Raw genomic sequence first — 57,671 nt, 5'->3', positions numbered from 1 at the left:
ATATTCCGGATTCCAAAATCAAAGCTTTCTTTGAAAATGGAAACAGGATTGTTTCTGTAGATGCGTCTGGAGCTGTTAACGGAAGGATATCTGGAAGATTTGATCTGGAAGATATTGGGAATATGATTACCAACAGTATCAACAAAATAATGGTTGGGAATCCTCCGAAGAAAACTTATAACGGGCAGAATTTCGATTTTGATTTTGATGTAAAGCAAGGTTTGGTTTCTTTCTTTGTTCCGAACTTAGAATTACCAGATGGTGCGAAAGTGGCCGGGAAATACGATGGTAATACCAACGATTTGATTCTGAATGCTGATGCTACAAAAATCAAATATGTGATGACCAGCAAAAAAGAATTGACCGAAGCTGAAAAATTCCTGGCAGAAACCGACGCAACCTATCAACCAGATTTGACTAAAACCAAAGACAGCGCCATGGTGGATAGTCTGAGATTAAGAGTTAACACTGCTAATTTTGAAAAACAATTGGATTTATATGCTAAAAGAGCTCAATATGCTAAAAATGTTTTGCGAGATGTAGATTTTGTTGCTGCTAATAGAAATAGTCAGGTTTTGTATATCTCTACAACCTTCGAGTTGGGAACCTTGGATGATGAAGCTGCAAAGAAAATGAAAGAATATGCAGTTAATATTAATCAGACAACTAATTCTGCGGGTGATTATGTTTTCCGTTTTGAACCTACGACAATTACCTTTAATGATGTAGCTTGGAGTGTAGATACCAGCCCGGAACTCAATCATTCGATTACTTATAGAAATAAGGAAAAAGATTTTATAGTTAAAAATTTGAGAATCTTTTCTGATGAAAGTGAGCTATTAGTAAAGAATGCAGATTTTAAGTCAGCTAAAGAATTTGTAGCGGATGCAGAAGTTAAGAACTTTGATATTTCTAAGTTGTTAGCATTAGGAAATGGAGGGGAAAATGATATGAATATCAAAGGTACTGCTAACGGAACAATCTTGGTTAAGAAATCGGGGAATAATCTGGAACCATTAGTAGATCTAGATATCGAGAATATCTTTATGAATGACAAAGCAATGGGTAATATCGAAACCAGAATTACCAAAAGTGAAAAACCGAATGTCTTTGACGTTAATATTCAAGCCTTGTCTTCGGATCTTTTAGGTCATAATACTTTGGATGTTACAGGAACGATTGATAATAATCCGTCTTCGCCAGTTTTGGATGTGAGTGCTAAAATGGACGAATTTGATCTTGCATTTGCTCAACAGTTTGTGAAACAGATTTTTGGAAATTTCCGAGGGAAAGCTACAGGAGATTTGAAAATTTCTGGTCCAATGAATGATTTGGATTATAGTGGAGATATTGCTTTGAAAGGATTTGGCTTGAAATTGTTGTTTACAGGAGTAGACTATTCTTTTGATGATACGGTAATCAATCTTTCCAGAGGTTTGGCACTTCTTAATAATATTGCAATCAAAGATGGAAGGTCTAATTCTAAAGGAAGTATTTCTGGATCAATTCAATTTGAAACTTTATCATCTCTTGGTGTCAACTTGATTATGAGGGCGGATAATCTTTTGGTCCTTAATTCTACTCAAGAAGAAAATGATCTTTTCTGGGGACGTGTTTATGGAGAAGGAGATGTCTATGTCAGTGGACCAGTTTCGGGGTTGGAAATCAGTACACCAAATGATGGACTTAAAGTCATTAATAATAGTACATTTACTTTTAATAGTGCTTCTACAGCTAATGTCGATGAATTTAAAATTCTTAGATTCTTAAAACGTGATGAAGCGGGTGGGATTTCCATAGAGAAAAAGAAACAATCTGGGGCTAATATGCTGATAGATTTTGATGTAAGTATAGATAAAAACTCTATGGTTAATGTTTTGGTAGGCGATGATGTTGGAAGTATTGCTGTAAAGGGAGATGCCAATCATTTGAAATTCAGAATGGAAAGGAGTGGTAATATCCTGATGAATGGAACTTACACAGTGGACAATGGAACTTTTGTTTCCAAAGCTATCTTGGACAGAACTTTCCAAATTGCAAGAGGAAGCTTAATCCGATGGACAGGAAGTCCAATGTTGCCAGATCTTGATATCAAAGCCAATTATACCAGACCTATTACCAATACAGGAGAATATCTTGGGATGAGTCTTACACAACCGGTTAATATTGTTTTAACAACCAAAATTACAGGAACGTTGACTAAGCCAGATATTGCTTTTGGAGTTTCTGCGCCGGATGTTTCGTCTCAGGTAAGAGAAACTTTAGCCGAAAAAATGAGTAATCAAGATGAAAGAGTGATGCAGTTTGGATCTATTCTTGTGCTTAATAGTTTTAATGTGGCAAGTTCCGGAGTTCCAATCAATGTTGGGAATACAGCCCTTAGCCAAGGTGTGAATATGGCTTTCAAACAATTGGGAAGTGTTCTTAATACCATCAGTAGCAATTTTCAGGTTAATTTGGATTATATAACAGGAGATTTGGGGTCTAATACTTCGGATAGGGCAAATACAAGTGTAAGCTTAGCATTATCACCTAGGATTAATTTTAAAACAGGCTTAGGAGTTCCGATTGCAAGAACAGAAAATACAAACAGCAACTATCTCTCTGCGGAAGGTACAATAGAATATGACTTCAGTAGAGCCAATAATGGAAGTCGATTACTAAGAGCATATTCCAAACCATCTAATTTTGGATTGGGTACAGCCACCGCCAATGCTTTAAATCAAAGCTATGGAGTTGGTGTTGTGTATAGTAGAAGTTTTAATTCGTTTAGAGGTTTGTTTAGGAAGCGAAAAAACAGAGATAAGACAAAATCTGATACAGTCGCGGTTGGGCAAAATAAAGAAGATTCTTTAAAAAACAAGCCGATAAAATGATAATTATCATGAGTTTGCTTAGGTTTTGTTAAAAGCTGTTAATGTTTTAATATTTGTTTTTAGTTAATTTAATTTTTTTTAAATTTGCAAAAAAATTAGACATATTTTAAATAAATAATAAAATCAAACAATGAACTATCAATTAGACGATATCGATAAAAAAATCCTAGATTTCTTGGTAGAAAACACAAGAATGCCTTTCACAGAAATTGCTAAACAGATGGATGTTTCGGCTGGAACGATCCACGTAAGAGTGAAAAAAATGGAAGATGCAGGAATCATTTTAGGATCATCTCTTAGTATAGATTATAGCAAATTAGACTATAACTTTACAGCATTCATCGGTATCTTGCTTACAAAGTCAAACCATACACAAGAAGTATTGAAGCAATTGTCTTTGATTCCGAATGTTGTGGAAGCTAGCGTAACATCAGGAAAATATAATATCTTCTGCAAAATGAGAGCAAAAAATACAGAAGATGCAAAAAAAATTATCTATCAGATAGATGACATCCAAGATGTGATGAGAACAGAAAGTATGATCTCTATGGAGGAATACATTAGTGATAAAAACCGTCTTATAAACGCGGTTAGTATATAGTTAGTTAATAGAAATTTTTATAGAAAGGAGCTTATTCGTAAGCTCTTTTTTTATACTTTTATACCATGGATTCAGCAGACAGAAGTTTCAAAAACAACAAAGATTATTACCTCTTTTTCGGATTGATAATTTTGGTTTATTTTCTAAGTATTAATACAGATTATGCAGAGTATTCTCTTCATCAGCAGATTAATATTCCAAGTAATTTTTTCTATTACACTTTCGGTGTAGATATTTTGGTAATTATCAGTTGGATTTTGATTTTGCTTTACAGAAAAGTTGGAGTTATTCTTTTTCCGATATTCGTTGCTATACATTTTCTCTTGCACAACTATTTCCTTAGCACTTTTTTGTACTCAGACATTACCGCAATTTTTCTATACATCGGAGTCGGACTTTTGGCAATTATCCCAAGATGGAGCGTTTTGAAGTAGTATATTAACAACGTTTTGGGCGACTTAATCAGCTTTCCTTTTCCATTTTACCACTTCTGAGGATCTCGAATCGTCCATTCAAATCGAGGAACAAGATTCAAATAAAAAATAATATATAAATAAGAAATAAGTCGGGCTACAGGTTCAACATAAAAACATGATGATCTGTCAAAAAGATGTTTTTTTTTTAACTTAAACTTACTAAAACGGCATTCTCTCCAAAGCCATTTGAAGCGCAATTGCTCCAGCAGCAGATGAGGTAATCAGAAGCCATTCTCTTTGATTGAGCTTTGTTGTTTTGGATAAGATTGTGAAGATGATTAGGATTGCCAAAACCATTGCAATTTGACCCAATTCCAATCCAATGTTGAAGCCTAAAAGAGGTATTGCAATACTTTGTTCTTTTGCAAGCATCATTCTGGCTGTATTTGCAAATCCCATCCCGTGTATCAATCCAAAAAATAAAGCGAAATAAAACTGATAAGGTCGCTTTCCTTTAAAAATGATATTATCCAGAGCAGTAATCACAATCGTACAAGGAATCAAAAATTCTACCCAATTGCTTTTCACGCGGATGATATCAAAACTAGATAAAGTTAATGTGATACAATGTCCAATCGTAAATGCAGTAATCAATATCAATAATTTTTTTAAGTCTTTGAAACTATAAGCTGCAATCAACGCCAAAATAAAAAGCTGATGATCCAAAGCGTCCAAAGAAATAATATGATCCCAACCCAGCTGCAAGTAAAATAGAAAATCCTCCATTGTTTAATTTCTGAAAACCGTACGAAAATAATGATTAATTTTGATTTTAATTATCATTCAACAAATGAAAAAAAGTTTTTTTCTTATATATCTTTTATCAATAATCATTTGTAATTTATCATATACTCTACATCCTTATCACGTAGGTTCTATGGAGTTCAATTACAATTCAAAATCAAAAACATTTGAGATTACGGGGCGTTTTTTTATTGATGACTTGGAAAATGCTCTCAATAAAAAATATGGAAAATCTGTTCATTTCCTTGATTCAAAATTCAAATCAGAAATTAATAAAGAACTAGAGCAGTATGCAAAAGAATATCTTCGGTTGAAAGCCGATAATCAATTTGTGAAAATTAATTATGTTGGCTACGAAGAAGATCACGAGAGTGTCAATATCTATCTGGAGTCCGAATCTTTGCCTGTTCCGAAAAAAGTAGAAACCGCTGTTAGTTTTCTTTATAATCTTTTTGATGACCAGATGAACATCATTCATATTGTTGTAAATGGCGAGAGAAAAAGCGAAAAGTTAACCTATCCAGATCGTTATCTTTTTCAGCAGTTTTAATTTATATTTGAATTGATTTAAAATCCTGAAAACATGAAAAAATTGATTGCTATTTTGTCGCTTACTGTCTCACTTAATATCTTTTCTCAACAAAAAATGAATACTGATACAAAACTTCCGCTAGGTGCATTTTCAGTCAGCCTTAATGTCAAAGATTTGCAAAAGTCAAAAGAGTTTTATGAGAAACTAGGTTTCTCGCAGATGGGTGGCGATATGAAGCATAACTATCTTATTATGAAAAATGGAACTACCATTATTGGCATTTTCCAAGGGATGTTTGAAGGTAATATTTTGACATTTAATCCTGGTTGGGATGAAAATGCTAAAAAAGTGAATCCGTTTTCGGATGTTCGTGATATCCAGAAAAAATTGAAAGCTGCTGATATTAAATTAAATACAGAAGCTGACGAAAATACGAAGGGACCAGCTTATATAGAATTGACAGATCCAGATGGAAATAAAATCTTGATAGATCAACATCGATAGATTTTGCTGTAAAATAATAAAAGCTTTGAATCTACTTGATTCAAAGCTTTATTTTTTAATAATTTGTGCAAAACTTTACATCAATTTAAAGGTTTTTGTACATTCCGAAACGATGTCGGGGAAGAATTTGTTAAAATAAAATTGCAGCTCTTTTTTATTCTTCAAAAATAAATCGAAAACAGGAATGTTTTTTTCCAAATATTTGGCTTTATTAAGGACATTTTGCATAGAGAATTTTATACCTTGGTCGGTTCTATAGTTTGTCAACCAATCATCTTGTTCCATTCTTACAAGCATTTTTTTATAATTCTCGGGAAGCCATTTTTCATTTTCCCAAAGGATTCTATAAGTTTTCAGAGAATGTTGTTCCAAATCTTCAATCGGATAGTAATGCGCTACAAAATAATCAAAAGCAACGTCTACAAAAGCTCCAGAATAAAGCCTTACCAAAGGACTGAAAATCTTTTTCGCTTCGTGAACAGCAGGATGAGAATCGGTAAAACTATCGATAAATCTATGAAGTTTAATACCATCCTGAATCTCTAAAGGAAAATTTTCCCGTTCATTATTCTTAATAAAGTCCGCAATCATATTCCCGACCAGTTGTCCGTTGGTAAAAGAAAGAATAGAGTGGGCTAGATAATTCATCAAGTGAATTTACGAATTATTAATGATGATTGAAATTAAAATAGCCGTTCCACAAAATCTTCGATTTTGCTGATTTCTTCAATCTTGATTCCGAATTTTCTTTTTGGAAGTTTATTAAGATTTGAAACAAATATTTTTTCGTAACCCAATTTTTCAGCTTCAGTAATTCTTTGTTCAGCTTGTGCAACAGGACGGATTTCTCCACTTAGTCCAATTTCTCCCGCAAAACAGTAATGTTCCGAAATGGCAATATCTTCATTACTTGATAAAATTGAAGCTACAACTGCTAAATCCAAAGCCGGATCATCGGTTTTGATTCCTCCGGTAATATTTAAGAAAACATCTTTTGCGCCGAGCTGAAAACCGGCTCTCTTTTCCAAAACAGCCAAAAGCATATTCAGCCTTTTGGAATCAAAACCAGTAGAACTTCTTTGTGGTGTTCCATAAACTGCAGTGGAAACCAAAGCCTGAATTTCCAGCAACATCGGTCTGTTTCCTTCAAGAGTTACGGCTACAGAATTTCCGGAAAGTTCTTCAGATTTTTTAGTAATAAGGATTTCGGATGGATTTTTAATCTCTTTCAAACCTTGCGAAATCATTTCATAAATCCCAATTTCCGATGTGGAACCAAAACGATTTTTATTCGCTCTCAATAATCGGAAAAGATGATTTCTGTCGCCATCAAAATTAAGAACCACATCTACCATATGTTCCAAAACTTTTGGACCAGCAATTTGTCCGTCTTTTGTAATATGTCCAACCAGAAAAACAGGAATGTTGTTGTCTTTGGCAAATTTGATGATTTCGTTTGAACATTCTCGGATTTGAGAAACCGTTCCCGGCGAGCTTTCTATCAATTGAGATTGCAAAGTCTGGATAGAATCTATAATCATAAAATCTGGCATTAGTTTTTTAGCTTCGTGCAAGATTTTCTCAACATTAGTTTCTGTGAAAAGAAAACAGTTTGGGTTTTTAACTTCCGCTAATCTGTCGGCTCTCATCTTGATTTGAGAAGCACTTTCTTCACCTGAAACATAGAGGATTTTTTTCTTCATTTTCAAAGCAAGTTGAAGGAGTAGTGTTGATTTTCCAATTCCAGGTTCACCTCCGATTAAGGTTACAGAACCTAAAACAATTCCGCCACCTAAAACTCTGTCTAGTTCTTCGGAAGGTGTTTTGATTCTTGGTTCTTCATTGGTTTCAACTTCTATGATGTTGATGATGGAAGATTTGGATTTTGGAACGACAGATTTTGTAGATTTTTCTACGATTTCCTCTACAAGCGTATTCCATTCTCCACAGGTTTTGCATTGCCCGTGCCATTGAGAATATTGTGCGCCACAGTTTTGACAGAAATATTGAGTTTTGAGTTTTGCCATTCTGCTAAGTTCCAGAAAAATTCTCGAAAAGAAAATATTTGGAAAGAAGTTTTATTTTAAATATTCTACTCTTAAATTTCAAAAGCTTACTTTTGTTGACGTTGCATCAGAAAAGATGCTCTCAAAATTATTTTTAAAATTAAATCATAAACAATGGCATTAGAAAAAAACAATGTAGTAACTCTAAAATATGTTCTACACACTAATGATGAAAACGGCGAAAAAGTATTTGTAGAAGAGACTTCTGCAGAAAACCCAATGACTTTTCTTTACGGTGTAGGAATGATGATTCCAAAATTCGAAGCTGAGATTGAAAATCTAGCGGTAGGTGATAAAGCATCTTTCGAAATTGCACCAAGTGAAGGTTACGGAGAAAGAAATCCTGAAGCAGTTACGCAATTGCCTGTTGATATGTTCCAAGGTCAAGAGTTGCCTCCAGTTGGAGCAATGTTGCCACTTTCTGATAATCAAGGAAATAACTTTCAAGCAATTGTATTGGAAGTAACGCCAGAAGAAGTTGTTGTAGACCTTAATCACCCAATGGCTGGAAGAAGTTTGTTCTTTGATGTGGAAATCTTGAACACGCGCCCTGCTACTGAAGAAGAATTAGCGCATGGTCACGCTCACGGAGAAGATGGTCATTCTGGGCATTAATCTTTGAATTAGTAAAAATAAAAATGCTCGTTACAGTTAACGAGCATTTTTTTATGATGATTGTTTAGCTTTTACTTTTTAGGGATATTTTTCAAAATCTCCTGTGTGTATTTCCAGAATTTTTGAGTGGAAGAAACACTCGCTCTTTCATCCGGAGAATGCGCACCTTTGATGGTTGGTCCAAAACTCACCATTTCCATTTTTGGATAGTTTGCGCCTATTATTCCGCATTCCAAACCTGCGTGACAAGCGACTACCATTGGTTTTTCACCGAAATTGGATTCGTAAAGCTCTGCCATTACTTTGATGATTTCTGCTTCCGGTTTTGGTTTCCAGCCTGGATAAGAACCTCCGAATTCCGTTTTCAAAGCATTACTTTCATAAGCTGATTTTAATTGATTAGCAACTTCCCATTTTGTAGATTCTACTGAAGAACGTGTTAAATTTAAAATCTTGATTTCTCCGTTTTTCAATTCGACTCTAGCAACGTTGTTGGAAGCTTCTACCAAACCTTCCACATCTGGACTCATTCGGAAAACACCATTATGAGCTGCATTGATGGCGAAAATTATTTTCTTAGAATCCTCAATAGAAATTACTTTTTCAGAAGAATCAGTTTTTTCAATATTGATAATTAAATCTTTTTCCAAAGAAGCAAATTCTTCCAAGATTTCAGATTTTAATTGCTCAATGTTTTTTGAAAATATTTCTGAATTTTCTACAGAAACAATCGCTTTAGCTTCTCTCGGAATCGCATTTCTCAAACTTCCACCGTCAATTAAACTTAACTGAATTTGATTGTCTAATCCTAAGAATAAGAATCTTCCCAATAATTTGTTCGAGTTTCCAAGTCCTTTGATAATGTCCATTCCAGAGTGTCCACCTTGTAAACCTTTGATTACGATTTTGAAAGTGTCACCTTTAGCTTCTTCCAAGTCAAATTTTGCAGAAGCCGTCACGTCCACGCCACCAGCACAACCGATATCGATTTCGTCATCTTCTTCTGTATCAAGATTTAGAAGGATTTCACCTTTCAACTGTCCTGGTTTCAAAGCTAATGCGCCTGTCATTCCTGTTTCTTCATCAATCGTGAAAAGTGCTTCCAATTCTGGATGTGGAATGTCGTTACTTTCTAAGATTGACATAATCGTTGCTACGCCTAAGCCATTGTCAGCGCCCAAAGTTGTTCCTTTTGCTCTTACCCAATCGCCATCAACATACATTTGGATTCCTTGAGTTTCGAAATCAAAATCAACATCATTATTTTTTTGGCAAACCATATCAAGGTGAGATTGCATCACGATTGGCTGTCTGTCTTCCATTCCTGCAGTTGCGGGTTTTGTGATAATGACATTTCCAACTTCGTCAACAGTCGTTGGCAATCCAAGATTCTCGCCGAATTCTTTTATGAATTTTATAACTTTTTCTTCTTTTTTTGATGGTCTTGGAACCGAATTCAGTGCTTCGAAGTTTTTCCAAATCACTTTTGGTTCCAGTTGAGAATATTCCATTTTTTTTGAAATTTTTTGAATTGGCAATTTACTAATTATGAAAGGAAAATGAAATCTTTATGACATAAATAATGTTTCCAAAATCTTCTTTTCGTTTTATGTTTTATAATTTTGAAACTTCAATTCTAGCAAACTAATTATGTCGAATTTTATACAACAGTTTTCAAAATTTCTAAGGTTAAGAGTGTCCGTCTCAGAATGGATTTACTTGATTAAATGTGTTATTGGCGCAGCTATTTGTTATCTGTTTTATATTTTTCTTCCGCAATATCCTGTTTATTGGGCTTTGATTTCCGTTGTGATTGTTTTCTCTCCTGATAATAGTAACAAGCTGGCTTATGACCGAATCAAATCCAATCTTCTCGGCGCTTCTATCGGAATGATTTTATTTCTAATTCCGATTCCTAATATTTTATTGATTTGTATTGGTGTCGCCTTGACGATTCTTGTTGGAATTGCTCTGAAGCTTGATAATACGCTTCGTTCTGCTCTTGCAGCTATGGTAATTGTATTGATTGAAGAAAATCAGGCGCACGATTGGCTGATTCCGATTGAGCGTGTGATTTGTGTTTGTATAGGTTGTTTTGTGGCGCTAATTATCACTTTTGTTTTTTCTAAGTTCAAAAGGTACGGTCAAACTTTTTTGAAACATTGATAAAAGGTACAAAACCCATAGCCCCGATAGCAGCGACATCCTTTTTTGTTTTCTATTGCTAATGTTATTTTTATGGACTACCGTTCTGAAAACAAAAAAGATATAGCGGATAGCGGGATTAAGCTTCTAAATAAAAAACTCCCCAAAAATTGGAGAGTTTCTATAATGTTTAAGATCAAAAATATTAGTATCTGTAATACTCTGGTTTGAATGGTCCTTTCACATCGACACCAATGTAATCAGCTTGTTCTTTAGAAAGAACTTCCAGCTCAACGCTTAATTTCTTAAGGTGCAATTCAGCTACTTTTTCGTCTAAGTGTTTTGGTAACATATAAACCTCGTTTCCGTAAGCTTCAGAATTTGTCCAAAGTTCGATTTGAGCCAAAGTCTGGTTAGAGAACGAGTTAGACATTACGAAAGATGGGTGACCAGTTGCGCAACCAAGGTTTACCAATCTACCTTCAGCAAGGATGATTACTTCTTTACCTTCGATGGTGTAGATGTCAACCTGAGGTTTAACTTCAGATTTTGTGTGACCGTAGTTTTTGTTCAACCAAGCCATATCGATTTCGTTATCGAAGTGACCGATGTTACAAACAATCGCTTTATCTTTTAGTTTCAAGAAATGCTCAGCTCTTACGATGTTGAAGTTACCAGTCGTAGTGATTACGATATCTGCATTATCAACAACAGTATCCAATCTTTTCACTTCGTAACCATCCATTGCAGCTTGAAGCGCACAAATTGGGTCAATTTCGGTTACAGTAACGATAGAACCTGCTCCTCTAAATGAAGCTGCGGTACCTTTACCTACGTCTCCGTATCCGCAAACTACCACTCTTTTTCCAGCCAACATCACGTCGGTAGCTCTTCTTACCGCATCTACCGCAGATTCTTTACATCCGTATTTGTTATCGAATTTAGACTTGGTAACCGAATCATTAACGTTGATTGCTGGCATTACTAGAGTTCCGTTTTTCATTCTTTCATACAATCTGTGAACGCCTGTAGTCGTTTCTTCAGAAAGCCCTTTAATTCCGGCAGTAAGTTCAGGGTATTTATCAAAAACCATATTGGTTAAATCTCCACCGTCATCAAGAATCATATTCAATGGTTTTCTGTCTTCGCCAAAGAAAAGAGTCTGCTCAATACACCAATCGAATTCCTCTTCATTAAGACCCTTCCAAGCATAAACAGGAATTCCGGCAGCAGCAATTGCAGCAGCAGCGTGGTCCTGAGTTGAGAAAATATTACAAGAAGACCAAGTTACTTCAGCTCCTAAAGCAACCAAAGTCTCGATAAGAACTGCAGTTTGGATTGTCATATGCAGACATCCTGCGATTCTTGCGCCTTTCAAAGGTTGAGAAGGACCGAATTCTTCACGGATAGCCATCAAACCAGGCATTTCTGCTTCAGCCAATGTAATTTCTTTTCTTCCCCATTCTGCTAGGGAGATGTCCTTAACTTTATAAGGAACGTATTGTGTTGTTGTACTCATATCGGATGAATGAATTTTGATTCCAAATTTAAAATGCAAAATTACGATTAATAATTTAGATACAAAAAACAGAGATTAAACTTCATTATGACAATTGACATAAGAATATTTTATTTTAATTTATTCTAAATAAGCTATTTTTGTAAAAAATAAATCTAAAATTATGAGTGAACATACAGAAGAAGCCAAGAGACAAGCAAAACCAGTTGCTCCTAAAGTAAAAGAATTAATTGCTAAAACGTTAAGCGTAACTTTGGCAACTGTAGATGCAGAAGGAACGCCGAATGCTAGTTATGCGCCATTTGTAGAAATTGATAACAAATTTTACATTTTGGTTTCTTTTATGGCGAGACATACAAAGAACTTGGCTGAAGGAAGAAAAGTTTCTGCAATGTTCATCGAGGATGAGTCTGCTACAAAACAAGTTTACGCAAGAGAAAGATTAACCGTTGAGGTTTCAACTTCTCAAATAGAAAGAGATACTGATGATTGGAACAACATCGTTGGAAAACTAAAAGAAAGACACGGGAAAATCGTAGATGTTCTGAATGATATGACAGATTTTATCCTAATTGCTCTTCATCCAGTAAAAGGTGCTTACGTGAACGGATTCGGAAGTGCTTATTTTGTAGATGCAAATCTTGAAATAATGGAACATAGAAACGATATCAATCACACTCAGAAATAATATCGATTTCAAAATATATAAAAAGGCTTAGCGAAAACTAAGCCTTTCATTTTTGTTAATTAAATTTTTTAAACTAAAATTAATTCTTCAAACTTTTCATATCAATTACAAATCTGTACTTTACATCACTTTTTAGCATTCTTTCGTAAGCATTGTTGATGTCTTGGATATTGATGATTTCGATGTCCGAAACAATGTTTTTTTCTCCGCAGAAATCTAGCATTTCTTGAGTTTCTTTGATTCCGCCAATCAAAGAACCGGCTACTGAACGTCTTTTATAAATCATAGGTCTAGTACTTACAACTTCATTTTCGAATTCCCCAATGAAACCAACAAGAACTAAGGTTCCATTTACAGTCAATGTATTCATATAAGGATTGATATCGTGTTCGTAAGGAACAGTGTCAATAATCAAATCGAATTTGTTAAAAACAGATTTCATTTGCTCCTCATCAGTTGAGATAATGACGTGGTCCGTTCCAAGGGCTTTTGCATCGTCTGTTTTTCCTGGAGTTCTAGAGAACAATGTAACTTCTGCGCCCAAACCTTTTGCCAATTTTATCGCCATATGACCTAATCCACCAAGACCTACAACAGCAACTTTGGATTTTTCTGTTATGTTCCAATGTCTGAGAGGTGACCAAGTTGTGATTCCGGCACATAGAAGTGGAGCAGCGGCAGCCATATCCAGATTCTCTGGAAGACTCAAAACGAAATGTTCGTCTACAACAACAGATTCTGCATAACCTCCGAAAGTCCTTGTGCTCTCAAAGTATTTATCTTTTCCATTGTAGGTTCCTATGAAGCCATTTTCACAGAATTGTTCCAAGTCTTGCTCACAGCTGTGACAAGTTCTGCAAGAATCTACCATACAACCAACTGCAACTGAATCTCCGATTTTGAATTTGGTAACTTCATTTCCTACACTTTTTACAATTCCTACAATCTCGTGTCCAGGAACTGCTGGGTAAACTGTTCCACCCCAATCATTTCTTGCGGTATGCAGATCAGAATGACAAACTCCACAATAATAGATATCAATTTCTATGTCTTTTGGTTGGATTTCTCTTCTTTCAATGGTTAGTAGTTTCAAGTCATTTTCGGCAGCTTGTGTACCAAAAGCTTTTATTTTTCTTGTTTCCATTTTTTTTAAATATTTTTACGTTAAAATTTATTTTAATGAAGTTGTTTGTCAATAGGTATTACCCTGTTTTTATTAATGTTTACACGATTTGGGTTTTATATCTTTTGTTTTTTGCGTCTTTTCGGTATTCTCCGACGCTACTTTTTGAAATAAAAACTACACCATTTGAGACAATAAACGAATATTCTACAAAGGTAATCACTTTCAATAAAATAGAGGCTTTCGAAAACATTGTAGGGAATATTGTTTTATTTATTCCATATGGATTCTTGGGTATTCTTTATCGAAAACTAAATCAATTCAAATGGTTGTTTCTAACATTTTTTATCACGATTAATATTATTGAGTTTTCACAATATTATTTTAAAAGAGGATTTGCTGATATAGATGATGTAATCCTAAATACTTTGGGAGCTATTATTGGTTTTTTTATTTACAAAAAGTTCTTTTTTATCAAGGACAAATAACTTTCATCTCTGTTCTTCTATTGATTTGGTGTTGCTGTTCATTACAGTTTACGTCATTACTGCACTTATTCAGAAGTTGAGTTTCTCCGTAGCCAACTGGCTTTAATCTGGCTTTATCAATACCTTTTGAGACCAGATAATCTACAGCTGCATTTGCGCGGTTTTGGGACAATATTTTGTTATAATCGTCTGAAGCTCGTGAGTCTGTGTGCGAAGATAATTCTACTTTTACATTCGGATTATCTTTCATAAACTGAACCATTTTATTGAGTTCTGCTTTTGCATCCTCTCTGATAAAATACTTATCTAAGTCGTAATGGATATTTTTCAGATTGATTGGTTTTCCGCAAGTCGTTTCTTCCATACAAATTTGTAAATTAAGGAAAAGAGTATGGCGCCTGTCTACATTTTTAGAAGTCACGGTTTCTGTTTGAGAAAAGTAATTACCTTTTTTACCATAGATATTGTAAGATGTGTTTTTGTCTGCTTTGAAGTAGAATTTCCCATCGACATTTGTTTTTATTTCGTGAAAGACTTCGGTTTCATTATTTTTAATAACGACTGTTGTGTATCTCAGCGGATCTTTAGAATTACAAATGTTAACTTGTCCTTTTACAAAGAAAATTTCAGGTTCTGTAGATATTTCTTTTTTGATGATTGAATTTTTTACAAATTCATCTTTGTCTGCTTTACTGGAAATCAAATCAATATTGTAAAGACTTCCTTTGATTTCGTAATTTTCAGGTTTAATATTCTTGAAGAAAGCAACACCTTGAGAATTCGTCTTTGCGAAATGGGTTCGTTTTCCGTTTTTATAGAGCTCTACAAAAGTATCGGGAAGAATTAATCCTGTTTCTTTATCTCTTGCAGTGACAGATAATCCATAGTTAGGATTCGAATCTCTTGTTGGAATTCTGAAGTCAATCCTGCAAAAACTCCCGCCGAATGAACCTCGTGTTCTAGACTAGCATTTCGGATATTTTGATTAGCAATATTAATATTATATTGATTGTTAGCTTCTGTAAAAGGGATATAAGCTGATGCAGGATTATTATTTACTCGATCATTCAGTCCTACATATTCGGAGAAAAACCAATTTAGTTCAATTTGTCCTTTTCCGGTTAGTAGATTTTTCTCGTTGTACCCATTATGATAATTGAGGTTGTAATTGTTTGCAGTCAATGATGTTTCTCCACCTTTGATATTAGAAATACCACCTTTTAATTTGAAGGCAAAACTTAGATTATCATTAATGACATATCGGAAATTAGGACCTATTCCTAGAAATAATCTTTCAACTTTATTTTCATTCAAACCAAGATTAGAAAGTGGAGTAGTTCCGTTGTACAGACTCTCTGTAGGATAAGAACTTTTGGGTTTGTTTGAAAGGTAATCTGCATCAATTCCAAAGCCTATCCAATTGAAATAATAATCTGCAGAAATCCCGAGATTCAGATTGGGTTTGTAATCGATATATTTTGTTTGATTATCATAAGACGGAAAGTCCAATCCACCTCGTAAAGAGATATTGAATTGATTATGATCGTACAAAGAATTTCGAAATTGAGAATTGAAAAATTGAACTAAAAGAATCGCGAGAAGAAAATAATATTTTCTTATTAGGTTAAGTTTTCTAGGTTACTGCAAATTTAAGGAACTGAGTTGTTAAATAAAAAATGCCGGCTAAAAAACCGGCATATATTTTAAAAACGTAATTTACTGTTTGATAATCTGAGTAATCTTTTGAGTATTGTCATCCAAAGTGTATCTCATCAGATATTTTCCCGGACGAAGTTTGTCCAATCTCAATTCTGTATTGTTACTATTGATATTATATTCAGCAACTTGAGCACCCAAAATAGAGAAGAATGTTACTGTTTTGATTTTAATAGCAATGTCTTTGGATCTAAGGAGCAAAACATCCTTAGTTGGATTAGGGTAAGCTACCAAAACACCATCGTCGGTCTTTTGAGAAGAAACTGTACGCGCTGTTTGTGCTTTCATTTCTCCCGAAAATCCAACCGAAACTACCGTAAATATAATAAAGAATAGAATTTTTTTCATTCGCTTTAGTCTGTACTTAAACAATTACAACAAATATATTTTAAATAAATCGATTATACAATAGCCTAACAATAAAAGTATAAGTAAATTTGCATCAATAAATTTTATCAAGATGATTTCAAGAAACAGAAGACTAAGAACCAACGATTCTATAAGAAGTCTAGTTCGTGAAACTACCCTTACAACAAACGATCTGGTGTTGCCAATGTTTGTTATGGAAGGTAATAACAAAAAAGAAGCCATTTCCTCAATGCCAGGTGTTTTTAGGCAAAGTTTAGATTTAATGGTGCAAACTGTTAAAGAAAATTATGATTTAGGAATCAAAGCTGTCAATCTTTATATGAAGGTTTCCGATAACCTGAAAGATAATACCGGAAAAGAGTCTTGGAATTCAAACGGATTGATGCAAACCGCTATCAAAGCTATCAAAGATGCTGTTCCGGGAGTAGTTATTATGCCAGATGTGGCGTTGGATCCTTATTCCATTTACGGCCATGACGGGATTATCAAAAATGGAAAAATAGATAACGATTCCACAGTGGAAGCACTTGTAAAAATGGGTATTTCTTTGGCCGAAGCTGGAGCTGATATTTTGGCACCAAGTGATATGATGGATGGTCGTGTTTTGGCTATGAGAGAAGGTTTGGAAGAAAATGGATTCACAGATGTAGGGATTTTGTCTTACGCAGCAAAATATGCCAGTGCTTTTTACGGACCATTCAGAAGTGCTTTAGACAGTGCGCCGGTTGATGCACAAGAGATTCCTGCAGATAAGAAAACATATCAGATGGATTTTCATAATTCCAGAGAAGCTATCGATGAAGCTTTAAAGGATGTGGACGAAGGTGCTGACATCATTATGATAAAGCCTGGAATGCCTTATCTGGATATCGTTTCCAAAATCAGAGAGTTGATTACGCAACCAATTGCAGTTTACCAAGTCAGCGGAGAGTATGCTATGCTAAAAGCGGCTGCACAAAACGGTTGGTTAGACAATGACAAAGTTTTAATAGAAAGTTTAACAAGTTTCAAACGTGCTGGCGCAGATATGATTTTCACCTACGCGGCACCAGAAGTTGCTAAGCTATTGAATAATTAAAATTTTCAGGAGCTTAATCCCGCTTTCCGTTGCAATCTTTTTTGCAAGACGTTTTGTCAGACTGAGGTTCTCGAAGCCAAAGCAAAAAAGGATTTCCACTACAATCGGGGCTATGGGTTTTGACAATCAAAGGAAATATCAGCAAAATTTACAAATCTTCCTCACCCAAACTCTGAGGAAGATTTTTTTTGTTCTTAATGCCAAGATTTTTCAGTTTCTGAGTTTGGACAATCAGATTATCATTTCCTGAACTCAATTGTTTGAAAGCATCATTGTAAGAATTCTTAGCTTGGTCGATATTCTTTCCAATACGTTCCAGATTCTCAACAAAGCCAACAAATTTGTCGTAAAGCTTGGCACCTCTATCTGCAATCTCCATTGCATTTCGATTCTGATGTTCGCGTTTCCAAAGATCTTGGATGAGTTTGAGAGAAGTAATCAGATTAGTAGGACTTAGTAAAAGAATTCTTTTGTCATAAGCAAAATTCCAAAGGTTAGGCTCAGCTTGCAAAGCAGCAATATATGCCGCTTCACTTGGGATAAACATCATCACAAAGTCCAAGGATTTGTCAAAATCGTCGTAAGCTTTCTGACTCAATTGATTAATATGATTCTTAACCGATTGCAAATGTTGATTTTGTTTCTGGGAGAAAAGTTCAGGATTAGTTTCATCAGTCATTTCAACAAAAGCAGTCAAAGAAACTTTACTGTCGATAATGACATTTCTGTTGTCAGGATATTTTACAACCGCATCTGGACGCATTTTTTTACCGGAAAATTCGGAGAAAATAGCTTTGTTGTTTTCGTCTTTTAATTCGTGTTCCAGAAAATATTCCTGGTTTTTTCTCAAACCAGATTTTTCCAAAATACTTTCCAAAATCATTTCTCCCCAATTTCCCTGAGTTTTACTTTCGCCTTTCAAAGCTCTGGTTAACTGTTTGGCGTCTTCGGAAATCTGTTGGTTAAGGTCTTTAAGCTCTCTGACTTTTTCGCCAAGAGAAAAACGTTCTTTAGCTTCCTTGTCGTATGTTTCGTTAACCGTATTTTTCAACTCATTGATTTTTTCCTGAAAAGGCTCAAGAATAGTTTTGAGTTGATTTTGATTGAGTTGCGTAAATTTTTCAGATTTCTCTTCTAAAATTTGATTGGCGGTTTTCTCAAATTGTAAACGAGTCGTTTCCTGAAGTTTCAAAAAATCCTCTTTTTGATTTTCGAGATTTTCCTGCAGATTTTTATAATGAGCATTCAGTTCAGCATTCGTGAAAAGAAGTTCTTCTTTGCTTCTTTGGATTAATGAAATTTCGTTGGTCAGATTATTATTTGAAAGTTTCAATTCATCAATTTTCTGTTGAGAATGATTTTCATTTTCCTGAGAACGAATTAATTTTTCATTAATGATCTCAATGTTTTTTTTGCTCACATACAAAGATTTCATCAGAAGAAAAACCACAATTCCTCCAACGATTAATCCAACAAATGCATAAATAATTTCCATTAAATCTATATTAGCTTTTACAATTTTAAAACGACTTTTGTTTATAAAATTGAGGTTTTCCGTAATTGGGAAATTATTTTTCGTTTTCCAATTTAGCTTTAGATTCTGCTAATCCGTTTTTCTCTTTTTCGGAAAGTTTTGGATATTGCAGTTTCATTTCTTCAAGTTTGTCAATGATAATTTGAATCGCAGCAACTCTGGAAAACCATTTTTGGTCAGCAGGAATCACAAACCAAGGTGCAGACTCTGTAGAAGTTTGATTAATTGCTTCTTCATAAGCTTTTTGATAATCATCCCAGAATCCTCTTTCTGTAATATCGGCGGAAGAAAATTTCCAATTTTTATCGTCCTCATTGATTCTGTCTAGAAAACGTTCCTTTTGTTCCTCTTTGGAAACATTCAGGAAAATCTTAATGATTTTTGTTCCGTTGTTTGCTAAATGTTTTTCAAAATTTCGGATGCTTTCGTATCTGTTCTCCCAGAATTTTTGATCAAATTGTTTTACATCTTTCCAGACTTCCTCGCTGAGGTTATATTCTGGATGAACTTTACAAACCAACACACTTTCGTAATGAGAACGATTGAAAATTCCGATTTTTCCTTTGGCTGGAAGAGCTAAATAATGTCTCCAAATGAAATCGTGAGAATATTCTTTTGTACTTGGACCTTTAAAGCTCGTGACTTCACAACCTTGAGGATTCACACCTCCGAAAACGTGTTCTATCAAACTGTCTTTTCCGGCAGCATCCATTGCTTGAAGAATAATTAATAAAGATTGACTTCCGTCAGCATAAAGTTTCTCTTGCAGAACACGTAACTTTTCCTTTTCTACCTCCAAAAGTTGCTTGGCTTCATCTTTATTGATTTTCCCCTTATAGTTTGTATTATGTTTTTTGATTTCGAATTTCGAATTTTCTTTTATCAAAAAATGATCAGAAAAATTGTATCCCATAATAAAATTGATTTCATGTAAAAATAAAAAAACCGCTCCTTAAAAAAGAACGGTTTTTATAAAAAATGTAAATTTTTATTATTTAGCAGCTTCAGCTCTATTAACGATTTTTTTTGTAGCCTTTGATGAAGCCGGTGCAGTTTTAGCGGAAAAACTTTCAGCAGGAGCTGCAACTAGTTTTGCTTCTTGATTAACCCCTTGTAAATCTTCAACATTTCCTTTGATATATAACACAGATCTGTTATTAGCTGGGTCATTAGAATAAACTTCAATCAATTTGTTGAAAGCTCCTTTGATTCCTGTATTGTAGCCAACTTTGATCTGAGCTGTTTTTCCTGGTAAAATTGGATCTTTGCTCCATTCTGGCGTTGTACATCCGCAAGATGGTTTTACTTCGCTAATGATAAGTGGTTTATCACCAGTGTTTTTTACTGTAAAAAATCTATGTCCATCAGAACCAGCTTTTATTTTTCCGTAGTCGAAAGTTGTTTTGTCAAATGAGATGGTCTGAGCAGATGCAAATGCGATAGCGCCTGTCATAAATAATCCTGCAAGAATCTTTTTCATATTTTTTTTCTTTAAATAATTAAATTTTTGAATAACAAAGTTATAAATTATTTGAATATGTGATGTTAATTTTTTCACATTGTCTTATTTTTGCAAATTACAAGCCAAAAATAATTTTAAAATGCAGATTGCAGACAAATACAATCCACAGGAAACTGAACAAAAATGGTATGACTTCTGGTTAGAAAACAAATATTTCCATTCCACACCAGATAACAGACCTCCTTACACAATTGTAATTCCGCCGCCAAATGTGACGGGGATTCTTCATATGGGACATATGTTGAACAATACAATTCAGGATGTATTGGTCAGAAGAGCAAGAATGCAGGGCTTTAATGCTTGTTGGGTTCCTGGAACGGATCACGCTTCTATTGCAACAGAAGCGAAAGTTGTTGCTAAGCTAAAATCTGAAGGAATCAACAAATCCGATATCACACGTGAAGAATTTCTAAAGCACGCTTGGGATTGGACCGATAAATACGGTGGAACCATTTTAGAACAATTGAAAAAACTAGGTTGCTCTTGCGATTGGGACAGAACAAGATTCACGTTGGAAGATACAATGTCTCAGCAGGTAATTAAATCTTTTGTTGATTTGTATAATAAAGGTCTTATCTACAAAGGCTCAAGAATCGTAAACTGGGATCCCGAAGCGAAAACTAATATTTCTGATGAAGAAGTTATCTTTAAAGAACAAAACGGAAAACTATATTTCCTTAAATATAAAATAGAAGGAACGGAAGAGTTTCTTTCGGTAGCAACAACTCGTCCAGAAACTATTTTTGGTGATACTGCGGTTTGCATCAATCCTAATGATGAGAGATATGCACATTTGAAAGGTAAAAATGTAATTGTACCGATTGTCAACAGAATTATTCCAATTATTGAAGACGAATATGTTGATATTGAATTCGGAACAGGCGCGTTGAAAATTACGCCGGCTCACGATGTTAATGACTACGAAATCGGACAAAAACATCAATTGCCAATCATTGATTCTTTGGACGATGACGGAAATCTGAACGAGCACGGACTACATTACGCAGGAAAAAATAGATTTGATGTAAGAAAGCAAATCGCTAAAGAATTAGAAGAAAATAATCTTTTGTTGAAGGCAGAAGATTATGTAAATAAAGTAGGAACTTCCGAAAGAACGGGCGCAGTTATCGAGCCTAAAGTTTCTGTACAATGGTTCTTGAAAATGTCAGAAATTGCAAAACCGGCTTTGGATGTTGTGATGGATGATGAGGTTAAATTCTATCCGGAAAAATTCAAAAATACTTATAAACACTGGATGGAAAACATCCGTGATTGGAATATTTCGCGTCAGCTTTGGTGGGGACAGCAGATTCCTGCTTATTATTATGGAGAAGGCGAAGATGATTTTGTAGTTGCTGAGAATTTTAACGATGCCTTAGAATTAGCAAAACAAAAAACCAACAACCAACAACTGACAACTGATAACCTGAAACAAGACCAAGATGCACTTGATACCTGGTTCTCATCTTGGTTGTGGCCAATGTCGGTTTTTGATGGCGTAAATAATCCCGAAAATGAAGACATCAATTATTATTATCCAACTTCGGATTTGGTAACAGGTCCGGATATTATTTTCTTCTGGGTTGCCAGAATGATTATGGCTGGATTAGAATTTAGAGGGAAAGTTCCGTTCCAAAATGTTTATTTCACAGGAATTGTACGAGATAAGCAAAGAAGAAAAATGTCTAAGCAATTAGGAAATTCTCCAGATCCGATAGATTTGATTGAAAAATACGGAGCGGATGGCGTTCGTGTAGGAAGTTTGTTGAGTGCACCTGCTGGAAACGATTTGTTGTTTGATGAAGATTTGATGTTGCAGGGAAGAAACTTTGCGACTAAAATCTGGAATGCTTTCCGATTAATCAATATGTGGAATCACGAAGATAAACCTTTGAACGATTCCGACAAACAATCCATCGAATGGTTTGAAAACAAATTGAATAAAACGATTGTTGAGATTAATGACCAATTCGAAAAATTCAGGATTTCTGATGCTTTGCATTTGATTTATAAATTGATTTGGGACGATTTCTGCGGTTGGTATTTGGAAGCGATTAAACCCAATTTCGGAGAAGGAATTTCTAAAGATGTTTACAATAAAACAATTGAGTTCTTTGAAGAATTAATGAAACTATTGCATCCATTTATGCCTTTCTTGACGGAAGAATTATGGCAGGCAATTTCCGAAAGAACTACAGAAGAAGCTTTGGTAATCGCTCAGCAAAAAAAAGCAGATTCTTTCAATGAAGATATTATCAAGAACTTCGAAACTTCAGAAGAATTGATTTCTGGTGTTAGAAATTATCGTCAGACAAAAGGAATTTCGCCAAGAGAAACGGTTGAGATTTTTACTAATGCTACAGGATTTCCGAATGAAGCAGTTGTAAGAAAATTAGCTAATGTTTCTGAAATCCATTATGGAACAAAAACGGATAAGCCTAGTTTTACATTCTTGGTTGGAGCAACAGAAGTTTCAATTCCTTTAAGTGAAAATTTAGATTTAGCCGAAGAAAAAGCAAAAACCGAAGAAGAATTAAAATACTTAAAAGGATTCTTGATTTCTGTAGATAAAAAGCTTTCCAACGAAAAGTTTGTGGCGAACGCAAAACCAGAAATCGTAGAAGTTGAGCGTAAAAAACAAAAAGATGCTCTGGACAAAATTGCTTTGTTGGAAGAAAAATTAAAGAGTTTATAGTTAGAAGACCGAGGTCAGGAGTTTTCGACGTATAAATTTAAATATAATTAAAAACCTCGGACATCAGACTTCTGACTTCCGACTTGTAAAATGACTCACATAGAAAATATTAAAAAATTATTCTCTCGAGACTTCGTAGAAAATCCTTTATTGGAAACCTACGAAGTCGGGGAGATTCATATTTCTTCAGGTAAAATTGTGGCGAGTGACGCTTTGATTACGCCTGACAAATCTGCCTTCAATCAAGAATTTCCGAAAGGAGATTTTCCGGTTTTGATTCACAAAGAAAGAAATTCCAATTGTGTGGCTTATACAGAAATTGTTTTCGATAAAAACCAATTGGCTGAAAATTGGGCCTTGGCTTTATGCGATGACCAAAATCTAAACGATTTGAAGGAAGGAGAAATCTTCGGTTATCCCGTAGAATCTGGGATGGGAAGTTTTATGGATAAAGATGCTCAGTATGCTCTTAATAATCTAGAACAAGAACTTTTCCATAAGAAAGGAGCAGACTTTTTGGGAATCTACGAAGAGTTTTTTCATTCTCATTTTTTTGATGAAAAAGGGGCAATTGACCAGTTTGCAGTTCTGAAACCTTACGACAATAAAAAGGAAAACATAATTGCTTTCGAAACTGGATATGGCGAAGGATTTTATGCTTCCTATATTGGTTATTCTAAAGATAATCAAGTAGTTAAATTAATTTCTGAGTTTATAGAAATCGGAATGGATTAAATTGTTACATTAGCAGAAATGAAATGATAAACCATTATTTCGTTTGACTTTTAAACAATTAATATTACAAATGAGACTCAGTAATATAATCCCCCAGATTGTAGTTGTAGGAAGCTCTTCTATAGATTTGATTTTTAATACTTCTAAAATCCCAACAGCCAACAACACGGTTCTAGCTAACGGACTGAAAAGTTTTCTTGGAGGAAAAGGAGCTAATCAGGCCATTGCAACGTCGCGTTTGGGTGCTCATACTGCTTTGATAAGTCGGGTAGGTATGGACCCTTATGGACAGCAGGTTCTCAGAAATCTGGACGATGAGGATGTGAATGTAGCTTACGTTGTGGAAGACAATGACGAAGATACAGGAACTGCTTATGTGAACGCTTCTGACGAGGGAAATGCCATCACAGTAGTTCCCGCTGCAAATTATAATTTATCACCAAATGACATCAATGAAGCTGAAAAATATCTTTTAGCAGCAGATTTGATTTTGACTCAGTTAGAGATTCCTATAAAAACTGTTGAATTTCTTTTCAAAAAAGCCAAAAGTCTTGGAAAGAAAATCGGAATTTATGCTGCGCCTGCAAGCCGATTGTCAGACGAAATAATAGATTATGCGAGTTTCATAGTTGCAAAAAGCACAGATTTGGAAACGCTTTTCGGAGAAGGAAATCACGACGAAATCATTAAACATCTTCCGAATAAATTATTTGTGAGAGACGGCGCTAACAGTACCAGTTATTTTGATGGTTCCGAGATGAAATATTTCCGAAAAGACCCGAGTTCTCAAGCTCACAATATGGGATTAGGAGATGCTTTCACATCAGGTTTTTCTATTGCTTTGCTTCACGGAAATTCTATTGAGGATTGTGTGAAATTTGGAAATGAAGTGGCATTAAAAGCAGCTGATTACAGAGGTTCTCAAAAAGGTTTGCCATATCTCAAGGATTTTCAGAATTAATATTTCCAGCATATCGAAATGTCATTTTCAACGAATTGATTTTTTTATTTTTATAGAATGATTCCATTAAAATCATTTTTATGAAGAGTATTAATATCACAACCGAGGATAATTACAGTTTAGCTGTTCATATTTTTGAACCTCAAAATCCTAACAGTAAAATTTTATTGATAAACTCTGCAACAGGTGTCAAACAGCAGATTTATTTCTCATTTGCGCAGTTTTTTTCTGAGCACGGTTTTATGGTGATGACTTACGATTATCGTGGAATAGGAGTTTCAAAACCTGATAGAATGAAAGGTTTCGAAGCTTCGATGAGAATCTGGGGAACGAAGGATTACAAAGCTGTGACTAATTATATTAAAACTAATTTTTCGGATTATCAAAAATTTTGTTTGGGACATTCGGTTGGTGCTTTGATTTTAGGAATGAATAAAGATTCTGAGATGTTTGAAGAATTTATATTTGTCGGAACTCAGAATGCTTTTGTTGGAAATTTAAAATTCAAAACAAAGATAGAAGCTTATCTTGGCTTCGGAATTGCACAGCCTTTGTCGACCAAATTATTAGGCTATTTTCCAGCAGATTGGTTTGGTTTGGGCGAAAGTTTACCTTCGGGAAGTGCATTTGATTGGAGGACTTTGATTCTCAATAAAAAATCAACAAACAAACTTCTGGAAAAGTCAGAGGATTTTTCTAAAAACCTGACTCAAAAAGTTTTTGTAGTAAGAGCGGAAGATGATGCTTGGTTAACCGAAAAAGGAGTGAAATCGCTTTTACAAGACACTTATCCAAATCTGAAACCGACTTACAGATTAATCAAAACATCGGAGTCAGAAAAGAACGAAATAGGACATATTAATTTTTTCAGAAGCTATAACAAGAAGCTCTGGAATATTATTTTAAAAGAATTGAATTAATGGAATTGATTAACAAAACAATAGAGTTAGTAAAACAAAAATTAGAAGGAACGGAATCTGGTCACGATTGGTTTCATATCGAGCGTGTTTGGAAATTGAGTCTTAAAATCCAAGAAAAAGAAGGAGGCGATAAATTAATTATCGAATTATCTGCTTTACTACACGACATTGCTGACCCAAAATTCCATAATGGCGACGAAACTTTGGCTTCAAAAATTGTGAACGATTTTCTTACAGAACAAAATGTTGATTCGGAGACCATTCAAAAAGTTATTTTCATCATCGAAAATATGTCCTTCAAAAACCGAAATGACGCGCCAGAGAATCTGCCTTTGGAACTGAAAATAGTTCAGGATGCTGATAGATTAGACGCAATTGGAGCCATTGGAATTGCCAGAACTTTCAATTTTGGTGGTTACAAAAACAACTTGATGTATCACCCCGATATCGAGCCAAAACTTAATCAAACAAAGGAAGAATATAAAAAGTCTAACGGAACTACGATTAATCATTTCTATGAAAAACTGCTGCTTCTCAAAGATTTACTCAATACGAAAACAGCGAAGGAAATTGCGGAACATAGACATCAATTTATGCTTCAGTTCCTCGATGAATTCTACAAAGAATGGAATGTCACGTTCTAATTGACGAGAAACCATTATCTTTGTTTCAATGATAATCATTCTAATCCTCATTTTTCTCATCATTGCCCTTTTTCTTTCCGGTTTTCGGTCAGGAAAATGGAGTCTGTGGAACAAAGTAGTTCGGACGATTATTACCATTTCTGCGGCCGCTTATTTCACGTTTTGGTTTGTGGAGAGAAGTGTGTCTCAGTTTTTGGAAAACTCTTTGGCAGTGCAGGTTATCAACTATTTGCCACAGCCGATTGACTTTTACATCATCAGGATTCAGGACGGAGAAAAAGAAACCAAATATCTTTCCAAACACGTTGGTCAAGTCCGCCCGGAGTATTTCCGAATAGAATATCTCAATATGCAGAAATCCAACGAGTTTTGGGTTGCCGGATATATTGGAAAGAATAAATTGGTTTATTTCTCGCAGGTTGCAGTTCCCAACAAAAATGAGGACAAAATCATCGAGGTCAAAAATTACATCAACAACAGTCTCAAACTTTCTGCAATAGCGACCGAAAAAATCGAAGAACTTAAATACGATAACATCAAACTCAGTATTTGGGTAACTTTGGATTTATTACTCATTTTCCTCAACTCTGTCTTACTTTTCCGAAGTAGCAAGAAGAATTAATGTCATATTTTGGGCGCCTTTATCCGCCCTCTGTTCCCGCTTTTTTCTTTTTTTCCGAAAAAACAAAAAGAGCTCCACTCAGGTCGGGGCGCGAGTGATTCTCTGTTTTTAAAATACTTTCAAAAATTATATTTCATTATTTATAAAATTTAATACAAAAATTTATAAAAAATATAAAAATAAATGTTGGTTTTATTCTCAACTTTGTACATTTAGAGCCGCATAAATTGGTACAATTAATGCAACCTAATTTTTAATAAAATCAAAGAAAAATGGACTTATCAAAACATATTAATTCAGCGCATCAATCATTCCAAGATTGGAGAAAAACTCCTTTTGAAGAACGTCAAAAGCTACTTTTGAAACTGGCAGATGTTCTGGATAAAAACAAAGAAGCTTATGCGAAAATCATAACTACAGAAATGCACAAACCGATTTCCCAATCTATTGCTGAGATAGAAAAAAGTGCAGGAATGATTTGGTTTTATGCCAATGCAGAAAATGTATTGAAACCTACAGAAATCAAAACAGAATTCAATGTGAGTGAAGTTCATTACGATGCAATGGGAATTATTTTGGGTGTAATGCCTTGGAATTTCCCGTTTTGGCAAGTTTTGAGATTTGCAGTTCCGGCAATTCTTGCAGGAAACGTTATTTTGCTGAAACACGCCTCCATCTGTTTCGGAAGTGGGGATGAAATTGAAAAAGCTTTTGCAGAAGCAGGTTTTCCAAAAAATATATTCCAAAATCTAAGAATCGGGCACAACGAAATCCAAGAGATCCTTGAAAATCCATTAGTAAGAGGTGTAAGTCTAACAGGAAGTGAAAAAGCCGGCGCAACTGTCGCTGCTTTGGCCGGGAAGAATATCAAGAAATCCGTTTTGGAATTAGGCGGAAGTGATGCTTTTATCGTTTTAGAAGATTCTGATTATGAAAAAGCAGCGATTGACGGACCAGCTGGAAAACTTCAAAATACAGGACAGGTTTGTAATGCAGCGAAACGTTTTATTATTCATCGGGATATTGAGGGAAAATTTCTTCCAAAATTTATAGAAGAATACAATTCTTACCAGCCGGCTGACCCTTTCAAAAAAGAAACTAAATTGGGGAAAATGGCAAGGCCAGATTTGGCAGACGAATTGGAAAGTCAATATAAAAAAGCTTTGAAAAATGGAGCAGAAGTAGTTCTTGCTTTGGAACGTATTTCTGAGAATGAATTTCGTCCCGGAATTATCAGAGTACAAGAAGGTAATCCAATTTTGCAGGAAGAATTATTTGGACCATTGGCAATTCTGATGGTTGGAAAAAATGATGATGAAATCCTGAAATTAGCGAATGATATTCCGTTTGGGTTAGGGAATGCAGTTTGGACGAAAGATAAAAAGCGTGCCCAATTTTTCATTGAGAATCTAGAATCGGGAACGGTTTCTATTAACAAATCGACGAGTTCTGACGCGAGACTTCCTTTCGGTGGAGCAAAATCTTCCGGTTACGGCGTTGAATTGTCTTTGTTGGCGATTAAAGAATTTACGCAGATAAAAACTGTGGTTGGAAATATTTAGAAAAATAATTACGCAAAGAATTGATTAAGAATTAATTTTCCAAAGATTCAATTAATTGAATTTTAGAATTTTGTCTGAAATTTTCTAAAATAAAACCCTTTCAAAGGTTAAACTTTGAAAGGGTTTCTTGTATTTTATTATAAAGCTTGTTTGGAAGAACAATCCCATAGCCCCGATAGGAACGGCATCCTTTTTTGTTTTCTTCTACTCATTTTTTTTAATCGAGAAACGTTCTGAAAACAAAAAAGATATAGTGGATAGCGGGAAATAGCTCCTGAAAAAATTAATTCAAATTGGCTGAAAGTTGATTTTTGATATTAGCTAAAGAATCTGCTTTTGCTTTTTTCTCCTGTTCAACTTGTTGAAGAACGATATCTCGATTTTCTTGCTCTTTCATAATCTCTGCGAGCTGAGGTTCTATGATTTTGTTCATTTCGTCTTCGGACATATTGTTAGCTTCCGGAGAGTCCAACAATTTTTTCCAAGGTCGTCTTTTTCCCCAAGGATAATCGCCGTAAACAATGAGCGGCGTTCCTTTGGCTCTGGTAGTTGCTCCGCCTTTATTGAGAACCCAAGTGTCCACCCAAGTGTACATCCATTTGGCGTCTTCTTCTAACATTCTGAGGCAAGAGTGCGAAGCCGGATAACCAGGCATAGCATACTGATGCCAACCAATGCCGTCAAAATTGGCTACGTTGACATTCCATCGCAGTTTCCATTCGTCGCTCACAGTTGATATGGCGACTTCTTTTTTCCAATTGGCAAACATTAATCCTTTTTTTGTAGGCGTTGATTTTTTCCCCATGCTTGTTGGTCCCCATTTGATTAGATTTCCATATTCATAAACGCCAAAAGCCTGAATAGGATAAGAAAAGAAAACGAATTTTTTCACATTTTCAAGACTGGTAACGTGTCCCGGAAATGGCGAATATATCAGGAAATCGTCCTCGATTTTTGCAGGAACAACCAATGTGTCAGCAGCGCCAATGTTGGCTCTGTCAAGTCGATTGAGCGCAAGAATCGTGTAAAGCGCTTTTCCTGTAAATTCTTTTTTATTTTTTTGTGAAACCGAGTCGGTGTTTTTGTAAACCCAAGGGAAAAATCCAAAGTCTTTTCTAGGAATGACAACATCGGGAACTTTGGGTTTTTCTTCTTTTACTGAGTCTTCTTCTTTTTTATCATCAGGCGTCAAAATATCCGTAATCGGATTGTCATTTTTATCTGAGGAAGAAACTGATTCTTCCTTTTTACATTGAATCAGAAATAACGAAACTGCGATGAATAAAGGAAATGTGTTTTTAATTAATTTGATGTTCATAGTTTTTCTTTCTGTGTCTATAAGTTACAAAAAGAATACCATTTTTTGAGAAAAAAGATTCAAGACAAAAGAATTAAGACAGCAAGTTTAATGACTTATTGTTTATCAATTATGTCTTTGATGATTTGCTTGGCGTGGATTCTTGAGTTTTCTATAAACCAAAGATGAGTGTCTTTTCCGCCGCAGACAACGCCTGCAAGATAGATTCCGTCTATATTGGTTTCCATCGTTTCGGGATTGTAATGTGGGTTTTGACATTCGCCTTTCAAATCTATTCCGATATTTTTTAGGAATTCGAAATCGGGAAGATAACCTGTCATTGCAAGTACAAAATCATTTTCTATTTCCCGAATTTCTCCTTTTTCAGTTTTGAATATTACTGAGTGCTCTTTGACTTCCAGAAGTTCTGCTCCGAAAAAAGCTTTGACGCTTCCTTCCTTAATTCGGTTCTCAATATCCGGTTTTACCCAATACTTTACACTTTTAGAAATTTCGTTATTTCGGATAATCATTGTTACATTTCCACCTTTTCTGTAGATTTCCAAAGCGGCGTCAACTGAAGAATTACTGGAACCAATAACGACAATATTTTGAAAAGCGTAAGGATAAGGTTCTGTATAATAATGTTTTACTTTTGGTAATTCTTCACCTTTGATATTCATCAGATTTGGAATGTCATAAAAACCTGTTGCAATCACTACATTTTTAGCAGAATAAATCTGCTTGCTGGTTTCAACTTGGAAAAAAGTAGATTTCTGAATATTAATAACCTTTTCGTAAGATTTAATATTGATTTCTTTTGCGCGCGCAATGCCTTGATAATATTCCAGAGCATCTTGTCGTCCCGGTTTGGGTTTGGTTGTGATAAACGGAATCTCGTCGATTTCCAATCGGTCAGCCGTCGAGAAGAATGTCATATACAGCGGATAATTGTAAAGGCTGTTGACTACCGTTCCTTTTTCGATGACAATATATTTCAAGTTATTTTTTTTAGCTTCCAAAGCACAAGCTAACCCAATTGGACCACCGCCAACAATAAGAACATCGTATAATTCCATCTCACAAATTTACAAAGAAAAATTGGCTAAAAATCTACATCTTCCCAGTTTTCGAACTTAGAAACATTCTGCAGTAATTTTCGATTTTCATTTTTCAGCTCTTCCAGTTGATTCAGAAGCTTATGAATGATTTCGATTCCCGGGAGGTTGACATCCAAATCGTAATGCCAATTTGCAAAACGCTCAAGATGAGATAATTCTTCATAGACAATATATCGGATACTGTTTTCTGTTTCAGGATGCAATAATTCCGAATCAATTAACTGGTCGAGAAAAGTATAATCTATTTTATATAATCGGATAATTTCTTCTATGGAGATTCTTTCGTTCATCATTAAGAATTTTTAAGTTGTTGAAACAGTTCTTTTTGTTTATCAGTAAGATTGGTTGGGATTTTTACATTGTATGTCACATATAAATCACCAAATTCTCCTTCTTTTTTGTACACCGGAAAGCCTTTGCCTTTAAGTCTTACGGTTGTTCCGTTCTGAGTTTCAGGTTTCACTTTTAGATTTACAGAATTTTCAAGTGTTTGGATATTGACATCACCTCCTAAAATAGCGGTATAAACATCAATGTCAACGGAAGTTCTTAAGTTGTCACCTTCGCGTTGGAAATCTTTGTCTTCGGAAATGTTGAAAGTAATGTAAAGATCACCGTTTGGGCCTCCATTTATGCCAGGATTTCCATGACCTTTCAGTTTGATTTGTTGACCGTCATATATGCCTGCAGGAATTGTAATTCTTACTTTTTTTCCATTGATATCAAAAGTTTGCTGATGTGTTTTCGCAGCGTCTCTTAGATTGAGATTTAGTTCTGCAGAAACGTCCTGACCTTTGAATTTTCCGTTTGCACTTCCTCTAGAATTTCTTCCAAAACCTCCGCCAGCACCACCAAACATCGATTGGAAGAAATCTGAAAAATCTTCGCCTTCTCCAAAATCTGCTCCTGAAAATCCACTGCCAAAGTTTCCAGAATATTGCTGTTGTTGTCTCTGTTGTTGCTGTGCACGTTCATACTCTTCGCCGTGTTTCCAATGTTCGCCATATTTATCATACTTTGCACGATTTTCCGGATTACTTAGTACTTCATTTGCCTCATTGATTTCTTTGAATTTTTTCTCTGCTTCTTTATCGTTCGGATTCATATCTGGATGATATTTCCTAGCTAGTTTTCTGTAAGCTTTTTTGATGTCGTCAGCAGTAGCATTTTTCTCAATTCCGAGAATTTTATAATAATCTATAAACGCCATATTACCAATTGGTTTTTATCGTGATTTGGTTGTTCTAAGTTAGGGAATTGTTTTTCAAAAGGCAAATTGTAAATGTTGATTTTTAAGAGTAATTTTATACAATTTTACTGCACGTTCTAATTTGCTTTCTCATTTTATATTATTGAATTTGAAACGCGTATAATTTAATTTCAGAAATTAGTTTCGATTTTTTAGAAGAATCCATCCGCTTAGCACTTTATCTGGTAATGTCATAATATACCAATAGCTAGATGTAGGTAAAACTCTTCCATTATATTGTCCATTCCAAATAAATCTAGTGGTACTAGATTGTTCGTGAATCAATATTCCATTTCTGTCATAGATTTTAAGATTGGAAGGTTGATCTTGAAATACATCAAGATTATGGAAACTCCATTGGTCATTATAGCCATCATTATTAGGTGTTATTACATTATTTATCTTCACAGATAAGCCTTTTTTAGGGATGCCTAAACATTTAGAATCTTCGAATCTTACATAAAATGTAACAGGACCAGGTGGTATATTCTCAAAGATATTAGAAGCTTGCCAATTGATGCCATCCATTGAGTAAAGAATTTTCTTGCTTCCATTCGCGATTATCTGATAAGAATTGGCTCCGGTACCTAATAATTGAGTAATCACAGGAACTTCATAAGCGATGATGTCAAAGTACTCAGTATATTCGCATCCATTATCTATAGTGATGGTGAGAGAGTACTTACCTTCTGTTTTGATGTTATCGATATAACTGTCTTTTGAAATGATTTCTCCTGCTGGGTTTTTCCAAGTGTAAGATTTTGGAAGTAGATACGATAAATCTGGTTCTATTCTTATACCAACACCGGGACAGAAATAGTAGGCTGGTAATTCAAAAATAGGTGTGTTTTTTAAATTGATATTAATCTTTACCAATGCAGGACAATAACCTGTTTCTTCTACCTTTACAAAAATTACTGGAGGATGAACAATGTTGTCATATTGATAAGAAGTAGGCGAAACAATCTCGTTGACATTATTGTTTAAATCTGCCAAAGTTGGATAATAAGAAAAATTTGCAGTCTTACTGTTATGGATTTGATTTTCAAATTGATTTAGATTCAGAATTTCTTTTCCGTCATTCGCTTCATCACACTGTTCTAGTAGAAAAGTATCTTTCATTATAGGTACAGACGAATTTATAATAAAATCAATTGTAGAGGGTAATGTATAACAACCAGAGAGGTTTTCTACTAATACCCAGATTCTATTTGGAAAAGGATTTGGAGAAAAATTTTCAGGATCTTTAATCGGATTATTACTCAATACATCTGCCGGAGTCAAGTAGAACATAAAATGATTTTCTGGATCTGGCTCACTCACCATCCGGTCTGTGTAATCTTTTAATAATAAATTGACTTGAGGAGTTCCATCCAAATTACTATCACAAACTCGGATGCTGGAAGGAATGGCTTTGGGAGGGAAATAAGTTTTCAAAACAATAGGTGCAACGAGTAGCAATGGGTATTTTTTGATTGGAATCTTGCCCAGAACGTAACGGTATTATAGTTTGTTGTTTGAAAATTGCTAATTGTAGAAGTGCCAAGGTTTGCATTTTCTTGATTTTCATAAAAGGTGACGTCCATATCTGCAAGTAGATCTGAATTTTGGGACGCAGGGAACATCTCTGATTTGGCATCGTTGAGGTCGTATGTTTCACCATAATCATAACCTTTGTCACATTTTGAAATGATACCAGGTTTTAGAGTAACTGTGGGGAGAAAATCAAAGTTGATTGTAATTTTAGCAATTGCAAAGCAAGCACCTCTTGCTACCTTTACATATACATCTGTATTTTTTGATATAGAAAAGCCTGCTGGATTGGAAATCATATTTCCTAATGTGTTATTAGAGGCATTATAGCTTAAGTAATAACTGAAACTAAATGATTCTGTTCCAGCGTAGATGTCTTTTTCGTGTTGCGTTAAGTCGTAAGTTTCTACATCATCATTATTATTATCGCAAATATCTCCCAAATTTACGGTTATCGATTCTTTTGTAAGAAAAGGACTTGGTATGAGTTTAAGGGTGATTGGGTATACTCGGTAGCAATCTCCATTAAAAGCTTTCATGTCTAAACGTGCATATACAACAGCTGGTGAATTGGTATTTGTAAGTTGAAATGTTGTAATTGCATTAGTGTTATTATTAGCATCCGAAGCATTTTGGAAATAACTTAAAGTTACTGGTTGGGAACCGGCTATTCGATTGTTTAAACTGCTCAGTAAAACCGTTTCTTCTCCATCATTTTCGAAGTCACAAATATCTTGATCCTGCACAGCCTGGGGATTACGAAGTTCTATGGTGATTTTTTTAACGGTGTAACAACCGGCAGCATTTTCGAAACGGACATAATAAACATAAGTAACCAGATTAACATCATCTATAATCGTTTGGATTGCTGGTATTGATGTGCCGATGTTTGGTACTGTTGCATCTGCCAAATTGGTGTAAAATGTAACATTGCTGATTTCGGAAATTGTTGTGGTTAGCATTTCTGGATAGATCGTGCTTAGATCAATTGTAACGTCCTCTGTACCATCAAAGCATAAGATTTTTTTAATATCTATAGCTTCAATTTTATCCAGAAAAGTAATGTTCATATTGACGATTCCTACAGAATAGCAACCTTTGGGGTTGGTAACTCTTGCGTAAACAACGTAAGATCCTTCATGAATATCAGTAATGCCAGAACCCGCACCTGCTTCGGCTGCAGCTAAAGATTGATAAAATTTTACATTCATCGTGGGATCTGTTGTTATGAGAGGCTTAACCAGCGTGCTCCAATCAAAAGTTTCTGTATTATCGGCATTATTATCACAAACTGTGTAGCTGAAGTTAACCGGCGTATTTATTACCGGCGCACTTCCACTTTGATCATAAGTTACATCGATACTGTCGGTAAATTTATAGTTGGTGTTGCATAAAGTATAGTTGAGAGTTACAGTATAAACATCTGATTTACTTGGGCATGCATTGATTGTAGCAGTAGATCCTACAAGCTGATTTGCCGAGTTTCTCCAAAAAATGCTTGGTTGTATCTGATTGCCATTTGGGCTAAATTTCCAACTCTCGTTGCCAGATTGCCAAATTTCTGCGTTTCTTCCTAGAGGCGATACACCCTCGGTTCCAGATGCATTCATAATTCCTATCAAAGATTCTTTGAAACGTGCGGTTGTACAAGGAAAAGGCTTGTTTTCTACAATGACATCTATTTCGTTAGAAAACTCCGATAATACAATTTGGAAACTAGAGGTTTCTGCGCAACCTGCCAGTTTGGCTTTATAAAAGTTAATAACAAATTTTCGGCAAGGCGAGCTTCCTATAACTTCGTAATAAATCTCAGAATCATCAGTATCCGAAAAAATCAAATCCTGCATAATCCCAAAAATTGAATTTTGTGGTAAAGAAGAATTAGGATTGCTACCTAAGATATTGGGATTGCTTGCCAAGCCAGCTTGTAACGTGTCAAAAGTAAGAAAGCCGTTGGTGCTTATGACTATCTTATTATATTTGGAACCATAAAAATAAAAATTGAAAGGTAGAGGAATGATGTCTGAAAAAGTATCATCAGTTTTAGCATTTAATGGAGTGCCTTGATCAAACGGGATAACGGGGGCATAAGTTGAGCTTGCGACTTGATAAGAAGTCGTAAGATAACTCTTCGGAACATTGGTTGTTAGCTCTACGCATCCACCGGTTGCACAACTCAAATGCACAGAGGTATTGCCGGAAATATCAGTTGCAGTTATATTAGGACAACTTTGAGAATATAAAAGTTGTGTTGTAATAAAACTAATCAATAGTAGTAACTGTTTCATGCTAGAACCTCTAAATTTTTAACTAAATTAATCAAATTGTCTTAATATTAGCTATAATATTTTAGGTTAAAACTATTGCGTGTTTTATAACTATTTGGTTTACAATGATAAGAAAGTATGTTTTTATTTAGTTTTGTTCAACCCAAACTAAATTATTAATATCATAGCCAATCAATTTTGCTTTCTCAAAAAATTGAGTTTTGATATCTTGTGGAATTGTTTTTTCGCGAGACAAGATCCATAAGTAATCTAGGTTTTTTCCTGCAACCAGGGCATATTTGTAATCTACCAAATCAATCACATTATAAGCTGCCCAAAATGGTTTGAAGAAAGAAACTTTTAATCTAGCCTCGTTTTCTGTGTTCACAAATTTTGCTTCACCAATGCTTTGTTTCCATTCTTTTTTCACGTAATCATAACCTTTGTTATCAACTTTAATGGTGCCATCGGGGTTTTTGGAATAGGTTGCCGTAACTTGATTTAGGTTTTTTTCAAATTTAAAATCAAAGCGTGCAATCTCGTACCATTTGCCCAGATATTTTTCTGAATCGAAATCTTGAATTGCTGTTGCGTTTTGAGGAATTCTCACAGAATAGGATTCGAAAATTAAGATTCCCAAAATTCCAACAGAAACTGGAATTGCTATTTTTAGAAAAGATCTTTTCATAATTATATTTATTTAAAACTCAATTCAAAAATGATTCCAATAAAAAGTCTATTAAATGAAAGAGAGAAAAAAACAACAGCTTTTTCTCTCTCTCTCTCTTATTTAATTATATAACTTCTAATATTCCGGAGCTAATTCTATAACAAGTCCTTCCAATTCTGGTGTTACAGGAATTTGACAACCTAATCTACTGTTAGGCTTCACATTAAAAGCTTCTGCAAGCATAGCCTCTTCATCTGGCAACATCTCCGGAAGTGGGACATTTTCACTTAGCACATAACATTGGCAAGAAGCGCACATGGCCATTCCTCCGCAGATTCCGATGGTTCCTTCTTCTGCCAATTCGTAGGCACGGACAACTTCCATAATGCTCATTGCCATATCTGTTGGTGCAGGAATTGTGTGAGAAACGCCTTCTCTATCTATGATTGTAATATTAACGTCTGACATTTTGCAAAGATAAGAGATAGATTTTAGAAAAAGATGTCGGATGTTAGATTTTGATTGATAGTTTCAAACTAAAGTATAAAAAAAAGAGGATTACGAAAACCCTCTTTTAATTTATGTATGAAGTGAAAAATTCTAATCAATAGATTTGACAACCGCTTTTTCAGCTTCTTTTCTAGTTCCATCGAAACCGTCCACACCACTTACGGTAGTATATTTTAAAACGAATTTTTTACCTGGATTAAGTCTATTATAAACACTTTGAACCATCAATGTAGCTTCGTGGAAACCACAAAGAATCAATTTTAATTTTCCGGGATAAGTATTAATATCACCAATGGCGTAGATTCCATCAACATTGGTTTGGTAATCTAATGCGTTGTTTACTTTGATCGCATTTTTTTCGATTTCCAATCCCCAATCCGATAATGGACCTAACTTAGGAGTCAATCCAAATAATGGAATAAGGTAATCTGTTTCCAAGATTGATTTTTCACCATCTTTTTCAATTTCGATTCCAGTTAATTTATCATCACCAATTAGTCCTGTAACTTCAGCAGGTGTAATCAGGTTGATTTTTCCTTGACGTTTAAGTTCAGTTACTTTTTCTACTGAATCTAATGCACCACGGAACTCATTTCTTCTATGAATCAAAGTCACTTCAGAAGCAACATCTGCTAAGAAAACCGACCAATCCAAAGCAGAATCTCCACCTCCGGCAATCACGATTTTTTTGTCACGGAACATCTCCGGTTCTCTTACGAAATACTCGACACCATTTTCCTCGAACTTATCGATGTTTTCCAACTCTGGTTTTCTTGGGTCAAAACTTCCCAAGCCACCAGCAATTGCAATGGCTTTACCTTTAATTTTTTCACCGCGACTTGTAGTTACAATGAAGTCTCCTTCTTCGGTTTTTTCATAGCTCACAGCTTTTTGAGCTAATGAAAATTGAGGTTCAAATTGTTTGATTTGTTCCATCAGGTTATCAACCAATACACCAGCATCTACACTTGGGAATCCAGGAATGTCAAAGATTGGTTTCTTTGGATAAAGTTCTGTTAATTGTCCACCAGGTTGTGGAAGAGCATCAATCAAGTGGCATCTCAATTTCAGTAATCCTGCTTCAAAAACGGTGAAAAGTCCTGTTGGACCAGCACCTACTATAATGATATCTGTTTCAAACATTTATAAGAATTTTGGAAATGCAAATTTAATCATTAAATCTGACTTTAGAATGAGTCTAAAATATGATATTGATTAGATATATTATTAAATTTATAAAGAAGTATTATTAAAGCGTTTTATAATATATGTCTAACAAAAAAAGAGACTCAATTGAATCTCTTTTTTTATGTTAAAAAAATATAATTTTTTTTTAAAAATACAAATAATAATGTGTCTTATAAAAATAAGTTTTAGATTTGTGCTTTCATCATTTGTGTTTTTTTAATCCTTGAGGATATTCATTTCCTCAAGGATTATTTTTTTTTTTTATCCATTTCGTTTTATTAACGCCATATAGAATCCATCATATCCTTCGCTAGGCATTATTTTTTCATCTTTAATAAGAGTATAATCTGGATTGTTTTTTAAGAAAGTCTTTACTTGTTCATTATTTTCTGATGGTAGAATAGAGCAGGTTGCGTAGATCATTTGTCCTCCTTTTTTCAGGATTTTGGAATAATCCTGTAAAATCTGCTGTTGTTCACCTTTGATTCTATCAATGAACGCTTGGTCTATTTTCCATTTAGAATCAGGGTTTCTTTTCAAAACACCAAGACCAGAACAAGGGGCATCTATTAATAATCTATCTGCTTTCTCGTGCAATCTTTTGATAACTTTGTTATCGGTAATAGTTCTTGTTTCTATATTGTGTGCGCCAGCTCTTTTTGCACGTCTTTTTAGTTCAGCTAATTTCCATTCGTAGATGTCTAGTGCAATGATTTGACCTTTGTTTTTCATCAAAGCTGCCAAATGCAAAGTTTTTCCACCGGCACCAGCACAAGCATCCACAACACGCATACCTTCTTTTACATCTAGCAATTGCCCAATTTTTTGAGAACTTGCATCTTGCACTTCAAACAACCCATCTTTGAAAGCTGAGGTCAAGAAAACATTTTTCTTTTCAGCTAACTGAACAGCATCTGGATAATTCTTGATCGTGAAAGCTTCTACATTTTCGTCATTCAAATCAGCGATTAATTCTCTTGGTGTAGTTTTAAGAGAGTTGGTACGTAGAACTGTTGGCGCTTGCTCGTTAAGTGCTAGCATTTCTCTTTCCCAGTTTTTTCCTAGTTCTTTTTCAAGCGTTTCTGCTAACCAATCTGGGATAGAGTATTCTATTGCTTTTGTTGGAACTGTTCCCTTTTTTAACTTGGTAAGGATGTCTGCCACTTTGATTCCGTCAAATTCTTCAAATTTTTTATAATGTGTTTTGCTCCAAAGTAGGTAAGCAAGAATCATTTTGTAAACATTGTTAGGTTTTACACCTTCTCCCATGTAGTACTCCAAGCGTTTTTTCCAACGGATGATATTGTAGAAGATCTCGGAAACCACTTTACGGTCTTCGCTTCCCCATTTTCTGTGAGATTTTAAAAGTCTTTCTATGACTTTGTCGGCGTATTTTCTGTCTTCGAAAAATGTTTCTTGAAGCGAGTCGTGAATACCAATTAAAAGATTACGGTGTATGAGTTCCATTGATGATTATAAAAATTATGGGTTGTCTAGATTTCCAATTTTAGGATTTTATACTTTTTGGAAACCTATTTTATAGATTTTGCAAAGTTACAGATTTTAAGTTTATAATAGAAGGGTAATTCTTGTCCTATGAAAAGTGTAATAGAAAAGCACAATGTTAATTTTGTATTAAATTTTCAATTTTGTTTAATATTAATGTTTAACAATTTTGTCAAAAAATAAAAATAGGATACATTTGCACAAAATTGTTTAACAAAAATGTCGAAACAAGAAAAAAAAGATCAAATGCAAGAGTTAATAAAGGAAACGGCTAAGAACCTTTTCTTTGTTCAAGGACGATTTGATGCTACAACACAAGAGATTGCGGATGAAGCAGGTGTCAATAGGACATTGATTAATTATTATTTCAGATCTAGGGATAATCTAATTCAGATTGTTTTTGAGGATGCGCAAAGAGTGGAAAAAGAAAAATCAGAAATTATTATGAGGTCTGATTTACCATTTAAAGAAAAAATCACACAATTTATAGAGGGTAGCTTATCTACAAGTCTTCAGTATCCATATCTTGAAACCTATATTATTTCTCAGATTAATAAAGGAAGTTGTCAGAAAAAGGATATCCAATCAGAAGATTTACAAAATCTTTATAAAGATATTGAAGTAGAGATGGGTCTTGGAAATATTGAAAAAATTGAACCTGTTCAGTTTTTATTTAATATGATTTCTCTTCTTGTTTTTCCTAGCGCAGCAAGACCTCTAATAAAAGATAATATGATGATAAGTGATGAGGAATTTGATAGATTAATTTCTGAAAGAAAAGATATCATTCTTAATATGCTTTTTAAAAATTAAAAAAAAATCCTAAAGTATTTTAAAAAATGAATCGTCCTTTAGGAGTAAAGAGTTATAAAAGAAAAATTAAAAATAAACGAAGTAATAAATTATGAATAGAAAACTTAAAACTGCAAATCGCCTCAAGTTTGGGATAGCTGCAGCATTTATGATTTTCGGCTCTTCTTCTGCATTTGCACAGCAACAGATTTCTTTGCAAGAAGCAATCAAACAAGCTTTGCAAAATAAAGCTGAAGCCAAAAAAGCTGATTTACAAGTTAAAAAAGCTGAATATAAAATTGCCGAAGCTAGAGCTGGTGCTTTGCCACAGATAAGTGCTACTGCAGGCTTGACATATAATCCAATCATCCAAGAATCACTTTTGGAATTTGGAGGTGAAAGAATTAGAGCACAATTGGGTCAACCTTGGGCGTCTCAGGCTGTGGTAACATTGAACCAAGCTATTTTTGATCAAAGAGTTTTTACCGGTCTTAAAGCAGCCAAATCTACAAGAGAGTTTTATGTTCTCAATGCACAACTTTCCAATGAGCAGATTATTGAAAATGTAGCAACTGCTTATTATCAGGTTTTTGTTCAGGAAGAGAATCTTAAAACTTTGAATGTAAGTTATGCTAACACAGAAAAAGTTAGAAATGTTATCAAAAGCTTAGTAGATAATGGTTTGGCAAAAGGAATTGATCTGGATAGAACCAATGTACAATTAACTAATATCAGTGCAAGCAGACAGCAATTGGTGAATGCTGTTGAACTCTCTAAAAATTCTTTGAAGTTTTATATGGGTGTTCCGATTGATAAACCTATCGAGTTGGAAGAAAAATCTATCGAGCCAAGACCAGAATTGATTGCTGGTAATGTGAATTTGGATGATCGTACAGAAATTAAAGTTCTTAATAAAAACAAAGAACTTCTTCAGTATAATCTAAAAGCTACAGAAGCTTATCTCTATCCAACGGTTGGATTGACTGCAAACTATGGATGGGCAGGAATGGGTAAGAAATTTCCTTTAACAAATGGATTGAATAATGGCGTTCTTTGGAGTGACTATTCAGCGGTTGGTTTGAATATCAATATTCCGATTTTTACTGGTGGCGCTACCAAATCAAAGATTCAGCAGGCAGAAATTGATATTTTAGATCTTGAACAGGATATTCAAAGTACGCAGTTGAGCTTGAGTTTAGATTACAAAAATTCGATTGCTAATATGGAAAATTCTATTATCAATATAGAAAGTATGAAGAATAATATGTCTTTGGCTGAAAAAGTACAAAAAGATACACAAGCTAATTATCAATATGGATTGGCAACTTTAACAGAAGTTCTTGATTCTGAAAATGCACTTACAGATGCCAAACAGAATTATACAACAGCATTATTAGATTACAAACAAGCTGAAATCAAGTTGATAAAAGCGAAAGGTGAACTTAATACTTTACAAAATCCATAATATCTCAATTGACAAAAAATAAATTACAAATGAAATCTTATAGATTCCATTTGTCATTAAAAAAATAAATTATATCAAATGAAAAAAACTTTAATATATATCATCGTTGCAGCTGTTCTAATAGGTTTGGCTGCTTGGAAAATTACTGACAACAAGAAAAAACAGGAAACTGAAGTAAAAGAAGTTGCAAAGCAGGTTGACAAAATTAATGTTAACGTGATTACCGCTTCTCGTGAAAATATCGATACAGATTATTCAGCCAACGGAACATTTATCCCAAAACAAGAGTCCAAGCAATCTTCAGAAATTTCTGGTCGTATTGTGAACGTTTTGGTAAAAGAAGGTTCTAGAGTTGGAGCAGGACAAGTTTTGGCAACCATCAAAAGAGATGCAATAGAAGTGGATGTGACCCAGGCTCAGAATAATTTGCAGAATGCCATTATTGATAACCAGCGTTATGAAAACGCATATAAAACAGGTGGTGTTACAAAACAACAGCTTGATAATTCAAGATTACAACTGAAAAACGCTCAGGCTGCATTGAGAGCACAAGGCGTAAGAGTAAATGATACCAGCGTAAGAGCAGGAATCAGTGGAACGATTAACAAAAAAATGGTGGAGCCGGGAATGGTGGTTTCTCCTGGAACAGCGCTGTTTGAAATCGTTAATATCAATTCTTTGAAATTGTCTGTTTTAGTTGATGAAAGCCAGGTGGGAAGAATCCAAATAGGGCAAACAGTAAACATCAATGTTAATGTTTTACCAGAAGAATCTTTTGCTGGTAGAATTACTTTCATTGCGCCTAAAAGTGATGCTTCTCTTAATTTTCCAGTAGAAATCGAAGTTCAAAACAGAGGAAACCTAAAAGCCGGTATGTACGCAACAGCAGTCTTCAAAACCAATCATGGTGCTGAAACTCAAAATATGTTAACTGTTCCTGCAGAAGCTTTCGTAAATGGAGTTAGCTCAGGACAATTATTTGTTGTGAGCAACGGAACTGCAAAATTAATTAAAGTTCAAACCGGAAAAGTTTATGGTAATAAAGTCCAAATTCTAAGCGGACTTAACGGTGGTGAGCAAGTCATTACCAGTGGACAAATCAACCTAGACAACGGTTCAAAAATCAATATCGTAAAGTAAGCAGAAGATGAAGTTAGCAGAAATATCCATTAAAAGACCATCGCTCGTTATCGTATTATTTACGATTCTGACATTGGGTGGTTTGTTGAGTTACTCTATGATGGGGTACGAGTTGATCCCGAAGTTTGAAACCAATGTTGTAACTATTTCTACGGTATATCCCGGAGCTTCGCCAAGTGAGGTAGAAACTTCGGTAACCAGAAAAATTGAGGATGCGGTTGGTTCTTTGGAAAACGTGAAGAAAGTAGAGTCATCTTCTTACGAAAGTTTATCCGTGATCTCCGTAACTTTGAACACAGGAGCCGATGTAAACTATGCGTTGAATGATGCGCAAAGAAAGGTAAATGCTATTTTAGCAGATCTTCCAGATGATGCAGATCCGCCTTCGTTGCAGAAATTCTCATTGGACGATCTACCAATCATGACCTTAAGTATCACCAGTGATAAGTTGAATAACAAAGATCTTTACGACCTTTTAGATAAAAAAATAGAGCCTATCTTTTCTCGTGTAAATGGTGTTGCAGAAGTTGATCTCGTAGGCGGACAGGAAAGAGAAATTCAAGTAAGTTTGGATGAAAAGAAGATGCAAGGCTATGGTCTTGCCATTGCAGATGTACAACAGGCGATTCTTTCTTCCAACCTAGATTTCCCGACAGGCGCCTTAAAGACCAGAACTTCTCGTTCTACTATCAGACTTTCTGGGAAATACAAAGATGTTGCAGAGATGAACAATCTTGTAGTTTCTAACAAAGACGGAGCGCAGGTTCGTTTGTCCGATATTGCAACGGTTTTTGATACTCAGAAAGATGTAGAAAAAGTAGCAAGATTCAACCAGAAGTCTACTATTTTGATGCAGATTAAAAAACAATCTGATGCCAATGCGGTTTCGGTTTCAGAATTGGTGCAGGAGACAATTGGTACGGTTCAGAACAGTTATAAAGCTCAAGGTGTTAAAATTAATATTGTAGATGATACAACAGAATTTACTTTAGAAGCTGCAAACCATGTAATATTCGATTTATTCTTGGCGATTATTTTGGTTGCTATAGTAATGTTATTGTTCCTTCACAACATCAGAAATGCCTTTATTGTAATGGTTTCGATTCCTGTTTCGTTGATTGCAACGGTGATTGGGATGTACTTGATGGGATATACCTTAAACTTGATGAGTTTATTGGGACTTTCACTCGTTGTAGGTATTCTTGTGGATGATGCGATTGTGGTTTTGGAAAACGTTTACCGTCATATGGAGATGGGGAAAAGCAGAATCCGTGCAGCCTATGACGGAGCTTCGGAGATTGGATTTACTGTAACAGCAATTACCATGGTAATCGTGGTGGTATTCTTACCAATTGCAATGAGTTCTGGATTGGTTTCTGATATTTTAACGCAGTTCTGTGTAACCGTGGTTATTGCAACATTACTATCATTGTTGGCATCATTTACAATTATTCCTTGGTTGTCATCAAGATTTGGAAAACTGGTGCATTTGACCGGGAAAAATCCATTTGAGAAATTTATTCTTTGGTTCGAAAAACAATTGGAAAAATTTACACACTGGATTAGTGGAATCTTAGAATGGTGTTTGAAATCAACATTAAGAAGAATAATGACTGTTATTGTAACGTTTATGATTTTAATTTCTTCCTTTATGTTGGTAGCATTTGGATTCATTGGAGGAGAATTCTTACCTAAAATAGATAGAGGACAGTTTCTTGTTCAGATGGAATTACCAAAAGATGCTTCTGTAGAAAAAACCAACCAAGTAACTCTTGCGGTTGAAAAATATCTGAGAGAAGATAAAGATGTAGTGGATATGATTACAACAGTTGGTCAGCAGTCCACAGGTTTTGGTGGTGCGCAGGCTACTTTGTATCAATCCGAGATTCAGGTAATCTTAGTGGATAAATCTGAACGTAACGAAAGTACAGATATCAAATCGGCTAAAATCAAAAGAGCTCTTGAAGAAAAATTCACCGGAGTTGAGTTTAAAACAGCACCAATCGGATTAATGGGAGCAGATAATGCACCAATCGAAATGGTTGTAACAGCTCAAGATAACGAAACTGCAAACAAAGAAGCGAATAGAATCCTAGAATTACTTAAAAAAGTGCCTGGTTCTGTAGATGCAGAATTGTCAACTGACTCAGGAAGTCCGGAAGTTCAGGTGAATATTGATAGAGATAAAATGGCTTCTTTAGGCTTAAATCTTTCCAGTGTAGGGCAAACGATGCAAACAGCATTCAGTGGAAATACAGATGGAAAATTCAGAGCCGGAGAATATGAATATGACATCAATATCCGTTTTGGTGATGCCAACAGACAGTCTATTGATGATGTTAGAAACATGATGTTTACCAATCCTCAAGGTGAACAAATCAGATTAAGTCAATTCGCTGAAGTGAAAATGGGATCTGGACCAAGTTTGCTAGAACGTAGAGACAAAGCACCTTCTGTAAAAGTAAAATCTAAAGTTGTAGGTCGTCCTGTGGGTGATGTAGCCAACGAATGGGCAGCGCAGTTTATGGATAATGAAAAAACAAAACCAGCTGGTGTAAGCTATATCTGGAGTGGTGATATGGAAAACCAGACCGAAGGTTTCGGTACTTTAGGAATCGCATTATTGGCGGCTATCGTATTGGTTTATTTGGTAATGGTTTCCTTATATGACTCGTTTGTTTATCCATTTGTAGTATTATTCTCAATTCCATTGGCATTGATTGGGGTAATGGTGATCCTGGCAATTACAGGAAACTCATTAAACATCTTTACAATGCTCGGTATGATTATGTTGATTGGTTTGGTAGCGAAGAACGCGATTATGATTGTCGATTTTGCTAATATGAGAAAAGCCGCCGGAGCTACCACGCACGACGCTTTGATTCAGGCCAACCACGCCCGTCTTCGTCCGATTTTGATGACAACCATTGCGATGATTTTCGGTATGATTCCAATTGCGATTGCAAAAGGAGCAGGAGCGGAGATGAACAACGGATTGGCTTGGGTAATCATCGGTGGTTTGACATCATCATTATTCCTAACCTTGATTATCGTACCGGTAGTGTACTCTTTATTCGATTCAATGTTGAGAAGAATGGGTAAAGATGAAAAAGTAGATTATGACGCAGAAATGAAAGCAGAATATGAGCACAGAGAACTAAGTGAAGACGGATTTACGCCTAAACACGTAGATTAATCTCAATTTAATTTAACCTTGAAACCGTATCAATTTTTTGATGCGGTTTTTTTGTTTTTAATTTAGAGTTTGTTTAAAAATTATGAAAAATATTTAGTCACAAAGTCACAAAAGAAAAATCAAAAAAAGAAAATCTTTCAGAGAGCAAAAAAGCTAACATTTGAAGCCATTATCCTTATTTGAACTTTGATAAACTTAAGGGAAATTAAAACTTTGTGACTTTTGTGGTTTTCGAAACAAATTTAAACAGGCTTTGAAGGATATAAATAAAAAAGACTCTCAGAAAAATCTGAAAGCCTCAATATATTTTAAAATAGAAAGATTAATCGGCCATTGCCTCGCCAGACTTTCTGTAAATGAAATTACCATAGATGTGTCTTCTTGCGAAACGACTTGGTGAATCTGAGTTAACCATTTTGATGTAAGTATTTCTTGGAACACCGATATATTCGAACATTTGTCCATTCAAGTGCTGAACAGTCAAAATCGATTTCTCCAGATAAAAATCCTGAATAATAGAATTGGTAATAGTTTCTGTGTATTCTTCTTTATATTTTTCCTGAGTTTCCTCGTGGATGCTAACAAGAAAATGATAAGCTTCTATTACAGATTTGCTTTTTTCTTCAGCTTCCAGTTTTCCAGCTTCGTTATTTACAAATTTATCAGGATGTGTGTCCTTCATTGTATTTCTATAAATAGTCTTCAAATCCTTCAAAGTTGCAGTTTTATCAATACCAAGAAGCTTGCGGAATTCTCCTATTTTTTTCATAATCTAATTCTTTATCGGGCGCAAAAGTAAGTTATTAAAAATTAAAAATGCTAAGTTGTTCATTATTAATTTATTAATTGATAGATTTTGTTTTCATTAATGCGAAATTAGTATTAACTCTTTATATTTACTTTTTTAAGTCTAATCTGTATGAATATTATGTTAAGGAATAAAATCTTATCTTTGAAAAAGTAATTATTAAAAAAAATGAAAAAGCTTTTTTTAACAACCATAGTGGCTCTCACAGTTGCTTCTTGTACAAGCAGATTAGGAAATACATCCAAAATTGGAAAACATCAGGCTACGGTTACGGGAACGCAATGGGTTTTAGCAGATGATGTTGCCAACAAACCAACATTATTGATTGAGCAGAACAAAATTTCTGGAAATGCAGGTTGCAACAACTATTTTTCCGAAGTTATAATAGATACATCTGCGGGTAATTTTTCTACAAAAAATATTGGTTCTACAAGAAAAATGTGTAAAAATATGACCGCAGAAACTAGCTATCTCAGCGTTTTGCCAGAAGTGAACAAGTACGTTGTTACAGAAACAACATTGGAACTTTACAAAGACAATCTACTATTGTTGAAGTTTAATAAACAATAATAATTTAAAAATAAACCCATAAAAAAAGGAACTCAATTTTGAGTTCCTTTTTTTTTATTCTTCGTCTTCCTCGTCCTCGTACTTAGCAAGTTCTTCATCACACCATTTGAAGGCTTCTTCTACAACTTTCGTAGCCTCGTTAGCTACAGTTTCTTCATCATCTCCTTCCAAGTCATCCAACCATTCTACATCCTCTTCTTCTACGTTAAGGATGAAACGTGGGTACTCTGTGTGTACTACAAAAAGATCTTCTGGAAAATCAGAATTGTCGGCTAATAAAAACTTAGGTAATTTCATAATATAAAATTTTAAAATAAATCAGAGTATTTGTGACTATCACTCTATGGTTCAAAGATAGAAAAAATCCCGAAAACTATTATTGATAATTATTTTTTTTGATATTGATTTTCTTTTCTACTTTATACCGCGTTAATGTATTATTTTTCAATGTGTCAGATGGTTTGAAGGTGATCTGTATTTTAGGATTCACTGTGCTGATTAATTCAGCAGTTTGTCCGTCATTATCCATTTGGTCTTTTACAAAGAACTTAAGCTCTTCATCCATCATGTTTTCATTTTCTAAAAATTGAGTTATCGATTTTCTATTCTCAAGATAATCTCCTTTGGATAACCAACTAAAAACAAAACCTGTCATTAAGCTCATAAAAGCAATACCATAAGTAGTATCACTTAATATTAAAAATAATTTTTTGAAGAAAACCATCCAAACTCCAATAGAAAATGGCGCCAGTAATCTATAATCAATAGGGTTTACAGAATAAACATATTGAATAAAGTAAGATAAAATAATGGTGACCAATGAAACCATCAAAATGAATTTTTCGGTCTCGGAAAGTTTGATTTTAATAAAAAGAAAGACCATTAGAATGATGGTTAATAAACCGATCCCATAAATTGGGTAATTGATAATTCCACCATTTGGGTCTGCAATATGAATGAAGGGATTAAAAGTTGTTGCCAAACCTTGGAGTAATTCTAATAATAATTGAGAGGTAGGTTTTAAGCCAATTTCCAAAAACGAATTGATGTAATCTTTGTTAAAATAATCGATGAATGTTATTTTATAAAGTCCATAAAAACCAATTCCTAAAACTCCTGAAATAACAAACGATTTCCAATAATCTTTTCCTATGCTCATCAATCCAAAAACAATGCTCCCGACGCAGAAAAATAATGCGCTGTAACGGACATTAATCAGAAGAATCAATAACAATGTAAGATAAAAAATACTCTGTCTTGGGCTGATTTTGTTTTCAATAATTTGATGAGCTGTGAAGAGTAATAATATGACGAAAGGAAGTGTCAAAGCTTCGGCCATTGTAAAAGAAAAAATACTCACAAAACTGAACAATGCAGACGTAATCATCAGTTCTTTGAAGAAAAACTGCTTCTTGTAAGTAAAAATTAAAATAAAAGTATAAGCCAAAAGTCCCACAACTTTGCTACTCCAGAAATCATCTATCCCAAAAAAGGTAAAAAACTTGATGAAAAGCGGATAGCCCAATGGTGCAGTCGTGTTATCTATGATTGGGAATATCGCAGATTGTCTCATATATCGTATAGAATCTGGACTTACACGGCCTTTTTCGTTCGATAAAAATCTGAAAATAATCATCCCATAAGTAATTGTAATCAATAGAAATTGAAGGATTTTCTCGTTTTTTGAATTAAGCTTTAAGGAAATCATAGTTTTTTAAAAAAAATAAATGTCAGAATCAAACCTGATTCTGACAAAGTTATTAATCGTAATCTGAAATTACTAATTTCAAATTTATTCTTTATAAAGCCTTTTTTTCTCTGCGAGATAATAGCTTGTGTCTTTATCTATGTAAGTCGAAAAAACATTGCCAAGATTGTCGAAATAAGCTTTTGGTAAAACCATTTTCTTCTTGATGGTTGGGATTTTAATCAACTTTGTTTTTTTGTTGTCGAAATAATTCCATTCTCCGATATAAGTATTGGTAAGTAAATTAACGCTGGATTCTCCGCTGCCATCATTATTGGCTGGTCCAAACTCATAGCGTTCCATCCCAATCAATCGCATTTTTCCGATTTCTTTTTCATAACGAAACTGATAAACATAGCCAGCTCGCATCTGGTTGAGTTTTACTTTGAAACCATTTTTAGATTGATCAAAAAAGATCTCTCCAGAATCTTCAAATTGATTAGACGATATTTTCTTGAATTTCTGAGAAGAAAGCTGATACACAACCGCTCCATTATTAGAATCCAGATATACTTTATCCTTAATATGATCACCATCAAAATCAGCAGAAAGCATTTTTTCCTGAGCAAAAAATAATGATGGAAAATTAAGAAGTAGAAGAAACTTTTTTGAAAACATAATGTTTACTTTAAGAACATTTTCGAAACTTTCTCCGCTTTTTTACTTTCAGAATAATCGTAGAAACCCTCGCCGGATTTTACGCCTTTTTTACCAGCCATTACCATGTTGACGAGAAGTGGATTGGGGGCATATTTAGGATTTTTGAAACCGTCGTACATGACGTTTAGAATGGCTAGGCAAACATCAAGACCTATAAAATCTGCCAATTGCAAAGGTCCCATTGGATGTGCCATTCCCAGTTTCATAACTGTGTCAATTTCTTCCACACCTGCAACGCCGTTGTAAAGCGTTTCAATCGCTTCGTTGATCATTGGCATCAGGATTCTGTTGGCAACAAATCCAGGATAGTCGTTCACTTCAACCGGAACTTTTCCAAGATTTTTTGACATCTCAAAAATGGTGTCAAAAGTCTCTTTCGAGGTAGAATAACCTTTGATGATTTCTACCAATTTCATGATAGGAACTGGATTCATAAAGTGCATCCCAATGACTTTTTCTGGTCGTTTGGTTGCCGCAGCAATCTGTGTGATAGAAATGGATGAGGTATTGGTTGCTAAAATACAGCTCTCAGGAGCTAACTCATCAATTTGAGCAAATATTTTCAGCTTTAATTCCAGATTTTCTGTTGCAGCTTCTACGATAAGATTGGCATTTGGAGCTGCATCTTTTAAGTCTGTAAATGTTGTAATGTTGCCAAGCGTACTTGATTTTTCTTCTTCTGTAAGATTTCCTTTGGCAATGATTCTGTCAAGATTACTTGTGATGGTTTTTAGTGCTTTATCAAGATTTTCTTGTTTCACGTTTACCAAACTCACTTGGAATCCGCTTTGAGCAAAAGTATGAGCAATCCCATTTCCCATAGTTCCTGCGCCTATTACAACAATGTTTTTCATATTATTAATTCAAGATTTAATATTTAAAATTCAAAATTTTGAGTTAGTTGTTTTTAATTTTGAAAACTCTTTTAAAAATACCAAACTTACAATCAGAACAAGTTTCTACGATTGCATTTCTGTTTTTGATATGATTGAAAATCTTTTGTTCATCAGTTTCTAACTCAATTAATTCTTTGCGCAAAAGATACTGAATTTGATCATATCCCCACATTTGTTTTTCAGGATTAAATGATTTCATCCAATTCACATAACTTTCAACATTACTTAGTTTTTCCAATTCTAAGTCAAACATTTTTTCCTCTTTACTTCCAGAATAACCACAATAATCTCCGTAAACATTTTTTGTTATAATATCATCAATAAATTTTTTTTGAGAATAATTGGTTTTATAAAAAAGATTATGTTTAACAATATAATCATTGATTCCAGAATCTAATTTGCTAGAAATTTGTTTTTCTTCATCTTTATATTGGGCATAATCTACAATTTTTCCCACTTCTTTTCCATGAAGATAGAATAAAAAGATAAAGACATTTCTTCCTTTTACATATTGTATGTCAAAAGGGTAAGAGAATCTTAATTCGTAAATGCTTTCAGTTAAACCAAAATCAAGTAATCGTGTAACAGAATGATGATATTCTTGGATATCGGTGATTTTTTCAAATTTCGTATTCTTTATATTCTGAATTTTGATTGAATCTGAACTGAAAACAAAATTTTCAAATTCTTTTTTAGCAACTTCATAGTCATCATCTTGACAATATAAATTACCAAAAGAAAGTAATATTAATAAAAGAAATAACTTCTTAAACATCAATTTACTTAGTAATCAACCTCACAATCTCCAGCGCCACTTTCAACGCCTCAGTCCCATCTTCCAAAGAAACCTGAACAGGAACATCATATTCGATTGCATTGGCGAAACTTTCTAATTCATCTAAGATTGCATTATTCGGTTGGATATTTGGATATTCGAAAAGAATTTGGTTTTTCTCGCCTTCCGCATTTTCGATAATCATATCAAAATCAGACGGATTTTCTGGTGCAGGTTTCATCCTGATAACTTCAGCTTTTTTCTCCAAGAAATCAACAGAAACGTAAGCGTCTTGTTGGAAAAATCTAGATTTTCTCATCGCTTTCATAGAGATTCTGGAAGTTGTAAGGTTAGCCACACAACCATTTTCAAACTCAATTCTCGCATTGCAGATGTCTGGCGTTTTGCTCACGACAGAAACACCGCTGGCGTGGATCTCTTTTACTTTGGACTTAACCAAACTCAACAAAATATCCAAATCGTGAATCATCAAATCCAAAACCACAGAAACATCTGTCCCTCTAGGATTGAACTCCGCCAATCTGTGAATCTCGATAAACATTGGATTTTTAATATAATCTTTCGCTCCAATAAAAGCTGGGTTATATCGCTCAACGTGACCTACTTGAGCTTTGATTCCGAATTCTCTACATCGCGAAAGGATTTCCTCCGCTTGTTCCAGAGTTTGTGTTACAGGTTTTTCGATGAAAAAATGAATGCCTTTTTCAATCGCTTTTATCGCATAATCGTAGTGATAGACAGTTGGTGTCACAATATCCAGCATATCGATTTCTTCTAACAAATCTTCGAAGCTTTCAAAATATTTGTATCCAAATTCTGCTGCTAGTTTTCGTCCGTTTTCTGCGTCTTTATCGTGGAAACCAACGAGTTCATATTTCTCAGATTGATTCAGTAATCTCAAATGGATTTTCCCCAAATGTCCAGCTCCTACAAGTCCTGCTTTTATCATATGTTGATTTAGATTATTGTTATGGTCATATGCAATCGCTAAAATTTTATCGGTATTTGCATTTCCGAATTACGGCGATTTCATAACTCATTTTGTTAAAGTCGTAAATTTAAGAATTAAAGGAACTCAACATAAAAAAAGACTCAGAATTTTTTATGATTCTGAGTCTTGTCATTAAAACTGCGAAGCAGTGATATATTGGTAGAAATGATTGAGAGCCTGTTTAAATTTTTATCAGAAATGATTTTACAACCACATAGACACATAGCTTTTATTAAAATAAAGAAAAAATAGGAAAAATTGTGCTTCTATTTTTTCTTTTTAGCACTTAATATTGAGATTTTCTATGTGACTATGTGGTTTTTACTAATTTTAAATAGGCTCTGAGAGTTTCAAAAAAGTGCGAAGCACCGAAATAATGGTGTTGATATATTCAAAAATTTCTTTAAACATTTATTTTTACAAATCAACAGCACATCCTTTCTCGGAACTTTCTTTCGCTGCTTCAATCACTTTCATTGTATGGTAAGCTTGTTTCGCAGTTACTGGAACTTTCTTGTCATTCACAATTGCATTGTAAAGGTCATCGTAGAAATCCAGATAATTCCCTTGAAAGGTTGGGAAGTTAACAACTCTGTCATTGTAAACCAAAAGTCCGGTTTTGTCCTCAGGTTCGGTTCCCCAACTGTCACGATTCGGTATTTTTCCAAGTTTTAATTCATCTTCTTGGATGTCTGCTCTGTGTTTTAAGAAACTTCCTTTCTTGCCGTGGAAAACGTAAGAAGGTGTCATTTCTTTAACGAAGAAACTGGCTTTTAATCTTACACGTTTGTCAGGATAATAAAGCAGAATGTCAAAATAATCATCAATCTGAGTGTTATCTCTCGTTTTTCTGATATCAGCAAAAACCTTTTCTGGATTTCCGAATAATGTCAAAGCTTGGTCAATCACGTGAGAACCAAGATCCATCAAGATACTGGCTCCTGGATTTCCGTTTTCTTTCCACGCTTTCGGACTCAACTCTGGATTATATCTTTCGAATCGGATTTCCGCTTCTACTATTTCTCCAAGATATTCTTCTTCCAACACCTTTTTCACAGTTCGGAAATCGCTGTCATATCGTCGGTTTTGATACACGCAGAGTTTTAGATTTTTTTCTTTTGCAAGTTGATGCAGTTCTTCCGCTTCACCAGAAGTTGTTGTGAAAGCTTTTTCTACCAAAGCATGTTTTCCAGCTTCCAAAACTTTCTTTGTGAATTCGAAATGTGTATCAATTGGCGTATTAACTACAATTAATTCTGCATCACTTTCCAAAACTTCTTCCAAAGAATCAAAACTTTTAACATTCGGATAATCGGTTTGTATATTTTTTTTGCTTCGTTCGTAAGCGCCTATTAATTTGAAACCATCGTTTACTTCAAGAAATGGAGCGTGAAATAATTTTCCAGAACCGCCATAAGCCAACAAAGCAGTCTTTATCTGTCTCATAAATTTTAAAATAATTTTGATGATGCAATTTAACTAAATAAAAATTCAAGCCACAAAATTGCAACTTGAATCTTTATCGAAATATTTTTTAATGAATTTAAATCTATGAAAGGCTTCGAGAGCCTCAGCCTGACATTACTGAAAATAAACTGTAGTTTAGATTTGCCAGTCTGAGCGGAGTCGAAGACTTCCTATAAACTCTCCAACACCCCAACTCTCTAACACTCGAACCCAATCTATCCCATAATATGAAAACCACCATCCACGTGACGGATTTCACCTGTGATTCTGGTTTCTTTTCGGAAAAGATGAACAATCTCGTGAGCCAAATCTTCAGGAAGTGCATTTCCAAGCGGACTGATTCTATTGGCTCTTTCAACATCTTCAACTTTCAAAGTAGCATTACCTGCTTTACTTCCCATAAAAGGTGAAAATCTAATCGCATTGGCACGGATTCCATATTTTTTTCCGAGCTCGTAAGCCATTTCAATCGTTAGTCTTTCAAGCGCAGCTTTCGCAATACTCATATTGATATAAGGAAAAAACGAAACTTTCTCCGCGGCAATGTAGCTTAATGAAACAATAGAAGCTCCATTTTGCAAAACTTCATTCGCAAGTAAAGCGTGACAAAGCGTAACTAGAGAAAACGCAGACACATTCATCGTGTCATTGAATTCTTCCGCTGTTACTTCCAGCATTGGTTTTACAGCTTTGTTTCTAATGGTTTTGTCCATTGCAATCGCGTGAAGAAAACCATTTAGCTTAATATCTTTCGTTTTCAAGTCATCAGCAAAATAGTTTAAACTTTCTGGTAAAGTCACATCAAGTGGAGCAGTATAAACATCGTCGCCTAAAACTTTTTTGCAGGCATTTTCGAAGTCTTCATAATTTTTATTGAGGAAAGATTCTGCTTTTTCAGAAAGGTTTTTGTGAAAAGGAGTTACACCTAATCCTGTACAAATCACTTTTCCATTGTTGGAAAGGATTTTTTCAGCGGTTGTCATTGCAAGAGAATTTTCATCTGCAATTCCGGTAATAAGGAAAGTTTGATTATCTAACATATTGCTAATTAACAATTAATAATTAAAAATTAATGAATTATCTTACGCTTTATAAAGTGCTGTCCCCCAAGTTCATCCGGAACCAACAGCTGCAAAAAGTAAAAGATTACCAGGTTTTATACGGCCGCTTTTATAAGTCTCATCCAGAACAATTGGGATTGTTCCGCCGGAAGTGTTGGCATATTTATCCATATTCGTCATTACTTTTTCGAATGGGATATTGGTTTTTCTAGCGGTTTCTTGTAAAATTCTAATACTTGGCTGATGAGGAATCACCCAATCTACATTATCAGAAGTCAGTTTGTTGGCATCTAAAATTTCATTAATTGTCTCAGGCAAAACTCTAGTTGCAGTTTCAAAAACTTCTTTACCGTTCATTTGGAAATAATGGAGTTTTTGCTTCAAAGTTTCTTCCGAAGCTGGCATTTCTGAACCGCCTGCAGGAATATTAAAATGGTATTTTCCGGTTCCGTCTGCGTGAAGTTTGAAATCCATAAAACCTTTATCTTCAGTCGTAGCCGATAGCAAAATAGCTCCAGCGCCATCGCCAAAGAAAACCGAATCTTTTCTTTCCCAGTCGGTAATCGTTGAAAAAGTATCAGCGCCAATCACAAGCACATTTTTATACATTCCTGTTTCAATGAACTGACAACCAATTGCAATTCCATAAAGGCCACCAGAACAAACTGCAGAAATATCAAAAGCCACAGCTTGAGGCGCTTCCATTTTTTCCTGAACAAAACACGCTGTTGATGGTGCTTGTCTGTCTGGGGTAGAAGTGGCAACAATAATCAGGTCGATATCTTTTGGTGTGACGTCTGTATTTTCCAGAGCTCTCAAACCTGCTTTATAAGCCAAATCGCTGGTGACTTCACCTTCTGCAATTCGGCGTTCTTTGATTCCCAGGTTTTTAAAAATCCACTCGTCGGAAGAACCTACTTTTTCGAAAAAATCATTTTTTAAAATTTTTGGAGGAACATAAGATCCTGTCCCTTTGATGTAAGCTCTTAATTTCTGCATAACATTCATTTGTTCATTCAATTAATTGAAATAATATTTAAGTTTTTAATAAAAAAACAATCAAATTTATAAAGTTTAATCTAATTAAGGTTTTGATTTTTAATAAATTTTTAAAATAATGATTCTTGCTTGGATTTTAAATTTTTCCTTCCGAAATTGCAGACTAGATTTAAAAACCTCTAATTAGAATAATGAGAGATACTTACGTTCACAAAGGCAAAAGAAAACAATTAATAGATTATCTTCATCAGAAAATCGGGATTACCGATTCTTTTGTTCTGGGTGCAATGAACGAAGTGCCAAGACACCTTTTCATAGAAAGTGTTTTCGAAGATTATGCCTATGAAGACCGCGCTTTTCCTATTGCTGCGAAACAAACTATTTCTCATCCTTCAACGGTTGCCGAGCAAACCGAATTGCTAGAAGTCAATGAAGGTGAAAAAATTTTAGAAATTGGAACAGGTTGTGGTTATCAGACTGCCGTTTTGATCCAAATGAAAGCTTTGGTTTACACGATTGAACGTCAAAAGGACTTGTACAATTTTTCTACTAAGATTCTGCGAGAATTGAATCTTAGACCAAAATTTCAAAGTTTCGGAGACGGTTTTGCTGGTTTACCAACATTTGCCCCTTTTGATAAAGTTCTCGTAACGTGTGGCGCGGAGATTCTTCCAACCGAACTTCTGAAACAATTAAAAGTTGGCGGAAAAATGGTAATTCCGTTAGGGAAAACGGATGAGCAGGTTCTTTATCGATTTACGAAAATATCGGAAACTCAATTTGAGAAAGAGGAATTTGGCGTTTATAAATTTGTTCCGATGCTTCAAAATAAATCTTTCTAACCACAAAAACTCAAAGTTTACACAAGGCTCACTAAAATTTGTGTTCTTTTGTTGAATCCTTTGTGCCCTTTAGTTTGCAAAATAAAAAATACAAGATTAGATTTATAATTTAAAAATCATTCACAAGAAACAGGGTGAACCATTTTGTGTCAAAGGTATCAAGAC

The 57,671-nt window shown here is 34.6% G+C and carries 54 protein-coding genes and 1 pseudogene (1 of these 55 running past the window's edge); 23 read left to right on the top strand and 32 right to left on the bottom strand.

From position 1 onward, the window contains the following. The 3 genes from DRF58_RS02465 to DRF58_RS02455 all read left to right on the top strand — a co-directional run. Positions 1-2,876: the 3' portion of a translocation/assembly module TamB domain-containing protein gene (locus tag DRF58_RS02465; protein WP_116032427.1), read on the top strand. 1,789 nt of this gene lie to the left of the window's left edge; 2,876 of the gene's 4,665 nt are visible here — the last part of the coding sequence; its start codon lies off the left edge, out of view; its stop codon occupies positions 2,874-2,876. Positions 2,877-3,006: 130 nt separating this feature from the next. Continuing rightward, on the top strand, positions 3,007-3,477 hold the full coding sequence (locus tag DRF58_RS02460; RefSeq protein ID WP_116032426.1) for an Lrp/AsnC family transcriptional regulator: 471 nt from the start codon (positions 3,007-3,009) through the stop codon (positions 3,475-3,477). 65 nt (positions 3,478-3,542) lie between these two features. After that, on the top strand, positions 3,543-3,911 hold the full coding sequence (locus DRF58_RS02455) for a hypothetical protein (protein ID WP_116032423.1): 369 nt from the start codon (positions 3,543-3,545) through the stop codon (positions 3,909-3,911). A 201-nt stretch (positions 3,912-4,112) separates the two neighbouring features. Here the strand turns inward: DRF58_RS02455 and DRF58_RS02450 are convergent, their stop codons facing one another. Beyond that, on the bottom strand, positions 4,113-4,679 hold the full coding sequence (locus tag DRF58_RS02450) for a HupE/UreJ family protein (protein ID WP_116032421.1): 567 nt from the start codon (positions 4,677-4,679) through the stop codon (positions 4,113-4,115). A 64-nt stretch (positions 4,680-4,743) separates the two neighbouring features. Here DRF58_RS02450 and DRF58_RS02445 point away from each other — a divergent pair, with 64 nt between their 5' ends. Next, the gene (locus DRF58_RS02445) at positions 4,744-5,247 is read left to right on the top strand and encodes a DUF6702 family protein (RefSeq protein ID WP_116032418.1); all 504 of its coding nucleotides are present in this window, start codon (positions 4,744-4,746) and stop codon (positions 5,245-5,247) included. Between the two features lie 96 nt (positions 5,248-5,343). Continuing rightward, entirely contained in the window at positions 5,344-5,733 is a 390-nt protein-coding gene (locus DRF58_RS02440; protein WP_206605213.1) for a VOC family protein, read from the top strand. A gap of 75 nt (positions 5,734-5,808) precedes the next feature. Here DRF58_RS02440 and DRF58_RS02435 read toward each other — a convergent pair whose 3' ends face one another. Then, positions 5,809-6,381: an acyl carrier protein phosphodiesterase gene (locus DRF58_RS02435; RefSeq protein WP_116032413.1), complete on the bottom strand. Its 573-nt coding sequence runs from the start codon at positions 6,379-6,381 to the stop codon at positions 5,809-5,811. Between the two features lie 35 nt (positions 6,382-6,416). Beyond that, complete coding sequence (gene radA / locus DRF58_RS02430) at positions 6,417-7,760, bottom strand: DNA repair protein RadA (RefSeq protein ID WP_116032411.1); 1,344 nt, start codon at positions 7,758-7,760, stop codon at positions 6,417-6,419. Between the two features lie 153 nt (positions 7,761-7,913). On the opposite strand from radA, the gene DRF58_RS02425 reads away from it, so the two are divergent. Next, positions 7,914-8,414 carry an FKBP-type peptidyl-prolyl cis-trans isomerase gene (locus tag DRF58_RS02425; RefSeq protein WP_116032408.1) on the top strand — a complete coding sequence of 167 codons (501 nt, stop codon included), beginning with the start codon at positions 7,914-7,916 and terminating at the stop codon, positions 8,412-8,414. Positions 8,415-8,485: 71 nt separating this feature from the next. Here DRF58_RS02425 and DRF58_RS02420 read toward each other — a convergent pair whose 3' ends face one another. Then, positions 8,486-9,925 carry an aminoacyl-histidine dipeptidase gene (locus tag DRF58_RS02420; protein ID WP_116032634.1) on the bottom strand — a complete coding sequence of 480 codons (1,440 nt, stop codon included), beginning with the start codon at positions 9,923-9,925 and terminating at the stop codon, positions 8,486-8,488. A 139-nt stretch (positions 9,926-10,064) separates the two neighbouring features. On the opposite strand from DRF58_RS02420, the gene DRF58_RS02415 reads away from it, so the two are divergent. Further along, a complete protein-coding gene (locus DRF58_RS02415; RefSeq protein ID WP_116032406.1) occupies positions 10,065-10,580 on the top strand; it encodes an FUSC family protein in 516 nt (171 codons plus the stop codon). A gap of 184 nt (positions 10,581-10,764) precedes the next feature. Here DRF58_RS02415 and ahcY read toward each other — a convergent pair whose 3' ends face one another. Beyond that, on the bottom strand, positions 10,765-12,078 hold the full coding sequence (gene ahcY / locus DRF58_RS02410) for an adenosylhomocysteinase (protein WP_116032632.1): 1,314 nt from the start codon (positions 12,076-12,078) through the stop codon (positions 10,765-10,767). 163 nt (positions 12,079-12,241) lie between these two features. Between ahcY and DRF58_RS02405 the strand changes: the two genes are divergently transcribed. Then, positions 12,242-12,766, top strand: coding sequence for a HugZ family pyridoxamine 5'-phosphate oxidase (locus DRF58_RS02405; protein ID WP_116032404.1), 525 nt, complete (start codon positions 12,242-12,244; stop codon positions 12,764-12,766). 79 nt (positions 12,767-12,845) lie between these two features. On the opposite strand, the gene DRF58_RS02400 is transcribed toward DRF58_RS02405, so the two are convergent. Beyond that, positions 12,846-13,910 (bottom strand): NAD(P)-dependent alcohol dehydrogenase, encoded by a 1,065-nt coding sequence (locus tag DRF58_RS02400; protein ID WP_116032401.1) that lies wholly within the window; start codon positions 13,908-13,910, stop codon positions 12,846-12,848. A gap of 35 nt (positions 13,911-13,945) precedes the next feature. Here DRF58_RS02400 and DRF58_RS02395 point away from each other — a divergent pair, with 35 nt between their 5' ends. Beyond that, positions 13,946-14,377, top strand: a complete 432-nt coding sequence (locus DRF58_RS02395) for a VanZ family protein (RefSeq protein WP_116032399.1) — start codon at positions 13,946-13,948, stop codon at positions 14,375-14,377. Here DRF58_RS02395 and DRF58_RS18590 read toward each other — a convergent pair. The 3 genes from DRF58_RS18590 to DRF58_RS02380 all read right to left on the bottom strand — a co-directional run bounded on the left by DRF58_RS18590 (position 14,364) and on the right by DRF58_RS02380 (position 16,441). Next, positions 14,364-15,080, bottom strand: a complete 717-nt coding sequence (locus tag DRF58_RS18590) for an OmpA family protein (RefSeq protein ID WP_206605212.1) — start codon at positions 15,078-15,080, stop codon at positions 14,364-14,366. The two genes, DRF58_RS02395 and DRF58_RS18590, sit on opposite strands and share 14 nt — an antisense overlap. Positions 15,081-15,220: 140 nt before the next feature. Beyond that, entirely contained in the window at positions 15,221-15,928 is a 708-nt protein-coding gene (locus DRF58_RS02385; RefSeq protein ID WP_116032397.1) for a hypothetical protein, read from the bottom strand. 165 nt (positions 15,929-16,093) lie between these two features. Further along, the gene (locus DRF58_RS02380) at positions 16,094-16,441 is read right to left on the bottom strand and encodes a T9SS type A sorting domain-containing protein (RefSeq protein WP_116032395.1); all 348 of its coding nucleotides are present in this window, start codon (positions 16,439-16,441) and stop codon (positions 16,094-16,096) included. A gap of 106 nt (positions 16,442-16,547) precedes the next feature. On the opposite strand from DRF58_RS02380, the gene hemB reads away from it, so the two are divergent. Beyond that, positions 16,548-17,540: a porphobilinogen synthase gene (hemB, locus tag DRF58_RS02375; protein ID WP_116032393.1), complete on the top strand. Its 993-nt coding sequence runs from the start codon at positions 16,548-16,550 to the stop codon at positions 17,538-17,540. A gap of 148 nt (positions 17,541-17,688) precedes the next feature. On the opposite strand, the gene rmuC is transcribed toward hemB, so the two are convergent. The 3 genes and pseudogenes from rmuC to DRF58_RS02360 all read right to left on the bottom strand — a co-directional run. After that, positions 17,689-19,035 carry a DNA recombination protein RmuC gene (gene rmuC, locus DRF58_RS02370; RefSeq protein WP_116032391.1) on the bottom strand — a complete coding sequence of 449 codons (1,347 nt, stop codon included), beginning with the start codon at positions 19,033-19,035 and terminating at the stop codon, positions 17,689-17,691. 73 nt (positions 19,036-19,108) lie between these two features. Continuing rightward, positions 19,109-19,987, bottom strand: coding sequence for a polyphosphate kinase 2 family protein (locus tag DRF58_RS02365; protein ID WP_116032388.1), 879 nt, complete (start codon positions 19,985-19,987; stop codon positions 19,109-19,111). Between the two features lie 210 nt (positions 19,988-20,197). Further along, positions 20,198-20,554 (bottom strand): annotated as a pseudogene (locus DRF58_RS02360) (DUF1573 domain-containing protein); the annotation flags it as partial. 121 nt (positions 20,555-20,675) lie between these two features. On the opposite strand from DRF58_RS02360, the gene DRF58_RS02355 reads away from it, so the two are divergent. The 7 genes from DRF58_RS02355 (at position 20,676) to DRF58_RS02325 (ending at position 28,735) form a co-directional block, all read left to right on the top strand. Next, complete coding sequence (locus tag DRF58_RS02355; protein WP_116032626.1) at positions 20,676-23,291, top strand: valine--tRNA ligase; 2,616 nt, start codon at positions 20,676-20,678, stop codon at positions 23,289-23,291. 90 nt (positions 23,292-23,381) lie between these two features. Next, positions 23,382-24,026, top strand: coding sequence for a DUF4241 domain-containing protein (locus DRF58_RS02350; protein WP_116032385.1), 645 nt, complete (start codon positions 23,382-23,384; stop codon positions 24,024-24,026). A 70-nt stretch (positions 24,027-24,096) separates the two neighbouring features. After that, positions 24,097-24,987, top strand: a complete 891-nt coding sequence (locus DRF58_RS02345; protein WP_116032383.1) for a ribokinase — start codon at positions 24,097-24,099, stop codon at positions 24,985-24,987. A gap of 80 nt (positions 24,988-25,067) precedes the next feature. Next, positions 25,068-25,907 (top strand): alpha/beta hydrolase family protein, encoded by an 840-nt coding sequence (locus DRF58_RS02340; RefSeq protein ID WP_116032381.1) that lies wholly within the window; start codon positions 25,068-25,070, stop codon positions 25,905-25,907. Next, positions 25,907-26,551, top strand: coding sequence for an HD domain-containing protein (locus DRF58_RS02335; protein WP_116032379.1), 645 nt, complete (start codon positions 25,907-25,909; stop codon positions 26,549-26,551). Before DRF58_RS02340 ends, DRF58_RS02335 begins: the two co-directional genes overlap by 1 nt. Before the next feature lie 28 nt (positions 26,552-26,579). Further along, positions 26,580-27,173: a hypothetical protein gene (locus DRF58_RS02330; protein ID WP_245955348.1), complete on the top strand. Its 594-nt coding sequence runs from the start codon at positions 26,580-26,582 to the stop codon at positions 27,171-27,173. Positions 27,174-27,445: 272 nt separating this feature from the next. Next, positions 27,446-28,735 carry an aldehyde dehydrogenase family protein gene (locus DRF58_RS02325; protein WP_116032377.1) on the top strand — a complete coding sequence of 430 codons (1,290 nt, stop codon included), beginning with the start codon at positions 27,446-27,448 and terminating at the stop codon, positions 28,733-28,735. 283 nt (positions 28,736-29,018) lie between these two features. Here the strand turns inward: DRF58_RS02325 and DRF58_RS02320 are convergent, their stop codons facing one another. From DRF58_RS02320 to DRF58_RS02275, 10 genes are all read right to left on the bottom strand, one after another. Beyond that, entirely contained in the window at positions 29,019-30,053 is a 1,035-nt protein-coding gene (locus DRF58_RS02320) for a L,D-transpeptidase (RefSeq protein WP_245955347.1), read from the bottom strand. 95 nt (positions 30,054-30,148) lie between these two features. Next, the gene (locus DRF58_RS02315) at positions 30,149-31,111 is read right to left on the bottom strand and encodes a YpdA family putative bacillithiol disulfide reductase (RefSeq protein ID WP_116032375.1); all 963 of its coding nucleotides are present in this window, start codon (positions 31,109-31,111) and stop codon (positions 30,149-30,151) included. Positions 31,112-31,137: 26 nt separating this feature from the next. Further along, positions 31,138-31,446 carry a chaperone modulator CbpM gene (locus DRF58_RS02310; protein WP_379883761.1) on the bottom strand — a complete coding sequence of 103 codons (309 nt, stop codon included), beginning with the start codon at positions 31,444-31,446 and terminating at the stop codon, positions 31,138-31,140. After that, positions 31,446-32,363, bottom strand: coding sequence for a DnaJ C-terminal domain-containing protein (locus DRF58_RS02305; protein ID WP_116032373.1), 918 nt, complete (start codon positions 32,361-32,363; stop codon positions 31,446-31,448). Before DRF58_RS02305 ends, DRF58_RS02310 begins: the two co-directional genes overlap by 1 nt. 177 nt (positions 32,364-32,540) lie before the next feature. Beyond that, the gene (locus DRF58_RS02300; protein WP_123902346.1) at positions 32,541-33,863 is read right to left on the bottom strand and encodes a T9SS type B sorting domain-containing protein; all 1,323 of its coding nucleotides are present in this window, start codon (positions 33,861-33,863) and stop codon (positions 32,541-32,543) included. Continuing rightward, complete coding sequence (locus tag DRF58_RS02295; RefSeq protein ID WP_116032369.1) at positions 33,836-36,223, bottom strand: hypothetical protein; 2,388 nt, start codon at positions 36,221-36,223, stop codon at positions 33,836-33,838. Before DRF58_RS02295 ends, DRF58_RS02300 begins: the two co-directional genes overlap by 28 nt. Before the next feature lie 127 nt (positions 36,224-36,350). After that, positions 36,351-36,890 carry a lipocalin family protein gene (locus tag DRF58_RS02290; protein WP_116032367.1) on the bottom strand — a complete coding sequence of 180 codons (540 nt, stop codon included), beginning with the start codon at positions 36,888-36,890 and terminating at the stop codon, positions 36,351-36,353. 117 nt (positions 36,891-37,007) lie between these two features. Then, positions 37,008-37,340 (bottom strand): 2Fe-2S iron-sulfur cluster-binding protein, encoded by a 333-nt coding sequence (locus DRF58_RS02285; protein ID WP_116032364.1) that lies wholly within the window; start codon positions 37,338-37,340, stop codon positions 37,008-37,010. A 132-nt stretch (positions 37,341-37,472) separates the two neighbouring features. Then, positions 37,473-38,525 (bottom strand): NAD(P)/FAD-dependent oxidoreductase, encoded by a 1,053-nt coding sequence (locus DRF58_RS02280; protein WP_116032363.1) that lies wholly within the window; start codon positions 38,523-38,525, stop codon positions 37,473-37,475. A 306-nt stretch (positions 38,526-38,831) separates the two neighbouring features. Then, positions 38,832-40,037 carry an RsmB/NOP family class I SAM-dependent RNA methyltransferase gene (locus tag DRF58_RS02275; RefSeq protein ID WP_116032360.1) on the bottom strand — a complete coding sequence of 402 codons (1,206 nt, stop codon included), beginning with the start codon at positions 40,035-40,037 and terminating at the stop codon, positions 38,832-38,834. Between the two features lie 258 nt (positions 40,038-40,295). On the opposite strand from DRF58_RS02275, the gene DRF58_RS02270 reads away from it, so the two are divergent. The 4 genes from DRF58_RS02270 to DRF58_RS02255 all read left to right on the top strand — a co-directional run bounded on the left by DRF58_RS02270 (position 40,296) and on the right by DRF58_RS02255 (position 46,669). Next, positions 40,296-40,889 (top strand): TetR/AcrR family transcriptional regulator, encoded by a 594-nt coding sequence (locus DRF58_RS02270; RefSeq protein WP_116032359.1) that lies wholly within the window; start codon positions 40,296-40,298, stop codon positions 40,887-40,889. A 91-nt stretch (positions 40,890-40,980) separates the two neighbouring features. Continuing rightward, positions 40,981-42,333, top strand: a complete 1,353-nt coding sequence (locus DRF58_RS02265) for a TolC family protein (protein WP_116032356.1) — start codon at positions 40,981-40,983, stop codon at positions 42,331-42,333. A gap of 78 nt (positions 42,334-42,411) precedes the next feature. Further along, on the top strand, positions 42,412-43,473 hold the full coding sequence (locus DRF58_RS02260; RefSeq protein WP_116032354.1) for an efflux RND transporter periplasmic adaptor subunit: 1,062 nt from the start codon (positions 42,412-42,414) through the stop codon (positions 43,471-43,473). A gap of 7 nt (positions 43,474-43,480) precedes the next feature. Further along, positions 43,481-46,669 (top strand): efflux RND transporter permease subunit, encoded by a 3,189-nt coding sequence (locus tag DRF58_RS02255; RefSeq protein ID WP_116032352.1) that lies wholly within the window; start codon positions 43,481-43,483, stop codon positions 46,667-46,669. Positions 46,670-46,991: 322 nt separating this feature from the next. Here DRF58_RS02255 and DRF58_RS02250 read toward each other — a convergent pair whose 3' ends face one another. Continuing rightward, positions 46,992-47,438 (bottom strand): KTSC domain-containing protein, encoded by a 447-nt coding sequence (locus tag DRF58_RS02250; protein ID WP_116032349.1) that lies wholly within the window; start codon positions 47,436-47,438, stop codon positions 46,992-46,994. A 207-nt stretch (positions 47,439-47,645) separates the two neighbouring features. Between DRF58_RS02250 and DRF58_RS02245 the strand changes: the two genes are divergently transcribed. Further along, positions 47,646-48,047 (top strand): META domain-containing protein, encoded by a 402-nt coding sequence (locus DRF58_RS02245; RefSeq protein ID WP_116032347.1) that lies wholly within the window; start codon positions 47,646-47,648, stop codon positions 48,045-48,047. Positions 48,048-48,101: 54 nt separating this feature from the next. On the opposite strand, the gene DRF58_RS02240 is transcribed toward DRF58_RS02245, so the two are convergent. The 9 genes from DRF58_RS02240 to DRF58_RS02200 form a co-directional block, all read right to left on the bottom strand. Further along, entirely contained in the window at positions 48,102-48,344 is a 243-nt protein-coding gene (locus DRF58_RS02240; protein ID WP_116032345.1) for a hypothetical protein, read from the bottom strand. A 79-nt stretch (positions 48,345-48,423) separates the two neighbouring features. After that, the gene (locus DRF58_RS02235; protein ID WP_116032342.1) at positions 48,424-49,755 is read right to left on the bottom strand and encodes a hypothetical protein; all 1,332 of its coding nucleotides are present in this window, start codon (positions 49,753-49,755) and stop codon (positions 48,424-48,426) included. 84 nt (positions 49,756-49,839) lie between these two features. After that, entirely contained in the window at positions 49,840-50,412 is a 573-nt protein-coding gene (locus tag DRF58_RS02230; protein ID WP_116032341.1) for a hypothetical protein, read from the bottom strand. A 5-nt stretch (positions 50,413-50,417) separates the two neighbouring features. Beyond that, positions 50,418-51,308: a 3-hydroxyacyl-CoA dehydrogenase family protein gene (locus DRF58_RS02225; protein WP_116032338.1), complete on the bottom strand. Its 891-nt coding sequence runs from the start codon at positions 51,306-51,308 to the stop codon at positions 50,418-50,420. Between the two features lie 43 nt (positions 51,309-51,351). Beyond that, positions 51,352-52,125: a hypothetical protein gene (locus DRF58_RS02220; protein WP_116032336.1), complete on the bottom strand. Its 774-nt coding sequence runs from the start codon at positions 52,123-52,125 to the stop codon at positions 51,352-51,354. A gap of 4 nt (positions 52,126-52,129) precedes the next feature. Then, complete coding sequence (locus DRF58_RS02215) at positions 52,130-53,095, bottom strand: Gfo/Idh/MocA family oxidoreductase (RefSeq protein WP_116032333.1); 966 nt, start codon at positions 53,093-53,095, stop codon at positions 52,130-52,132. Between the two features lie 459 nt (positions 53,096-53,554). Next, positions 53,555-54,583 carry a Gfo/Idh/MocA family oxidoreductase gene (locus tag DRF58_RS02210; protein ID WP_116032331.1) on the bottom strand — a complete coding sequence of 343 codons (1,029 nt, stop codon included), beginning with the start codon at positions 54,581-54,583 and terminating at the stop codon, positions 53,555-53,557. A gap of 236 nt (positions 54,584-54,819) precedes the next feature. Continuing rightward, positions 54,820-55,644 (bottom strand): SDR family oxidoreductase, encoded by an 825-nt coding sequence (locus DRF58_RS02205; protein ID WP_116032329.1) that lies wholly within the window; start codon positions 55,642-55,644, stop codon positions 54,820-54,822. Between the two features lie 72 nt (positions 55,645-55,716). Further along, positions 55,717-56,664 carry a 3-oxoacyl-ACP synthase III family protein gene (locus DRF58_RS02200; RefSeq protein WP_116032618.1) on the bottom strand — a complete coding sequence of 316 codons (948 nt, stop codon included), beginning with the start codon at positions 56,662-56,664 and terminating at the stop codon, positions 55,717-55,719. A 191-nt stretch (positions 56,665-56,855) separates the two neighbouring features. Between DRF58_RS02200 and DRF58_RS02195 the strand changes: the two genes are divergently transcribed. After that, positions 56,856-57,506 (top strand): protein-L-isoaspartate(D-aspartate) O-methyltransferase, encoded by a 651-nt coding sequence (locus tag DRF58_RS02195; RefSeq protein ID WP_116032327.1) that lies wholly within the window; start codon positions 56,856-56,858, stop codon positions 57,504-57,506. Positions 57,507-57,671 lie beyond the last annotated feature (165 nt).

Source organism: Epilithonimonas hispanica, from assembly GCF_003385395.1.
Lineage (GTDB): Bacteria > Bacteroidota > Bacteroidia > Flavobacteriales > Weeksellaceae > Epilithonimonas > Epilithonimonas hispanica.
Note: the sequence above shows the minus strand (reverse complement) of the source record. Positions and strands in the feature narration are given on the sequence as shown.

Bases quoted from the DNA above. Each gene is read 5' to 3' on its own strand.
- DRF58_RS02285 (WP_116032364.1), bottom strand. From the start codon at position 37,340: ATGTCAGACGTTAATATTACAATCATAGATAGAGAAGGCGTTTCTCAC.
- DRF58_RS02305 (WP_116032373.1), bottom strand. From the start codon at position 32,363: ATGGCGTTTATAGATTATTATAAAATTCTCGGAATTGAGAAAAATGCT.
- DRF58_RS02195 (WP_116032327.1), top strand. From the start codon at position 56,856: ATGAGAGATACTTACGTTCACAAAGGCAAAAGAAAACAATTAATAGAT.
- DRF58_RS02395 (WP_116032399.1), top strand. From the start codon at position 13,946: ATGAAGTTGTTTGTCAATAGGTATTACCCTGTTTTTATTAATGTTTAC.
- DRF58_RS02350 (WP_116032385.1), top strand. From the start codon at position 23,382: ATGACTCACATAGAAAATATTAAAAAATTATTCTCTCGAGACTTCGTA.
- DRF58_RS02275 (WP_116032360.1), bottom strand. From the start codon at position 40,037: ATGGAACTCATACACCGTAATCTTTTAATTGGTATTCACGACTCGCTT.
- DRF58_RS02460 (WP_116032426.1), top strand. From the start codon at position 3,007: ATGAACTATCAATTAGACGATATCGATAAAAAAATCCTAGATTTCTTG.
- DRF58_RS02445 (WP_116032418.1), top strand. From the start codon at position 4,744: ATGAAAAAAAGTTTTTTTCTTATATATCTTTTATCAATAATCATTTGT.
- DRF58_RS02365 (WP_116032388.1), bottom strand. From the start codon at position 19,987: ATGGGATACAATTTTTCTGATCATTTTTTGATAAAAGAAAATTCGAAA.
- DRF58_RS02265 (WP_116032356.1), top strand. From the start codon at position 40,981: ATGAATAGAAAACTTAAAACTGCAAATCGCCTCAAGTTTGGGATAGCT.
- rmuC (WP_116032391.1), bottom strand. From the start codon at position 19,035: ATGGAAATTATTTATGCATTTGTTGGATTAATCGTTGGAGGAATTGTG.
- DRF58_RS02230 (WP_116032341.1), bottom strand. From the start codon at position 50,412: ATGTTTTCAAAAAAGTTTCTTCTACTTCTTAATTTTCCATCATTATTT.
- DRF58_RS02255 (WP_116032352.1), top strand. From the start codon at position 43,481: ATGAAGTTAGCAGAAATATCCATTAAAAGACCATCGCTCGTTATCGTA.
- DRF58_RS02320 (WP_245955347.1), bottom strand. From the start codon at position 30,053: ATGAACATCAAATTAATTAAAAACACATTTCCTTTATTCATCGCAGTT.
- DRF58_RS02280 (WP_116032363.1), bottom strand. From the start codon at position 38,525: ATGTTTGAAACAGATATCATTATAGTAGGTGCTGGTCCAACAGGACTT.
- DRF58_RS02325 (WP_116032377.1), top strand. From the start codon at position 27,446: ATGGACTTATCAAAACATATTAATTCAGCGCATCAATCATTCCAAGAT.
- DRF58_RS02205 (WP_116032329.1), bottom strand. From the start codon at position 55,644: ATGTTAGATAATCAAACTTTCCTTATTACCGGAATTGCAGATGAAAAT.
- DRF58_RS02315 (WP_116032375.1), bottom strand. From the start codon at position 31,111: ATGGAATTATACGATGTTCTTATTGTTGGCGGTGGTCCAATTGGGTTA.
- DRF58_RS02215 (WP_116032333.1), bottom strand. From the start codon at position 53,095: ATGATAAAAGCAGGACTTGTAGGAGCTGGACATTTGGGGAAAATCCAT.
- DRF58_RS02270 (WP_116032359.1), top strand. From the start codon at position 40,296: ATGTCGAAACAAGAAAAAAAAGATCAAATGCAAGAGTTAATAAAGGAA.
- DRF58_RS02235 (WP_116032342.1), bottom strand. From the start codon at position 49,755: ATGATTTCCTTAAAGCTTAATTCAAAAAACGAGAAAATCCTTCAATTT.
- DRF58_RS02260 (WP_116032354.1), top strand. From the start codon at position 42,412: ATGAAAAAAACTTTAATATATATCATCGTTGCAGCTGTTCTAATAGGT.
- DRF58_RS02335 (WP_116032379.1), top strand. From the start codon at position 25,907: ATGGAATTGATTAACAAAACAATAGAGTTAGTAAAACAAAAATTAGAA.
- DRF58_RS02405 (WP_116032404.1), top strand. From the start codon at position 12,242: ATGAGTGAACATACAGAAGAAGCCAAGAGACAAGCAAAACCAGTTGCT.
- DRF58_RS02310 (WP_379883761.1), bottom strand. From the start codon at position 31,446: ATGATGAACGAAAGAATCTCCATAGAAGAAATTATCCGATTATATAAA.
- DRF58_RS02415 (WP_116032406.1), top strand. From the start codon at position 10,065: ATGTCGAATTTTATACAACAGTTTTCAAAATTTCTAAGGTTAAGAGTG.
- DRF58_RS02250 (WP_116032349.1), bottom strand. From the start codon at position 47,438: ATGAAAAAAATAGGAGAATTCCGCAAGCTTCTTGGTATTGATAAAACT.
- DRF58_RS02455 (WP_116032423.1), top strand. From the start codon at position 3,543: ATGGATTCAGCAGACAGAAGTTTCAAAAACAACAAAGATTATTACCTC.
- DRF58_RS02355 (WP_116032626.1), top strand. From the start codon at position 20,676: ATGCAGATTGCAGACAAATACAATCCACAGGAAACTGAACAAAAATGG.
- DRF58_RS02290 (WP_116032367.1), bottom strand. From the start codon at position 36,890: ATGAAAAGATCTTTTCTAAAAATAGCAATTCCAGTTTCTGTTGGAATT.
- DRF58_RS02345 (WP_116032383.1), top strand. From the start codon at position 24,097: ATGAGACTCAGTAATATAATCCCCCAGATTGTAGTTGTAGGAAGCTCT.
- DRF58_RS02245 (WP_116032347.1), top strand. From the start codon at position 47,646: ATGAAAAAGCTTTTTTTAACAACCATAGTGGCTCTCACAGTTGCTTCT.
- DRF58_RS02340 (WP_116032381.1), top strand. From the start codon at position 25,068: ATGAAGAGTATTAATATCACAACCGAGGATAATTACAGTTTAGCTGTT.
- DRF58_RS02440 (WP_206605213.1), top strand. From the start codon at position 5,344: ATGAATACTGATACAAAACTTCCGCTAGGTGCATTTTCAGTCAGCCTT.
- DRF58_RS02380 (WP_116032395.1), bottom strand. From the start codon at position 16,441: ATGAAAAAAATTCTATTCTTTATTATATTTACGGTAGTTTCGGTTGGA.
- DRF58_RS02425 (WP_116032408.1), top strand. From the start codon at position 7,914: ATGGCATTAGAAAAAAACAATGTAGTAACTCTAAAATATGTTCTACAC.
- ahcY (WP_116032632.1), bottom strand. From the start codon at position 12,078: ATGAGTACAACAACACAATACGTTCCTTATAAAGTTAAGGACATCTCC.
- DRF58_RS02210 (WP_116032331.1), bottom strand. From the start codon at position 54,583: ATGAGACAGATAAAGACTGCTTTGTTGGCTTATGGCGGTTCTGGAAAA.
- DRF58_RS02435 (WP_116032413.1), bottom strand. From the start codon at position 6,381: ATGAATTATCTAGCCCACTCTATTCTTTCTTTTACCAACGGACAACTG.
- DRF58_RS02450 (WP_116032421.1), bottom strand. From the start codon at position 4,679: ATGGAGGATTTTCTATTTTACTTGCAGCTGGGTTGGGATCATATTATT.
- DRF58_RS02420 (WP_116032634.1), bottom strand. From the start codon at position 9,925: ATGGAATATTCTCAACTGGAACCAAAAGTGATTTGGAAAAACTTCGAA.
- DRF58_RS02295 (WP_116032369.1), bottom strand. From the start codon at position 36,223: ATGAAACAGTTACTACTATTGATTAGTTTTATTACAACACAACTTTTA.
- DRF58_RS02225 (WP_116032338.1), bottom strand. From the start codon at position 51,308: ATGAAAAACATTGTTGTAATAGGCGCAGGAACTATGGGAAATGGGATT.
- radA (WP_116032411.1), bottom strand. From the start codon at position 7,760: ATGGCAAAACTCAAAACTCAATATTTCTGTCAAAACTGTGGCGCACAA.
- DRF58_RS02400 (WP_116032401.1), bottom strand. From the start codon at position 13,910: ATGGAAACAAGAAAAATAAAAGCTTTTGGTACACAAGCTGCCGAAAAT.
- DRF58_RS02240 (WP_116032345.1), bottom strand. From the start codon at position 48,344: ATGAAATTACCTAAGTTTTTATTAGCCGACAATTCTGATTTTCCAGAA.
- DRF58_RS02330 (WP_245955348.1), top strand. From the start codon at position 26,580: ATGATAATCATTCTAATCCTCATTTTTCTCATCATTGCCCTTTTTCTT.
- DRF58_RS02220 (WP_116032336.1), bottom strand. From the start codon at position 52,125: ATGTTTAAGAAGTTATTTCTTTTATTAATATTACTTTCTTTTGGTAAT.
- DRF58_RS02200 (WP_116032618.1), bottom strand. From the start codon at position 56,664: ATGCAGAAATTAAGAGCTTACATCAAAGGGACAGGATCTTATGTTCCT.